The 57,671-nt window shown below is 69.8% G+C and carries 49 protein-coding genes and 1 other RNA gene (1 of these 50 running past the window's edge); 15 read left to right on the forward strand and 35 right to left on the reverse strand.

What is annotated here, in order from left to right:
* Nucleotides 1–299 (reverse strand): alcohol dehydrogenase catalytic domain-containing protein (locus tag QRN23_RS05235; protein ID WP_285062783.1); only part of this gene is annotated, 299 nt, incomplete at its 3' end.
* Between the two features lie 329 nt (nt 300–628).
* On the opposite strand from QRN23_RS05235, the gene QRN23_RS05240 reads away from it, so the two are divergent.
* The 6 genes from QRN23_RS05240 to QRN23_RS05265 all read left to right on the forward strand — a co-directional run bounded on the left by QRN23_RS05240 (nt 629) and on the right by QRN23_RS05265 (nt 7,661).
* On the forward strand, nt 629–2,068 hold the full coding sequence (locus QRN23_RS05240) for a tyrosine-protein kinase domain-containing protein (RefSeq protein ID WP_277959992.1): 1,440 nt from the start codon (nt 629–631) through the stop codon (nt 2,066–2,068).
* Nucleotides 2,069–2,076: 8 nt separating this feature from the next.
* A complete protein-coding gene (locus tag QRN23_RS05245; RefSeq protein WP_056046059.1) occupies nt 2,077–2,715 on the forward strand; it encodes an arsenate reductase/protein-tyrosine-phosphatase family protein in 639 nt (212 codons plus the stop codon).
* The gene (locus tag QRN23_RS05250) at nt 2,715–3,689 is read left to right on the forward strand and encodes a hypothetical protein (RefSeq protein ID WP_285062784.1); all 975 of its coding nucleotides are present in this window, start codon (nt 2,715–2,717) and stop codon (nt 3,687–3,689) included. The genes QRN23_RS05245 and QRN23_RS05250 overlap by 1 nt, the downstream gene beginning before the upstream one ends.
* Nucleotides 3,689–5,521, forward strand: a complete 1,833-nt coding sequence (locus QRN23_RS05255; RefSeq protein ID WP_285063238.1) for a polysaccharide biosynthesis protein — start codon at nt 3,689–3,691, stop codon at nt 5,519–5,521. The genes QRN23_RS05250 and QRN23_RS05255 overlap by 1 nt, the downstream gene beginning before the upstream one ends.
* A gap of 185 nt (nt 5,522–5,706) precedes the next feature.
* Nucleotides 5,707–6,528: an MraY family glycosyltransferase gene (locus tag QRN23_RS05260; RefSeq protein WP_285062786.1), complete on the forward strand. Its 822-nt coding sequence runs from the start codon at nt 5,707–5,709 to the stop codon at nt 6,526–6,528.
* Nucleotides 6,525–7,661, forward strand: coding sequence for a glycosyltransferase family 4 protein (locus QRN23_RS05265; RefSeq protein ID WP_285062787.1), 1,137 nt, complete (start codon nt 6,525–6,527; stop codon nt 7,659–7,661). Before QRN23_RS05260 ends, QRN23_RS05265 begins: the two co-directional genes overlap by 4 nt.
* Nucleotides 7,662–7,722: 61 nt before the next feature.
* Here the strand turns inward: QRN23_RS05265 and QRN23_RS05270 are convergent, their stop codons facing one another.
* Genes QRN23_RS05270 through QRN23_RS15465 form a run of 4 tightly spaced genes read right to left on the reverse strand, consistent with a single transcriptional unit; the run spans nt 7,723 to nt 12,451 of the window.
* Nucleotides 7,723–8,721, reverse strand: a complete 999-nt coding sequence (locus QRN23_RS05270; RefSeq protein ID WP_285062788.1) for a glycosyltransferase family 4 protein — start codon at nt 8,719–8,721, stop codon at nt 7,723–7,725.
* Nucleotides 8,718–10,163, reverse strand: a complete 1,446-nt coding sequence (locus QRN23_RS05275) for an O-antigen polymerase (protein ID WP_285062789.1) — start codon at nt 10,161–10,163, stop codon at nt 8,718–8,720. Before QRN23_RS05275 ends, QRN23_RS05270 begins: the two co-directional genes overlap by 4 nt.
* Entirely contained in the window at nt 10,153–11,463 is a 1,311-nt protein-coding gene (locus QRN23_RS05280; RefSeq protein ID WP_285062790.1) for a hypothetical protein, read from the reverse strand. The genes QRN23_RS05275 and QRN23_RS05280 overlap by 11 nt, the downstream gene beginning before the upstream one ends.
* On the reverse strand, nt 11,447–12,451 hold the full coding sequence (locus QRN23_RS15465; RefSeq protein WP_350224690.1) for an NAD-dependent epimerase/dehydratase family protein: 1,005 nt from the start codon (nt 12,449–12,451) through the stop codon (nt 11,447–11,449). The genes QRN23_RS05280 and QRN23_RS15465 overlap by 17 nt, the downstream gene beginning before the upstream one ends.
* A 36-nt stretch (nt 12,452–12,487) precedes the next feature.
* Here QRN23_RS15465 and QRN23_RS05285 point away from each other — a divergent pair, with 36 nt between their 5' ends.
* A complete protein-coding gene (locus QRN23_RS05285) occupies nt 12,488–13,297 on the forward strand; it encodes a glycosyltransferase (RefSeq protein ID WP_285062791.1) in 810 nt (269 codons plus the stop codon).
* A gap of 82 nt (nt 13,298–13,379) precedes the next feature.
* Nucleotides 13,380–15,371: an acyltransferase family protein gene (locus tag QRN23_RS05290; RefSeq protein ID WP_285062792.1), complete on the forward strand. Its 1,992-nt coding sequence runs from the start codon at nt 13,380–13,382 to the stop codon at nt 15,369–15,371.
* Nucleotides 15,372–15,387: 16 nt separating this feature from the next.
* Here QRN23_RS05290 and QRN23_RS05295 read toward each other — a convergent pair whose 3' ends face one another.
* The 9 genes from QRN23_RS05295 to QRN23_RS05335 form a co-directional block, all read right to left on the reverse strand.
* The gene (locus QRN23_RS05295; RefSeq protein ID WP_285062793.1) at nt 15,388–16,218 is read right to left on the reverse strand and encodes an NAD-dependent epimerase/dehydratase family protein; all 831 of its coding nucleotides are present in this window, start codon (nt 16,216–16,218) and stop codon (nt 15,388–15,390) included.
* Between the two features lie 28 nt (nt 16,219–16,246).
* A complete protein-coding gene (locus tag QRN23_RS05300) occupies nt 16,247–17,293 on the reverse strand; it encodes an LCP family protein (RefSeq protein ID WP_285062794.1) in 1,047 nt (348 codons plus the stop codon).
* Between the two features lie 111 nt (nt 17,294–17,404).
* On the reverse strand, nt 17,405–20,020 hold the full coding sequence (locus tag QRN23_RS05305) for a glycoside hydrolase family 2 protein (RefSeq protein ID WP_285062795.1): 2,616 nt from the start codon (nt 20,018–20,020) through the stop codon (nt 17,405–17,407).
* A gap of 44 nt (nt 20,021–20,064) precedes the next feature.
* Complete coding sequence (locus QRN23_RS05310) at nt 20,065–20,880, reverse strand: ABC transporter ATP-binding protein (protein ID WP_159826353.1); 816 nt, start codon at nt 20,878–20,880, stop codon at nt 20,065–20,067.
* Nucleotides 20,877–21,794 (reverse strand): ABC transporter ATP-binding protein, encoded by a 918-nt coding sequence (locus QRN23_RS05315; protein ID WP_285062798.1) that lies wholly within the window; start codon nt 21,792–21,794, stop codon nt 20,877–20,879. The genes QRN23_RS05310 and QRN23_RS05315 overlap by 4 nt, the downstream gene beginning before the upstream one ends.
* The gene (locus QRN23_RS05320; protein ID WP_082460275.1) at nt 21,791–22,786 is read right to left on the reverse strand and encodes an ABC transporter permease; all 996 of its coding nucleotides are present in this window, start codon (nt 22,784–22,786) and stop codon (nt 21,791–21,793) included. The genes QRN23_RS05315 and QRN23_RS05320 overlap by 4 nt, the downstream gene beginning before the upstream one ends.
* Nucleotides 22,787–22,796: 10 nt before the next feature.
* Nucleotides 22,797–23,786 carry an ABC transporter permease gene (locus QRN23_RS05325; protein ID WP_123570318.1) on the reverse strand — a complete coding sequence of 330 codons (990 nt, stop codon included), beginning with the start codon at nt 23,784–23,786 and terminating at the stop codon, nt 22,797–22,799.
* A 34-nt stretch (nt 23,787–23,820) separates the two neighbouring features.
* The gene (locus QRN23_RS05330; RefSeq protein ID WP_285062799.1) at nt 23,821–25,485 is read right to left on the reverse strand and encodes an ABC transporter substrate-binding protein; all 1,665 of its coding nucleotides are present in this window, start codon (nt 25,483–25,485) and stop codon (nt 23,821–23,823) included.
* A 480-nt stretch (nt 25,486–25,965) separates the two neighbouring features.
* Entirely contained in the window at nt 25,966–27,279 is a 1,314-nt protein-coding gene (locus tag QRN23_RS05335) for an ROK family protein (protein ID WP_285062800.1), read from the reverse strand.
* A 41-nt stretch (nt 27,280–27,320) separates the two neighbouring features.
* Here QRN23_RS05335 and QRN23_RS05340 point away from each other — a divergent pair, with 41 nt between their 5' ends.
* Together QRN23_RS05340 and QRN23_RS05345 are read left to right on the forward strand one after the other, a co-directional pair.
* Nucleotides 27,321–28,205: a LacI family DNA-binding transcriptional regulator gene (locus QRN23_RS05340; RefSeq protein ID WP_056046098.1), complete on the forward strand. Its 885-nt coding sequence runs from the start codon at nt 27,321–27,323 to the stop codon at nt 28,203–28,205.
* Nucleotides 28,206–28,430: 225 nt separating this feature from the next.
* Nucleotides 28,431–30,020 (forward strand): hypothetical protein, encoded by a 1,590-nt coding sequence (locus QRN23_RS05345; RefSeq protein WP_123570321.1) that lies wholly within the window; start codon nt 28,431–28,433, stop codon nt 30,018–30,020.
* Nucleotides 30,021–30,288: 268 nt separating this feature from the next.
* Here QRN23_RS05345 and ssrA read toward each other — a convergent pair.
* The 13 genes from ssrA to QRN23_RS05410 form a co-directional block, all read right to left on the reverse strand.
* Nucleotides 30,289–30,666: a transfer-messenger RNA gene (gene ssrA / locus QRN23_RS05350) on the reverse strand.
* Between the two features lie 129 nt (nt 30,667–30,795).
* Nucleotides 30,796–31,272, reverse strand: coding sequence for an SsrA-binding protein SmpB (gene smpB, locus QRN23_RS05355; RefSeq protein WP_056046102.1), 477 nt, complete (start codon nt 31,270–31,272; stop codon nt 30,796–30,798).
* A 116-nt stretch (nt 31,273–31,388) separates the two neighbouring features.
* A complete protein-coding gene (gene ftsX / locus QRN23_RS05360; protein ID WP_056046104.1) occupies nt 31,389–32,303 on the reverse strand; it encodes a permease-like cell division protein FtsX in 915 nt (304 codons plus the stop codon).
* Nucleotides 32,300–33,043 (reverse strand): cell division ATP-binding protein FtsE, encoded by a 744-nt coding sequence (gene ftsE, locus QRN23_RS05365; RefSeq protein WP_043593759.1) that lies wholly within the window; start codon nt 33,041–33,043, stop codon nt 32,300–32,302. The genes ftsX and ftsE overlap by 4 nt, the downstream gene beginning before the upstream one ends.
* Nucleotides 33,044–33,146: 103 nt before the next feature.
* Entirely contained in the window at nt 33,147–34,256 is a 1,110-nt protein-coding gene (prfB, locus tag QRN23_RS05370; RefSeq protein WP_056046106.1) for a peptide chain release factor 2, read from the reverse strand.
* Between the two features lie 79 nt (nt 34,257–34,335).
* Entirely contained in the window at nt 34,336–35,205 is an 870-nt protein-coding gene (locus tag QRN23_RS05375; protein WP_285062801.1) for a hypothetical protein, read from the reverse strand.
* Nucleotides 35,202–35,792 (reverse strand): RNA polymerase sigma factor, encoded by a 591-nt coding sequence (locus QRN23_RS05380; RefSeq protein ID WP_285062803.1) that lies wholly within the window; start codon nt 35,790–35,792, stop codon nt 35,202–35,204. The genes QRN23_RS05375 and QRN23_RS05380 overlap by 4 nt, the downstream gene beginning before the upstream one ends.
* 128 nt (nt 35,793–35,920) lie before the next feature.
* Nucleotides 35,921–36,523 (reverse strand): hypothetical protein, encoded by a 603-nt coding sequence (locus tag QRN23_RS05385; protein ID WP_123570323.1) that lies wholly within the window; start codon nt 36,521–36,523, stop codon nt 35,921–35,923.
* 66 nt (nt 36,524–36,589) lie between these two features.
* On the reverse strand, nt 36,590–38,416 hold the full coding sequence (locus tag QRN23_RS05390) for a choice-of-anchor G family protein (RefSeq protein WP_285062805.1): 1,827 nt from the start codon (nt 38,414–38,416) through the stop codon (nt 36,590–36,592).
* Complete coding sequence (locus tag QRN23_RS05395) at nt 38,413–39,432, reverse strand: hypothetical protein (RefSeq protein WP_285062806.1); 1,020 nt, start codon at nt 39,430–39,432, stop codon at nt 38,413–38,415. Before QRN23_RS05395 ends, QRN23_RS05390 begins: the two co-directional genes overlap by 4 nt.
* 8 nt (nt 39,433–39,440) lie before the next feature.
* Nucleotides 39,441–40,049 carry a signal peptidase I gene (locus tag QRN23_RS05400; protein ID WP_159826335.1) on the reverse strand — a complete coding sequence of 203 codons (609 nt, stop codon included), beginning with the start codon at nt 40,047–40,049 and terminating at the stop codon, nt 39,441–39,443.
* A gap of 11 nt (nt 40,050–40,060) precedes the next feature.
* Nucleotides 40,061–40,816: an acyl-CoA dehydrogenase gene (locus QRN23_RS05405; RefSeq protein ID WP_285062809.1), complete on the reverse strand. Its 756-nt coding sequence runs from the start codon at nt 40,814–40,816 to the stop codon at nt 40,061–40,063.
* Between the two features lie 228 nt (nt 40,817–41,044).
* Nucleotides 41,045–42,211 carry a cysteine desulfurase family protein gene (locus QRN23_RS05410; RefSeq protein WP_285062811.1) on the reverse strand — a complete coding sequence of 389 codons (1,167 nt, stop codon included), beginning with the start codon at nt 42,209–42,211 and terminating at the stop codon, nt 41,045–41,047.
* A 78-nt stretch (nt 42,212–42,289) separates the two neighbouring features.
* On the opposite strand from QRN23_RS05410, the gene glgX reads away from it, so the two are divergent.
* The 3 genes from glgX to QRN23_RS05425 all read left to right on the forward strand — a co-directional run bounded on the left by glgX (nt 42,290) and on the right by QRN23_RS05425 (nt 45,614).
* Complete coding sequence (gene glgX, locus QRN23_RS05415) at nt 42,290–44,335, forward strand: glycogen debranching protein GlgX (RefSeq protein WP_285062813.1); 2,046 nt, start codon at nt 42,290–42,292, stop codon at nt 44,333–44,335.
* A complete protein-coding gene (gene ybaK / locus QRN23_RS05420; RefSeq protein WP_056046122.1) occupies nt 44,332–44,835 on the forward strand; it encodes a Cys-tRNA(Pro) deacylase in 504 nt (167 codons plus the stop codon). The genes glgX and ybaK overlap by 4 nt, the downstream gene beginning before the upstream one ends.
* Nucleotides 44,836–44,972: 137 nt before the next feature.
* Nucleotides 44,973–45,614 carry a DUF1294 domain-containing protein gene (locus tag QRN23_RS05425; protein ID WP_285062814.1) on the forward strand — a complete coding sequence of 214 codons (642 nt, stop codon included), beginning with the start codon at nt 44,973–44,975 and terminating at the stop codon, nt 45,612–45,614.
* A gap of 10 nt (nt 45,615–45,624) precedes the next feature.
* Here QRN23_RS05425 and QRN23_RS05430 read toward each other — a convergent pair whose 3' ends face one another.
* The 3 genes from QRN23_RS05430 to QRN23_RS05440 are packed head-to-tail and all read right to left on the reverse strand — an operon-like array spanning nt 45,625 to nt 49,832.
* Nucleotides 45,625–47,742, reverse strand: a complete 2,118-nt coding sequence (locus tag QRN23_RS05430) for an ABC transporter ATP-binding protein (protein ID WP_056046127.1) — start codon at nt 47,740–47,742, stop codon at nt 45,625–45,627.
* On the reverse strand, nt 47,739–48,836 hold the full coding sequence (locus QRN23_RS05435) for an ABC transporter permease (protein ID WP_159826324.1): 1,098 nt from the start codon (nt 48,834–48,836) through the stop codon (nt 47,739–47,741). The genes QRN23_RS05430 and QRN23_RS05435 overlap by 4 nt, the downstream gene beginning before the upstream one ends.
* A gap of 9 nt (nt 48,837–48,845) precedes the next feature.
* A complete protein-coding gene (locus QRN23_RS05440; RefSeq protein WP_056046129.1) occupies nt 48,846–49,832 on the reverse strand; it encodes an ABC transporter permease in 987 nt (328 codons plus the stop codon).
* 219 nt (nt 49,833–50,051) lie between these two features.
* On the opposite strand from QRN23_RS05440, the gene QRN23_RS05445 reads away from it, so the two are divergent.
* Nucleotides 50,052–51,725, forward strand: a complete 1,674-nt coding sequence (locus QRN23_RS05445; protein WP_159826322.1) for an ABC transporter family substrate-binding protein — start codon at nt 50,052–50,054, stop codon at nt 51,723–51,725.
* Between the two features lie 30 nt (nt 51,726–51,755).
* On the opposite strand, the gene QRN23_RS05450 is transcribed toward QRN23_RS05445, so the two are convergent.
* The 5 genes from QRN23_RS05450 to QRN23_RS05470 form a co-directional block, all read right to left on the reverse strand.
* Nucleotides 51,756–52,301 (reverse strand): signal peptidase I, encoded by a 546-nt coding sequence (locus QRN23_RS05450; RefSeq protein WP_285062817.1) that lies wholly within the window; start codon nt 52,299–52,301, stop codon nt 51,756–51,758.
* A gap of 56 nt (nt 52,302–52,357) precedes the next feature.
* The gene (locus QRN23_RS05455) at nt 52,358–53,266 is read right to left on the reverse strand and encodes a hypothetical protein (protein WP_285062818.1); all 909 of its coding nucleotides are present in this window, start codon (nt 53,264–53,266) and stop codon (nt 52,358–52,360) included.
* Nucleotides 53,257–54,216 (reverse strand): hypothetical protein, encoded by a 960-nt coding sequence (locus QRN23_RS05460; protein ID WP_285062819.1) that lies wholly within the window; start codon nt 54,214–54,216, stop codon nt 53,257–53,259. The genes QRN23_RS05455 and QRN23_RS05460 overlap by 10 nt, the downstream gene beginning before the upstream one ends.
* Nucleotides 54,213–54,812: a TasA family protein gene (locus QRN23_RS05465; RefSeq protein ID WP_159826314.1), complete on the reverse strand. Its 600-nt coding sequence runs from the start codon at nt 54,810–54,812 to the stop codon at nt 54,213–54,215. Before QRN23_RS05465 ends, QRN23_RS05460 begins: the two co-directional genes overlap by 4 nt.
* A gap of 153 nt (nt 54,813–54,965) precedes the next feature.
* Nucleotides 54,966–55,544, reverse strand: coding sequence for an alternate-type signal peptide domain-containing protein (locus QRN23_RS05470; RefSeq protein ID WP_285062820.1), 579 nt, complete (start codon nt 55,542–55,544; stop codon nt 54,966–54,968).
* A gap of 401 nt (nt 55,545–55,945) precedes the next feature.
* Between QRN23_RS05470 and QRN23_RS05475 the strand changes: the two genes are divergently transcribed.
* Nucleotides 55,946–57,671, forward strand: partial view of an alpha-1,4-glucan--maltose-1-phosphate maltosyltransferase gene (locus tag QRN23_RS05475; protein WP_285062821.1) — the 5' portion only. 275 nt of this gene lie beyond the right edge of the window; the window shows 1,726 of its 2,001 coding nt (coding positions 1–1,726); its start codon is at nt 55,946–55,948; its stop codon lies off the right edge, out of view.

Here is a 57,671-nt window from a genome sequence, read left to right on the forward strand (position 1 = left end):
GAGACGATGTCGCCGACCTTGATGAACTCGACGTCGGGGCCGACCTCGACGACCTCGCCGGTGATCTCGTGGCCGAGCACGAGGTTCGTCGGGGCGGTGGTGCGGCCGCGGACCATGTGCTGGTCGGAACCGCAGATGTTGGTGGCGACCGTGCGCAGGATCGCGCCGTGGTTGACCTTGCGCCCGACGTTGGCCGGATTGACGCCGGGGCCGTCCTTGAGCTCGAAGGTCGGGTAGTCGACGTCGATGACCTCGACCTGGCCGGGGCCCTTGTAGGCGACCGCGTGATTCGTTGCCATGGTGATCCTCCTTGATCACGAGCGAGCACGGAACGTGCCCGTCGTCGGCAGGCTATTGCGCGGGTCGGGTGGTGCGCCCGAATCACAGCCAGCGTTCAGGCGGACGATCAGCGACGGGTGTCGCGGTACGGCCCGCTGCACCCCCGTTCGGGGGCCACTTCGCCGGATCGGGCAACATATGTACCCCGTCTGGCCGTCCCGTGTGTGAGTATTGGTCACGGCGCAGAGTCGCGGGGAGCCATCAGGGTGCCGGGAGGCATGGTTCGTGCGACGACTGCCGGGGTGCCTGCCGCGGTGCCCGCACCCGATCAGGACAGGACCTCAGCCACGTGGAACTCCGTGACTACATCCGCATTCTCCGCAAGGGCTGGATCTTCATCGCCGCCCTCACGCTCGTCGGCCTCGCCGCCGGGGCGCTGAGCTCGATCCTGGCCACGCCGACCTACGTGTCGTCGACCCGGCTGTTCGTCTCGGTGCAGGCGCAGGACTCGTCGACCACGGTCGACGCGGTGCAGGGCAGCAGTGCGGCCCAGCAGAAGGTCCGGTCGTACGTCGACGTCGTGACGAGCGACGCGGTGCTCGACCCGGTCATCGACCAGCTCGGCCTCGACACCACGGCCGCGAGCCTCGCCTCGACGATCACGGCCGAGTCGCCCCTGAACACCGTCTTGATCAACATCACGGTCACCGACACCGACGCCCAGCGCGCGGCCGACGTCGCCAACGCGGTGGGCGCCTCCCTCACGGACGTCGTCGTCAACGAGCTCGAGACGCCGACCGGTGGAGGCGCGAGCCTGGTCAAGATCGCGACGATCGTCCCCGGGTCGGTCGCCTCGGCCCCCTCGACCCCGCGCACCACGCTGAACCTCGGCCTGGGCCTCCTGATCGGCCTCGCCCTCGGCGTCGGAGCCGCGGTGCTGCGCAGCACCCTCGACACCCGCATCCACGGCTCGCACGACGTCGAGCTCGTCACCGACGCACCGATCGTCGGTGGCATCAGCTACGACCCCGGGGCGAAGAAGCACCCGCTGATCGTGCACGTCGACCCGCGCAACCCGCGCGCCGAGTCGTTCCGCACCCTGCGGACCAACCTGCAGTTCGTCAACGTCGAGTCGGCCAGCCGCTGCTTCGTCGTCACCTCGTCGCTGCCCGGCGAGGGCAAGACCACCACGACGGCCAACCTCGCGGTGGCCCTCGCCGAGACCGGTGCCACGGTGGCCGTCGTCGACGGCGACCTCCGCCTGCCGCGCCTGGCCGACACCCTCGGGCTCGAGGGCGTCGTCGGCCTGACCGACGTGTTGATCGGTCGGGCCGACCTCCAGGACGTCCTGCAGCCCTGGGGCCGCGGCACGATGTACGTGCTGCCGGCCGGCCGCGTTCCCCCGAACCCGAGCGAGCTGCTCGGCTCGAAGGCGATGTCGTCCCTGATCGAATCGCTGACGACGTCGTTCGACTACGTGCTGATCGACGCGCCTCCGCTGCTGCCGGTGACCGACGCGGCCATCCTCAGCAAGCTGACCGGCGGTGCGATCGTCGTGTCGGCCGCGGGCCGCACGACGCGCAACGAGCTGCAGTCCGCGCTGCGCAACCTCGAGCACATCGGCAGCAAGGTGCACGGCATCGTGCTGACCATGCTGCCGACGAAGGGGCCCGACGCCTACGGTTACGGCAACTACGGGGCGTACTACGGCATGGAGCAGGACGCTCCCGAGGCGGGCGTCGGCGACCTGCCCGTGGCCCCGAAGACGAGCTCGCGCTCGGCGAAGTAGGCGGCCCCGTGTCTTTCGTGATCCCCCGCCGCACCTCGACCACCTTCTCGCTGCTGACCGTCTGCACCGGCAACATCTGCCGGTCACCCCTGGCCGAGCTGTACCTCCGCCGCGGTCTCTCGTCGTGGGACGACGTGACCGTGTCGAGCGCCGGCACCATGGCCGTCGACGACGACGTCATGCCCGACCAGGCCCGGGCCCTCGCCCGGTCCTTCGACCTGGAGCCCGACGACCACCGGGCCCGGTTCCTGTTCGAGCGCGACGTCCGCGACGCCGACCTCGTCGTGGCGCTCGCCCGTGAACACCGCCGGGCCGTCGTCTCGATGCACCCCCGCGCCAGCCGGTACACGTTCACCCTGCGCGAGGCCGCCCGCCTCGCCCGCGACGTGACCGACGCCGAGCTGGTCGACGCCCTGCCCGCCGACGCGTCCACCGTGGCCGACCGACTGCGTGCGACCGTGGCCCTGCTGGCCTCCCGCCGCGGCACCGTCGAGGCACCGGACGACGCGCTGGACGACGACGTCGTCGATCCCTACCGCCGGTCGGACGAGACGTTCACCGAGTCGGGGCGCCAGCTGGTGCCCGCGGCCGACGTGCTCGTCGACCTGCTGACCCGCGCCGCCGCCCTCGACGGGGGTGACCGCTGATGCCCGACGCACGCCGCAAGAGGGGCTCACGAGCACGCGCCCGCCGCCGCCTGGCCATCATCGGGATCGGGGCCTTCGTCCTCGTCGACCTCGGACTCGTCGCCCTGGCGCTCAACCGCGAACCGTCTGGTCTGGCTGCCGACGCCGAGGCCGCCGCCACGTCGACGCCTCGCCCGGTCGAGACCGAGAGCACGCCGTCGCCCACCGCGACCCCCACCACCGCCGCCGAGGCCGTGACGCCGACGCGCCTCCTGTCGGTCGTCGACGCGGGGACCGCGTGGCGCGCGCAGGCCGCGAGCTGCACCCCCGGCAGCGTCGCGTCGCCGCCCGTCGTCGAACAGACGACGTCGGGAGGCGCCACCTGGTCGGCCACGTCGGTCGAGACCGGTGGCTCCCTCGCCGGCCTGGACCGCCTGCAGGCGACGGACGCGTCGTCGGCCTTCGTCGTCGGCCCGGCCGGGGACGACTGTGCGCCGGCGTTCGCCCAGACCTTCAGCGGGGGTGCCGAGTACCGCGACTACCCCGAGCGACTGGCGGCGTCGTGGTACGTCGCCCGGACCGCGCCCGGCACCGTGCACTCCCCCTCGGGTGACCGTGCGGCCCCGTGCCCGACCGTCGTCGACCTCGCGGTCGTGAGCGACGCCGAGGCCGGGGTGCTGTGCAGCGACCGGACGTTCTTCCGCACCGGTGACGGCGCGACCACCTGGGACGCGGGCACCGTCGTCGACGGCGCCGTCGCCGTCACCGCTGCCTCGGGCTCGTACCTGGTCGCCTCGACCGGTGCCGCCGACTGTGACGGCACCGCCGTCGTGACGCCGCCGACCGCGTCGGGCGCGGCCGCGACGACCGTGGGCTGCGCGCCGGCGTCCTCCGAGACGCCCGGAGCGATCGCGCTCTCGGCCTCGGCGGCGGCGGTCTGGCTCTGGGCCGACGACGTCGTGTCTGTGTCGACCGACGGAGGGGTGACGTGGTGATGGATCAACTTCTGGCATCAGCGAAACGGCGGACTGCGTTGCAGGTGTTACTCGACGTCGCGTCGTGGGTTTTGGCCATCGTATTTGCGGTCTCGCTGAGATATGACTTCCTCTATGACGACGTCACGTGGTCTTCGGCATTCGTCGTCGCTGGCCTGACGGCGCTCGTCAGTGCTGTACTCGGCTATGTCACCGGCTTGTACCGACGGCGCTTCGTACCAGGAAGCTTCGCTGAAGTCCGCGCTCTCGTCGTGGTGGTTATCGGTACGGGGCTCCTCGTCGGATTGCCCACCCTGATCGTCGGTACCGAGATCATGTTGGCCAGGAGCACCGTGTTCATCGCGATGCCAGTCGCGTTCGTCTTCTTGGGGGCACTGCGCTACGTCGCTCGCCTGTACGTGGACAGCAAGCGACGCCCGGGGGAAAGCGCCCAACCGACCCTAATCTTCGGCGCAGGCAGGTTGGCAAACCATCTCATACGTCGGATGTTGACCGATCCAACTTCGCCCTACCTGCCTGTCGGGCTGATCGACGACGACCCCACACGCGCTGGTCTGCGTATAGAGGGCGTCCGGGTGCTCGGCACGCGGCACGACCTGGTCGCCGCCGCCCAGACCAGCGGCGCGCAGGCCATCGTTATCGGCATCGCCAAGGCGGACGCGACACTCCTGCAAGAAGTAACGGATCTCGCCGCCGAAGCGGGCCTGCGAGTGATGGTCCTGCCGCTTCTCGACGAGATCCTTGAGGGCAAGTCGCGGCTCGGCGACGTGCGCGACATCGCCATCGAGGACATCATCGGCCGTCACCCGGTCGACACGCAGGTCGAGTCGATCGCGGGCTACCTGGCGGGCAAGCGCGTCCTCGTCACGGGAGCCGGCGGGTCGATCGGCAGCGAGTTGTGCCGTCAGATCGCCAAGTTCGGCCCTGCCGAGCTGATCATGCTCGACCGTGACGAGACCGGTCTGCAGCAGTCGCAGCTGTCGATCTCGGGCAACGGCCTGCTCGACACCAAGGAGGTCGTGCTGGCCGACATCAGGGACCCGGAGGCGCTGCGAGCGATCTTCGCGGACCGTCGACCCGAGGTGGTCTTCCATGCGGCGGCGCTGAAGCACCTGCCGATGCTCGAGCAGTACCCCGACGAGGCGTGGAAGACAAACGTGCTCGGCACCCAGAACGTGCTCGACGCGAGCAAGGCCGTCGGGGTGACGACCTTCGTCAACATCTCGACCGACAAGGCGGCGAACCCGACGAGCGTGCTCGGGCACTCGAAGCGCCTGGCCGAGCGGCTCACGGCCTGGACCGCCGACGAGACCGGTGCCCGCTACCTGTCGGTGCGGTTCGGCAACGTGCTGGGCAGCCGCGGGTCGATGCTGCCGGTGTTCACCTCGCTGATCGAGGCCGGTGGCCCGCTGACGATCACGCACCCCGACGTGACGCGGTTCTTCATGACCATCCCCGAGGCGTGCCACCTCGTGGTGCAGGCGGGCGGGATCGGCTCGCCCAGCGAGGTGCTCATCCTCGACATGGGCGAGCCCGTGCGCATCCTCGACATCGCCGAACGCATGATCGCCATGTCGGGCCGGGACATCGGCATCGTCTACACGGGCCTGCGCGAGGGCGAGAAGATGCACGAGGAGCTCGTCGGCCTCGGCGAGAGCGACAACCGGCCTGTACATCCAAAAATCTCGCACACGGTCGTGCCACCCCTTTCGCTCGAGGACCTCGCTCACCTCGACTGGCATGGACTGTTAGCAGGCAAGCCTGATGCGGCCCGAGAGCCAGACGACTCCGACTCGGAAGTTCGGTCCGGTCAAGTACAGCGACAGTCTTGATGCCCGGCCTCCCAGACGTCTTTCTCGCCACTTTGGTGGCCAGCGTTGGCGCTCAGTTCCTAGCCCGTCCCCTCCTGCGTCGAGTTCGCGTGTTCGACGTCCCCTCGGCTCGCTCCTCGCATTCGACGGCGACCATCCGAGGCGCCGGAGTAGGTCTTTGGATTGCAGTCCAGGTCGGTCTGGCGATGTCGTTCTCCGCCGGGTACCTCCCCATGCTCTTCTATGCAGCTACCGTCGTCGCCACCACCGGCGCCGCGGGTCTGGGCTTCGTCGAGGATGTCCGTGGCATACCCATCGTCTCTCGGCTCGCATTCCAGCTATGTCTCGGCCTTGTCTCCGGGGCCTTGATCATGTGGGCGACGGGAAACTGGCAACTGCTGGTGCTCGTGGGCTTCTCAACTCCAATCCTGATCAACATCACGAACTTCATGGACGGTGTGGACAATCTCTCATCCTTCGGCGCGACGGTGATCGGCCTCACATTCGCAGTGGTCGGATGGCGCATCGAGTCGCCGATGATCTTCGCGACGGGGTTGGTCCTGGCAGCCGGCAGCTTGGGTTTTGTTCCCTGGAATAACGGCCGGTGGAAGATGTTCTTGGGAGACTCTGGAAGCTACCTTCTCGGCTCGGTTCTCGTGCTTTTGGTCGTCGGTACGATCGTCGCCGGCGCACCGCTCTTCTCGGCGTTGGCGCCCGTCCTGATCTATGTCGCAGACACCCTCTCGACCCTCGTCACGAGGATCGTGCGAGGGCAAAACTGGACGCAGAGCCATCGGCAACACAAGTACCATCAACTCGAAGACCTCGGCTGGTCGCACACCAAAATTGCTTTGCTGGTGGCTGCATTCTCAGCCGTCCTTGGAGCACTCGGTGTTGCTGGGTTGCAAGCTTCACCGCTTTTGTTGACGATCCTCGTACTCGCAGCACTACTGACATGCGCCGCATACGCCTGCCTCCCCTCGGTGGTCGGCCGGCGGCGAAACGTCAGTCTGGGAACGCAGTCGTGAGTGACCTCGAAGACCGACCGCGGTTGGTGTTCATCTCCACGACGGATCTATCTGTCCATTCGCAACTGCGAGGCCAACTCGGGTACCTGCGGCAAGCCGGTTTCGAGGTCACTCTGATCGCCTCCGACACGGGACGTCTCGCCGGCATAGCCTTTTCCGACGGCATCCCGTTCGAGGACCTACCCATGACTCGGTCGCCACACCCGGTGAAAGACTTGGTGTCTCTCGTGCGATTGACCATGCTGTTACGGAAGATGTCGCCAGATCTCGTCGTCTACGGGACGCCCAAAGCGTCCCTCCTCGGCAGCCTTGCCTCTCGCCTCGCGCGAGTTCCCCGACGGGTGTATTTCCTGTACGGCTTGCGCGCCGAAACCGCGACGGGATTGAGCCAACGCTTTTTGCTCGCTTGCGAGAAATTCGTCATCAAGTCGTCGACCGCCACGCTCAGCGTGGGGAACGGGCTTGCGTCGCGGGCAATCGACATGGGCCTTCCGGGAGATCTCATGCGCGTGATCGGCGCCGGGTCCGCGAACGGCATCGACGTGGAACACTTCGCCACTGTCAGTACATCCCGACGGACCGAACAAGGTACCGCCGGGTTTGTCGTGGGTTTCGTCGGGCGGTTGACGTTGGACAAAGGCATCGATCGTCTCTTGCGAGCGGTCGAACTCGCGAGGAAGACGGATGACTCGATCCGTCTTCTTCTCGTAGGACCAGACGAGGGCCTAGCCGACATCCCGCTGCCGACACGTGACCTCATCTCGGCTCCATGGGTCGAGTTCACCGGGGACGTCGATGACACCGCCCCGTGGTACGCCCGCATGGATCTGATGTGCCTACCATCACTGCGCGAAGGACTGCCCACGGTCGTTCTCGAAGCCGCAGCTGCAGGAACTCCTGTTCTCGTGACCGACTTCACGGGCGCACGTGACGTTGTGATGAACGGCGTCAACGGGATAGTCGTCGACGAGAAGAGCCCCGAAGCCCTGGCGAGATCGATCCTTAGTTTAAGACGCGATCCCAACCTCCGACGACGTCTGGCCCACTCAGCCCATGAAGATGTGCGACGGCTCTTCGACACATCGGTGGTCTGGCGAGGCCTGGCTGACTTCTATAGAGGACATCTCGAATAGAGCCACCCGGCGCGATTGACGTTTAGTCAGCCACCGGAGGCTGACGAAAGTGTCTAATCTTCTACCGACGCCTTTTGGCGAGGATGTCTTCATAGAGGGCGATATGTCCATCCACCATCGCCTCCGTCGAGAATCGCCGCCGCGCTTCCGGCACGTGCGCTGCCCAACGCTGCACCGCCGCTGGATAATCGCTCAGAATGCTTGTCACGAGTCGTGAATACCCTTCCCGGTCGTCGGGCGCCGGCGCGGGCCAGGCTTCAGGGATCTGTTCGCGCATTCCGCCAACATCATAGGCAGCCACGGGAAGCCCGGCGAGGGCGGACTCCGTCACGACCGTCGAGAGGGCTTCCGTGCGGGAGGGCAGCAAGAGGACGTGCGCCTCGGACATCTCGCGACCGAGTGCTTCCCTCCCCCGCGGACCCAGGTAATGGACGCGGTCGGACACCCCAAGGGCATCGGCGGCGGCCTCCAGTTCGCTTCGCAGGGTCTCCCGCTGCGACACGACGCGTAATTCGGCGTCCCACCCCTGAGCGACAACACGGCTTAACTCCTCCAACGCCTGGTGCACACGCTTGAGTTCAATCAGTTGTCCCACGTACAACATGACCCAACGTTGTCCCGGAGCAGGTTTGGATCGCTCACCGGGCGGAAAGTGGTCAGATCGGACCCCATTGTAAAGAATCGAGACCTTTGAGGGCGGCACGACACCCGCGAGACGCCGCTGCTCCTCCGCGCTCGATACGACGACTCGTTCGCTCTTCGCATAGGTGTGCTTCAAAACAATTTTGTGATGGAGCGGTACCGCTTTGGTCGCATGTCGAGAGAACACCACCGGCCTGTGGACAGGCGCCAGCATACGAACGCACGAGTTCGCCAGGTGATGAATATGGACGATGTCGAAGCCGGACCAGTCGTCATAGTAAGCGTGTCCCCGTTGCTCGACGTCCACGCCCCGCTGACGAAGTCCGTCATACAAAAGGGTCTCTGTCGTCTCCTGAAGTTTCTCAGACCTAAAGCCTTCAGACATGGCGAAAATCCCAGAAACCAGCAGAATTCTCATGCCCGAATTTTATCCATAACCGGCTGGACTCGACGACCGGCCCGCCGGTGCGTCACGAGAGCAATCACCCCCGGGACAACGACGAAATAGACCATGCCCTGTCCGAGCGCAGAAAGGGAATTGATGCTCAGTTGCACGATCCAGATGGTCGCGAGAGCTGCTGCGTAGCCGCCCAAGACACTTTTTGAGTTCACGCGAGCGCGGTCGGTCAGTCGGAGAAGAAGGGCGGTCAGGACACCAAGCACGACAATGCCGAGGACGCCAATTGATAGGTATGCCTCTAGCCAGGACGGGAGAATCTGATCTTTAGTAACGGCATTCTGGTACAGCAAGGAGTTGTAGATACTCACCCCGTTTGCCGACCGCCAAGCATCAGGTAGCCCGGGAAGCGGATTTACTACGGAATAGAATAGAGATTGAACCGTAAATGCTTGGTCAGCTGCGAGAGCTGGGGCCGATTGCAGGGGTGATTGCCCGTAGTTCAAGATGACCTGAACTAGGGAGTTCACGAGTGAGCCTGTGTCGGCGGTAAGGCCGATTCTATCGGCGTAGAGAGTCTGACGTACTGATCCTAAGTAGAAGAACGCAACGCCGAGGAGTCCCCCGCCAACAATGACGGGTGCAGCAGGTACTTTGCGAGTACTCACACGCATCATGGCCAACAGGAATGCCGCTGCAGGGAAGAGGATGGCAGACCTGTTCAGCCCGAACGACCCAAGCGCCAGGAACGCGGTGATAGCGACGGCTACCAGGGTGAGCACGATGCGGAAGGGCGAACTCCGTTGGCTCTTTAGTGCGAAAAGCGCCAACCCCAGTGGCAAAAGTGGACGCGTGACCGCTGACACGAAGCCCGGTACACCGTCACCGGACTGGAGGTACTCGTAATCGCCTGCCAAGAATCCCTGCAGCGCCTCGATGTTCGGAAAACGCAGCACAAGCCCGATGAACCCCACGACGACGAGTAGCCAACGAATAGACCTTGCGGAGTCAGCATATGCGGCCCGTAGTTCGCTCTGCTGCTCCAGAGGCGCCGTGGTATCGCGTTCCGAAGGGAGGATGGCACAGGTCGCCACGACCATCGCGAAGAACAGATTCCCGAGGAACAAGATCGTCACCGAGTCCGTCGTTGTACCCAGCTGTCGATATACGGGCGCTATCTGGCCGACAAGTTGGACCAGCAGGGGGACCAGGCACCCCCTGAGCCACTCGAAGGCAGTTAGAAGAATCAGTCCATTCAAAGCCAGTCGGCTCATCTTGACCTTGGCCACGACCACCGCAGCGACGATGAGGATTGCCTGCACGACGACGGGAGCGACGAGGGCTGGTTGGTAACCCACTACCGCAGCAACGAGGGAGCACGCCGCGGCCAACACGGCGACAACGGCCAGCAGGGCGCCAATTGCCTCGCCTACTTGTCGCTTGCCCTGGTGATTAGACGACACGATCGACCTCCTCTGCCGACATCGCGCTTGCCGTCCGCCGTAAGCCGACGGCTCGCCAGACCAGCGCAGTGCTGTTCGAGGCCACGAGTCCAGACAGCAACGGCACGAGGCCCGCCGAGAAAACCAAGGCCACTCCGACGGCCATCAAAAGGACGAGCAGGGCCGCGATGTCGCTCAACACCCACGTCTTGAGCAGGTCGCGTGAGACGCAGATCACGCCCAAACTCGTGGCGACGGCTCTCAAGATCGCTGCCACAGCAAGCACGACGAGTAAGTCGAGGAAATCAACATAAGTGCCTCGGAACATCGGAAACGACGCTCCGACGCCCACGGCGATTCCCGCACCAATGACACTTCCGCAGCTGACTATGGTCACGTAGAAGCCGAGCAAATTACCCTTTTGCTCCGTTCCAGTCAAGCGATCTCGACGGAGCGCACCGAGCATGTTCTTGCTCAAGAACGCCGGGGCGAGCAGGACGAGTGTTGCGAACCTGTTCGCCAACGCGAAAGCTCCGACCGCCTCCAGCCCACCGACCATCTGGACACCCCAGACAAGAGCCCACGTGCCCAGCTGTGCTGCCGCGTTGGCAGCGACCCCCGCCCTGACGACACCTACAGGCCCAGAAGGCATGACAACGCGGGAGGCATCTCGGGCCGCAGATCTCCTTGACATCATCAGGATGGCGACCGAGGCGAGCACGATCTCGACGACGACCAAGCCCGCAGAAGTCCAGACGGCCGGGAGGAACAACGCCGAGGCAGTGAGCGCGGCCGCCGACCCCGCGCCTCTGACTCCATCGAGGCAGGCAGAGGTCATGACACGTCCTGTCCCCGATGCGACCCCGATGAAAGTGTCAGTGATCACGATCGCACTACAAGTGGCCCCCAGAGCGGCTATTGACGGGGTGGGTAGCAGACCACCTGAAAGCACCAGGTAAAGGGCCGGAAAAGCCATCGCACCAAAGACCGCGATGCCGGCATAGAAGATCCTGTTATCGGCCGCGACTGCCCGCAGCACGGTCGAGAACGCGACACCTGGGTTGGCCGACACAATGTCCGCTGCCCTCGTATTGGCAGCGAAAGCGAAGCTCGAGCTCGCGATACTCGCCATGCCGAAGAGGAGGATCTGCAAGATCGAGAAGCGTCCGTATTCGGCCGGTATCAGTTGGGTCGCGAGGAACGCGAGAGCGGCGAACTGCAACAACTTGCCCCCCGTTCCGAAGCCCGAGGAGACAGCCACCATCCGCAGCCTCGACCAGAGGGGCGACGCACGCGACGACGTCTCATCCCTGGTGGCCATGTGCACCCGCTTCCGTTACGTGCCCCACCGGCTGCGCTTCCGACGGGCGCGCAAGCACCGCGTGCACAGCGTCCATCGGCACGAAACCCCTCCGCTGCAACCACCCCGGCTCCTGGCCCTGTCCGAACCACATGAGTTCGACGCGGCGCACCAGACCTTTGGCACGAGGCTGAAGTCGCCCGATGACACGGTACCCGACGTCGACCAGTGCCCTGGCGAGAGGAGCCGGTATTAGGAGCGGTTCACGGCCGCCGGCAGCGACCAGGACGCTTCGGGTCGTGGCCCCCTCGGCGGGTTGGAGGACGATCGGCGGAGCAACGTCGAGCCGATCGAGGAGAAAAACGACAGCTTTAGCAAGACCTGCGACCGAGACGAGCGGCGTGGCCGCCGACCCAGGCGAGGCAACCGACGACAGAGGGCTTCTCGCGACTCGACGGAGGGCGTGTGTGGCCCGCCGCCCCGCTCCATGGACGGAAGTGGCTCGGAAGACGCAGGCCCGAAGGCCCACACGCCGACTTACTTCGAGGAGCGCGTCCTCGCCGAGCGCCTTGGATGCGGAATATGGGGAGAACGGCGACCTTGCCTCGGTCTCGTCCAATGTCCGGACGCGTCCTTGGACCGCCGCGGATGAAATGTGGACGATGCCGAAACAGCCAGCCCGGAGGGCGGCTCGGGCGACCAGGACAGGAAGGAGGGCGTTGGCCCCGGTCAGAGCGTCGCTGTCGGGGGCGTCCGGCGTCGCGAGGCCCGCAGCCATGACCACCACATCGCAACCGCGAATGAGTTGCTGCATGTTGATGACATGAGCCTCGTGCTCAGGCAATTCCACGAGTAGGGACTGCAGCTCGCGCAATTCCGAAGAGATGTGAGGGGCCCGGACGCGCACCACTCGCCATCCGGCAATCGCGAGTTGATGAGCGATCGCTCGGCCGACGAAGCCCGTGGCGCCGACCACTGCGCACGAGCGCTGATTGTCGAACCGCGTCACAGCAGGTCGCCGCCGTTACCGTAGCCTTGCTGCACAATGTTTGCTCCCTCTATTTCGGTGGTCATCCCGACCGCCCGCGCTGATCAGCACCTTCGTGACGCCCTGGACTCGGTGCTGTCCCAGACCGACATCGACCTGGAGGTGGTGTTGGTCGCGGACGGAGTTGAGTTGAGCGAAATCGACATGCCCTCAGATGACAGGTTACGGGTGATGCGACATGAGCATCGCCAAGGGACACCATCCGCACTTAATACCGGCCTTCGTGCATCCCGTGCGGACTATGTCGCTCGACTCGATGCCGACGACCTTGCGCATGGCGGTCGTTTCGCCCAACAGCTCCAGGAAATGAAGTTGAGACCCGACGTAGTTTGTCTTGGATCCTCGGTCCGGCTCATCGACGACGCTTCCGATCCTTTGGGAACACTCGATGTCGTCGTCGGCGCCGGACGAGTAAAAAGCACGTTACTGAGCCGGAATCCGCTCGTACACTCGTCCGTAATCATGCGTCGCTCGGCGCTAGAGAGCGTGGGTGGTTACGACACTCGTTGTGCTCGCATGCAGGACTACGACCTTTTCTTACGCTTGGCAGAGATCGGGGAAATCGACAACGTGCCCGACGTGCTCACGTCATACCGAGTTCATCCTGGCCAGTTCAGCCGCATGACGAACCCCTTCAGCACATCCATGCAGACCGTGCTCCGATCCAGGCGACGTCTCGCCAGGTCAGTCGGCCAATCTCCCGTTCGCCAGGCCCTACGTGACGGAACCTGGTTCTCAGCTCAGATCGCCAGGCATGTGCGCGTAACCCGACCTGGGTACATGCGCCGTGCCCACCCACAGGCCTGACACGTCTTCCTTTGCGTGGCGAACCTACGCGCACCTCGTTTTTGGCCGCGGTCACCTTCGTGATCGCTGCTAGCCTCTGACGGTGGCAGATGTGACCCACCCCGCACGTCGTGCAGACATCCAAGGGCTCCGCGCTATTGCTGTGCTTCTGGTCGTCGCTTATCACGCGGGGCTACCGGGTTTCGCGGGTGGTTACTTGGGCGTTGACGTCTTCTTCGCAATCTCCGGCTACGTGATCACTCTCGCGCTTCTGAGACAACACCAGTTACGGGGCCGAATCAGCATCGTCGAATTCAGCCTCGGCCGTATTCGGCGTCTCGTCCCCACGACACTCGTCGTCGTAGGGACAACCTTGGTGGCTTTGTGGTTCGTTGCTCCAAGAGCGAGCCTCGGCGAAGCCCGCACTCAGGCCATCGCTGCGGTCTTAGGCGTCGAGAATCTCCGCTTCGCCGCCGCTGGAGTCAACTATCTAGCTGACGAGTCCCCGGCACCTTTCTTGCACTTCTGGTCCCTCGGCATCGAGGAACAGTTCTACCTCGCCTGGCCAGTCCTTCTTCTGCTCCTCCTCAAGACGGCCAGCGGTCGGCGACGGGCGTTGCCCGTCGCCATTGTGTCGATCTTCTGCCTAGCCTCGTTTGCTTCAGCTGTGATCCTCACGACAGAATTCGCGCCCTGGTCGTTCTACCTCCCTGTGACACGAGCATGGGAACTCGGAGCCGGGTGTGTCCTGGCCTTAGCCACCCGGGAGACCTCAGTCACGGAAAGTCGAAAGTCGCGAATACCAGGCTGGACGGGGGCCGTAGGGGTACTGGTTGCAGTTGCTTTCATGGGTCCTTCCACGCCGCATCCCTCGTGGCCGACCCTCGTGCCGGTCACCGCCACCGTCCTGATCCTCCTCAGCCCCGGCTTCGGTCGAGGCAGCGTGGGGCGAACACTGTCTCATTCTGCCCTCACCGCCATCGGCGACCGGTCGTACTCCCTCTACCTCTGGCACTGGCCCGCCCTCGTGGTCCCCGTCATCGCTCTGGGACGACCAGCAACGCCCGCGGAGGTCGTTCTTTCACTTCTCCTCGCAGTTGCCCTCAGCGAATGCACGTTCCGCTGGGTCGAACCACGGAGGCGGACCCATACCCCCTCGGTACGACAACGTGCTACGACCACCACTACCGCACGTACCGTCTGGACCGCCGGGGCTGCAGCGAGTGCCGTGCTCCTGATCGCTCTAATGGTCGGCGCCACACCCGTCACGGCGAAGGTGAATACTTCCGTTCCCTGGGCGGAAGTCACACCCGACCTCGCGGATATCTCGGGCTCGGTGCCTCGCGTCTACGCGGATGGTTGCCACCTAGAAAGACGAGAAACGGAAACTCATACGTGCCAATTCGGACCGGCCGACGCGGACTTCCAGGTGGTTCTCCTGGGAGATTCGCATGCCGCTCAATGGTTTAGCCCACTAGAGGAGGCAGTGACGCAGAGGGGCGGTGCATTGACGTCCCTGACGAAATCGGCGTGTCCAGTACTCGACCTCGAGCTTCGCGACACGACCCTGCAGCGCGCCTATGACGAGTGCTCGACCTGGCGAGACGATGTCATGCGTCGAAGTATCGCGCTCGCGCCTGACCTCGTCGTTCTCAGTGCGGCCGGCCCTGGCTACAGAAACGAAGTCAGCACGGACGGATCATTCGACCGAGCATGGGCAGCCTCATATGCACGAACCGTCGAGCAGTTCCGGCAAGCTCTGCCGAACAGTGCCGTGGTAGTGCTGGGAGAAACGCCACGCTGGTCTGTGGCCCCCGTGCTCTGCGTGACGGCGCCCCTTCCCTCCTCGCAAGCCTGTTCGGCTCCGGTAGACGAGCTCGTGGACGACGATCTCGCGACAGCCGAAAGGACGGCCGTCGAACAGGCAGGTGCTAGTTATGTCGCCACCGTCCCCTGGCTTTGTGACGATCGATGCACGCCCGTCGTGGACGGGACCTTCGCCTACCGCGACACGTCCCACGTCACGGATGCGATGGCCCGTAGACTCATTCCTTCGGTCACCGAGGTAGTCATACCGACCTCGCACTCAGACTGAAAGAACGCCAGGCCGTTTAGCTGAACAGATCCGGCTGGTTCCGCATTGGCCGACGTCGGGCCTCGTAACCAAGCCATGACTTCAAGAGATCGGCGTCCCCAACGCTCCGACTGCGGACGCCATCCACGACGACGAAGTCATCACCTTCACGCAAACCGAGACCGGTCACGAGTTGCCGATTGCTCGTGCCCACCCCCGACGCCACGTTGACCGAGTCCGGTCCATCATTGCCAAGGACGACGAGAGCTTGGCCCACGACTTCCGCAACGTCCCGAGCGTGGACGTAGTCGCGAACGAAGTCGTCGAGCCCCGCCAGACGGACGGGGCTAGCCTTCGGCTTCTCAGCGAGCCTCATGGGCAGCGCAGACCTGAAGCCAGGGCCCCAGCAATTGAAGATGCGGAAAGAACACGCAGATGTGCCCGTGCCCTGGGTAGTCGACTTAATTTCTTCTTCTGCCGCGATCTTGGTCTGCGCGTACGTAGAAGTTCCAAGAAGCGCGTCGGATTCCCGGTACCGCCCGGCGCCACGGTCACCGTAGACAGCTGCAGACGAGGCGAAGAAGAATTGATCAACTCCTACCTCGACCGCGGCAGCCGCGAGCCGTCGAGTGGCATCGACGTTGACTGCCCATGCGCGAGCAGGATCTTCGTCGCAGACTGCGCCTGTAACGGCTGCTAGATGCACGATTGCGTCGGGGCGAATGGTAGCTACGGTCGAGAAGACGGCGTCGACATCGAGGACGTCCATTGTGATGCCCGCAGCTCGAGACGAGGCTACGACGTCGAAGTCCCCTCGCACCAGCTCTCCGCAGAGCAAGCTACCGAGCGCACCGCTCGCGCCCGTCACGAGAACAGTCTTGCGAGCCACGACCCGGTCAGCCGATCGGCAGGGTGTTCAACGAGTCGTTGGCCAGGGCGGCCTTGACGGCGTCGAGGCCTGGTTGGTCGACGTTCACGATGGACTGGCCACCGACCGAGCCGGTGCCGGCCGTCGGGACGGTGAAGAAGTGCATCTTGGACGTGTCGATCGACCGCAGGCTGACACCGAGCGAGGCGATCGTTCCGATGTCGAAATGCTTGTCGACGGTGAGGTAGGGCGACATCGCGGTGACGAAGGCCGAGACCTTGCCCGGGTCGGTCAGCGTCGACCGGCTCAGGACCGTGTTCGCCAGGCCCTTGACGAACGCCTGTTGGTTCTTGACGCGGGTGAAGTCCGCATCGGCGAAAGCATGACGTTCCCGGACGAAGCGGAGAGCCCGGTCGCCTTCGAGCTTGTTCAGACCGGCTACGTACGAGTACTCACCGGCTGAGAACGCCTGCGGCGAGAAGACGTCGACCCCGCCCAGCGCCGTCGTCATGCCCTTGAAGCCCTCGAAGTCGATGATGGCCACGTGGTCGATGCGGACGCCGAGCAGCTGCTCGACGGTCTGCACGGTCAGGGGTGAGCCGCCGTAGGCGAAGGCGGCGTTGATCTTGTTCGAACCGTGGCCGGGGATCGGCACGTAGAGGTCGCGCATGATCGACATCACGTAGACGTTCTCGCGGTCGGCGTCGACGTGCACCAGCATCATCGAATCGGTCCGCTGGTCCGACGACGACGGGTCGTCGATGGTCGTCGCGTCGGCCCGGGAGTCCGAACCCATCAGCAGGATGTTCATCGCCCCGTCGGGTGCCGGCGCCGGACGCGTCGACTCCTCGGGGAAGGCCTGCTCGATCTTCGTTGCGTTGTCGTTGAACGAGTTCGCCAGCCGCGACGCGTAGACGCCGCCCACGACCCCGACGATCACGATGACCCCCACCAGCACCGACGCCAGCGTGATCAGAGCGATGACCGGCTTCGAGCGACGACGCCCGCGCTTCTTCTGCGGCGTCGGCTCGCCACCGTCGCCCTCGTCCGGCGTCAGCGTGAAGATGTCGCTCATGCGGCTCGCTCCCCTAGCACTCGGTCACGGATCTCGGCCACCGCGCACCTGACTATAACAAGGAGCCGACGATTCCTCGCCGGACTTCCCCGCCCCGGACGACGGCCTCCCTCACCCGACCAACTCGTTCGCGGTACGCAACACCCGTTGCGCGACGAACTCCTCCCCCACACCCACCACGTCGGACGTCACCGTGAACACGGCCGCCTCGCCCGGCAGCAGAGTCACGAGCATCTCGTCCACCGTCGCGGCAGGGTCGACCTTGTCGACGAGCAGGGCCAGGTCACGCACGAGCGAACCCGCCGTCACCTCGACCCGGTAGCCCCAACCCTCGCCCAGCGCGGTCACCGACGTCGACAGCGACGCCACGGCGAGCGCCGAGTCCCGCGGCTCGACCGGGAACCACAGTCCGCGGGTCACCCCGGGCAGCGACGCCACGATCAGCTCCGACTCCAGAGCACCGAACGCCGCCACGGCCGGGGGCACCGGCACGGTCGCCGTGTCGCGGGCCGCCACCGTGAGCGACACCTGCTCCGAGGCGAGGACGCGACCGTCGTACGCGACGCGACGCACCGTGACCGGGCCGGCCAGCGCCTCCTCGGTGTCGTTGACCACGACCACCGCGAGGCCGCCGTCCCGGGGCTGGATCGTCACGAGCCGGTCGGCGAACGCGTGCCGCATCGCGTAGAGCAGCGGCTTGCGCTGCCCGTCGCCGTCGACGGCGGCCCACGACGTCACCGGCCAGCAGTCGTTGATCTGCCACACCACGGCACCCATGCACCGCGGGGCGTGCGAGCGGAAGTGCTCGAGCGCCACCTGCACCGCGTTCGCCTGGTTCAGCTGCATCGCCCAGTGCCACACCTCGATCTCGTCGGGCAGCCGGTAGTGCGCCAGCAGGCCGTCGGTCAGCTTGTCGTTGCCCTGCATGGCCTTCTGGTGCACGATCATGCCGGGCGACTCGGGCGTCAGCGGCTCGTCGTGGATCGCCCGGATCATCGCCGACCAGGTGGGCGGCCCCTGCCAGCCGAACTCGGCCACGAAGCGGGGCACGACGTCGCGGTACGTCGGGTAGTCCTTGCGGTTCCACTGCTCCCACAGGTGGACCGACCCGTGGTCGGGGTCGCTCTGCGCCACGTCGAGGCTGCCCGACCAGGGGCTGCCCGCCGCGTACGGACGCCCCGGGTCGAGCTCGCCCACCAGCGCCGGCAGCAGGTCGAGGTAGTAGCCCAGCCCCCAGGTCGCCCCGTCGAGCCGGCGCTCCCAGCCCCACTCGTCGTGGCCCCAGATGTTCTCGTTGTTGCCCGTCCACAGCACCAGGCTCGGGTGGGTCATGAGCCGCGTCACGTTGTCGCGCACCTCGGCCTCGACCTCGCCGCGCAGCGGGTCCTCCTCCGCGTAGGCGGCACAGGCGAAGAGGAAGTCCTGCCAGGTGAGCATGCCGCGCTCGTCGCACAGCTCGTAGAAGTCGTCGGACTCGAAGATGCCGCCACCCCACACCCGGAGCAGGTTCACGTTGCCGAACTCGGCCTGCTCGATGCGCTCCCGGTAGCGGTCGCGTCCGATGCGGTGCGGGAACGCGTCATCGGGGATCCAGTTCGCCCCCTTGATCCACAGCGGCTCGCCGTTCACCACCACCGAGAAGCTCGTGCCGACCTCGTCGGGCTCGACCTGCACCTCGACGGTGCGGAACCCGATCTGCGACGACCACTCGTCGAGCACGTCGCCCGCCCGCTCCCCGTCACCCGAGGAGGCGCGGGTCGCGTCGACCCCGTCGCCGTCGCCCCCCGAGGAGGCGCGGCCCGCGTCCCCGTCCCCTCCCCCGGTCACCGAGACCGTCACGTCGTACAGCGGCTGCCCGCCGTGCCCCCGCGGCCACCAGAGCTCGGGGTCGTCGACGACCACCTGCACGACCGCGGAGTCCGCGCCCGGCTCGACCCGCGCCTCCTGCGTGACGGCGCCGACGGTCGCCCGGACGGTCACCGGCGCGGCTGCGTCCCCGAACGACGCCCCCGCGCGCTCGAGGTCGACGTGCACGTCGACGACGCCGCGCGACCCGTCGACCGTCACGACCGGTCGGACCGACGCCAGCCGCACCGACGACCACGACTCGAGCGTCACCGGCTTCCAGATGCCCGAGGTCGCCGTGTCGAGCCCCCAGTCCCAACCGAAGCTGCACGCCATCTTGCGGATCGCGTTGTAGGGGTGGTGGTTCACGTGCGGCCGGTAGCCGAGCGCCAGGCTCTGCGCGTCGGCGTAGGCCACCGGCGACCCGAAGCGCACCTCGAGGTCGTTCGACCCCTCGCGGAGCCGTCCGTCGACCCCGACCCGGTAGGTGCGGTGCTGGTTGCGCGTCTCGGCGACGACCTCGCCGTTGAGCAGCACGGTGGCCACGGTGTCGAGGCCCGCGAAGACCAGCTCGTGACGCTCGTGGCCGTCGGGCCGCCAGTCGAACGTCGTCGCGTAGGACCAGTCGGCCTGGCCGATCCAGGCGAGCAGGTGTTCGTTCGCGTCCAGGTACGGGTCGACGATCAGGCCGGCCGCCAGCAGGTCGGTGTGCACCGTGCCCGGGACGGTCGCGGGCACGTCGACGGCCGCGATCTCGGGAGGCACGGGGCCCGCGGTGCTGCGCAGGCTCCAGCCGGTGTGCAGGGGGCGGACGGCGCGCGGCGTCGCGCGGGCCGTGGTGCCGGTGGTGATGGGGCCGGTGGTGGTCTCGGTGGTGCTCATGTCGCTCCCAGCGATCGAGGGTGTGGCGTGGAGTCGGGCGAGGGTCAGGCGCGGGCGGCGCGCCGCTCGGCGATGCGCTTCTCGGGGTCGGGCGCGGCCTCGGCGAGCTGCTGCGTGTAGGGGTGCTGCGGGTTCAGGATGACCTCGTCGGGGGTCCCGCGCTCGACCACCTGCCCCTTGTACATCACGAGGATCTCGTCCGAGAAGTGGCGGGCCGTCGCCAGGTCGTGCGTGATGTAGAGCACGCCGAGGTCCTCCTGCCGCTGCAGGTCAGCCAGCAGGTTGAGCACCCCGAGCCGGATCGACACGTCGAGCATCGAGACCGGCTCGTCCGCGATCAGGATGCGCGGCTCGGGCGCCAGGGCCCGGGCGATCGCCACGCGCTGCCGCTGCCCGCCCGACAGCTCGTGCGGTCGACGCGCGGCGACGTCGGCGGCCGGGCCGAGCTGTACCCGCCCGAGCAGCTCGCGCACCTTCTCGTCGACCGTCGAGCGGGTCGCCTTGCCGTGCAGCAGCAGCGGCCGCGCCAGGTGGTGCCCGATCGAGTGGAACGGGTTGAGCGAGGCGAACGGGTCCTGGAAGACCATCTGCACGTCGCTCCGGTAGCGACGGAGGGCCTCGCCGTGCCGGGGCGCGACCGCGCCGTCGAGCACGATCGAGCCGCTCGTCGGCCGTTCGAGCTGCAGCAGCATCTTGGCGATGGTCGACTTGCCGCTGCCGCTCTCGCCGACCAGGGCCACCGTCCTGCCGGCCTCCAGCGTGAAGCTGACGTCGTCCACCGCACGCAGGCGACCCTTCTCACCCCGGCCCCCGCGCACCCGGTAGTCCTTGACGACGTTCCGGAACTCGAGCGTGCTCACGCCGCGCCTCCTGTGCTCGTGGCGACGGAGGTCGCCCATTCGTGCCCCGAGGAGGCGCGAGTCGCGCCGTCCTGGGCCGTCTCGTCGACCCCGCTGCGGATGAACGCCCCACGGTCGCCCGTGAGGCTCGGGAACGACCCGAGCAGCTTCTTCGTGTACTCGTGCTGCGGGTTCGTGTAGAGCTCGGTGGACTCCCCGATCTCGACGATCTCGCCCGCGCGCATCACGGCGATGCGGTCGCTGATCTCGAGCAGCAACGGCAGGTCGTGGGTGATGAAGATGACCGCGAAGCCCAACTCGTCGCGCAACCGCCCGATCTCGCGCAGGATCTCGCGCTGCACCACGACGTCGAGGGCGGTGGTCGGCTCGTCCATGATCATCATCTGCGGGCCGAGTGCGAGGGCCATCGCGATCATCACGCGCTGGCGCATGCCGCCCGAGAGCTCGTGCGGATACGACCGGAGCCGGTTGCGGTCGACCCCGACGGTCTCGAGCAGCTTGCCCGCCCGCTCGACGCGGTCGGCCTTCTTCCAGTACGGCCGGTGGGTCTTGAAGACGTCCTCGAGCTGCGCCTGGATCGTCGTCACCGGGTTGAGCGCGTTCATCGCCCCCTGGAACACCATCGACAGCTTGTCCCAGCGGAACGCCCGCAACGCCTTGTCGTCGAGCTCGGGCAGCAGGATGTCGGCGCCCTCGGCGTCGTGGAAGACCACCCGACCTCCCGTGATCACGGCCGGCGCCTTGAGCAGCCGGTTGATGCCGTAGGCGAGCGTCGTCTTGCCGCAGCCCGACTCGCCCGCCAGCCCGAGGATCTCGCCCCGGGCCAGCTCGAAGCTGACGTTCTTGACGGCGTGCACGGGGTGCTCGACGGCGTAGTCGACGCTGAAGTCCTCGACGGTCAGGACGGTGCTCATGCGGTGGCCCCCTCGGTGGTGCCGGCGGCGGCCTCGGCCCGCGCCAGTCGCTTGCGGTCGGCCCGGCTGACGCCGGCCCGGGTCTGGTCGCGCAGCTTCGGGTTGATGATCTCGTCGATGGCGAAGTTCATCAGCGACAGCGCGCACCCCAGCAGCGCGATCATCAGCCCCGGCGGCACGAACCACCACCAGGCGCCGAGTCGCAGAGCGAGCCCGTTCTGCGCGAAGTAGAGCATCGAGCCCCAGGTGAACTGGCCCGAGACGCCGAGCCCCAGGAACGACAGTCCCGCCTCGGCGAGGATCGCGAAGATCACCGCGAACAAGAACTGGCTGGCCAACACGGGCAGCACGTTGGGCAGGATCTCGACGGCGACGATGCGCCAGGTCTTCTCGCCCGACACGCGCGACGCGGCGACGTAGTCGCGCGACCGCAGGCTCAGCGTGATGGCGCGCAGCACGCGGGCGCTGGCCGCCCAGCTCGTGATGACGATCACGAAGGCGATCACCACGAGGCCCTTCTGCGGCACGTAGCTCGACACGATGATGGCGAGCGGCAGGCCGGGGATGACCAGCACGACGTTCGAGAACAGCGAGAACGCCTCGTCGACGAACCCGCCGACGTAGGTGCCGATGACGCCGAAGACGATGGCCAACGCCATCGCGACGACGCCGACCAGCACGCCGATCAGCAGCGAGCCGCGGGTCGCGTAGGCCAGCTGGGCGAAGACGTCCTGCCCGGTCTGCGTGGTGCCGAGCAGGTGCTCCCCGCTCGGGGCGCTCAGGCCGACGTCGCTGATGGCCTGCGGGTTCTGGACGACGAACGGGAAGACCAGTCCGAACAGGGCGATGGCGGCGATCATGCCCGCCCCCACCCAGAGCTTGGGGGTGACGTGCGGGAAGACCCGCTTGAGGCCCTTCCGGCCGGTGCCCGCGCCGCTGTCGCCGGTGGGCGAGTTCGGGTCGGCGAGCTGGCCGAGGTCGATCGTGGACATGCTCGTCGTCCTAACGCTTGGCGCGCGTGCGCGGGTCGATGAAGCCGTACATCAGGTCGACGATGAAGTTCGTCCCCAGCACGGCGAGGGTGATGACCAGGAAGATGCCCTGCATCAGCGCGTAGTCGTTGTTCTGCGTCGCCGTGAAGAGCGCGTTGCCGATGCCCGGGTACGAGAACACCTGCTCGGTCACGATCGAGCCCGACACGACGAACCCGAGCGAGATCGCGAAGCCCGCGAACTGCGGCAGCACCGCGTTGCGGGCCGCGTAGCTCTGGCGGATGCGCATCGGCGACAGGCCCTTGGCCTCGGCGGTGACGATGTAGTCCTCGCTGAGGGTCGACACCATCATGTTGCGCATGCCGAGCAGCCAGCCGCCGACCGACGAGATGATGATCGTCAACGCCGGCAGCGTGCCGTAGAGCACCGCGCTTTGGACGAACGTCCAGTTGAGCCCCGGCGTCGCCTCGTACACGTTGTAGCCGCCCGACAGCGGGAACACCCGCAGGACGCTGCCGAACACGTACAACAGGATGAGCGCGAGCCAGAAGTACGGCACCGCCTGGAACATCGTCGTCACCGGGATGAAGTTGTCCAGCACCGAGCCACGCTTCCACCCGGCGAGGGTCCCGAGCCCCACCCCGAAGACGAACGACAGGATCGTCGCGATGCCGATCAGGGCGATCGTCCACGGGATGGCCTGGCCGATGATGGTCGACACCCCGGCCGGGAAGTACGACACCGAGATGCCGAGGTCCCCCCGGGCCAGGTTGCCGAGGTACTGCACGTACTGCGAGAACAGGGGTTCGTCCGAGTCGGAACCGAGAAGGAGGCGCAGGCTGGTCACGGTCGCCTCGCTGACCGGTCCCTTCTGCTGCATCTTGGCCAGCAGGATGTCCACCGGGTCACCGGGCAGCAACCGCGGGATGAAGAAGTTCAGCGTCAGGGCCGCGAACAACGCGACCGCGTAGAAGCCGACCTTCTGCGCGACGTACCTCATCCGCGCCTCCTGACCTTCTCGGTCCCGACCACGATCACTTGAGCTTCAGGTTCAGGACGGTCTGGGCGTTGTCCCAGGTCTTCCACGTCGCCGGGAAGTTCTCGGTGTCGTCGTCGCCCGTGGGCCAGCCGGTCACCTTCGCGCTGTTGAACTCGGTGAGCGTGGACTGCAGCAGCACGGGGATGTACGGCATGTCCGCCACGATCTCCTTCTGGATCGTGAAGTACTGCTCGGTCTTCGCCGCGACGTCGTCGGTCTGCTCGGCCGCGACGATCGCGGCGTCGACGGTCGGGTTCGAGTAGCGGGCGAAGTTGTTGATCGCCTGCTCGCCCACCGGCGAGGTCGTCGTCGAGTCGAAGTTGCCGTTGTAGAGGTAGTACGGGTCGGTCGACGGGCCCTGGCCGAGCGAGTCCATCGTCAGCTGGAACTGCCCGTTGTTGCGGGCGGCGACCCACTCGTTGTACGACTTGGCGCTCTGCGTGATCTCGATGCCGACCGCGCGCAACTGCTCGGCCATGGCGTCGATCGCCGCGATGTAGTCCGAGTAGCCGGTGACGACCTGGATCTCGAGCTGCAGCTTCTGGCCGTCCTTGGCGTAGATGCCGTCCGAGCCCTTCGCGTAGCCGGCCGACTGCAGGAGCGCGTCGGCGCCCTCGGTGTCGGCCGTCATCGGCGTCTCCTTCTCGACGTCGGGGCTGATGTAGTCGTCGTCACGACCGAGGGTCATGAAGGTCGGCGAGATCTGCTTGTTCGTGCCCGAGAAGGCCAGGTCGTTCAGCTGGTCGCGGTTCATCGCCTTGTAGATCGCCTGGCGAACGGCCGGGTCGGTCTGCGGCCCCGTGCAGCCGAGGTCGGCGTTCGAGCAGGTCATCAACGTGATCTGCTGCAGCGGGGTGGCGACGTAGCTGACGTCGGGGTTGCTGCCGAGCACCTTGTCGGCCTCGGGGATGAAGATGCTCGACCAGTCGAGGTCGCCGCCGACGATCGCGTCGGTGGCCGAGGTGTTGTTCGCCAGGGCGATGTACCGGATGCTCTTGACCTCGGGCTTGCCCGACTGCCAGTAGTTCGGGTTCGCCTTGTAGACGTAGCTCTGCGGGGTGAAGGTGTCGAGCATGTACGGCCCGGTGCCGATCGGCTTCTCGACCGGGTCGGTCGCGATGTCGGAGAGCTTCGAGAAGACGTGCTCGGGCACGATCGCGGCCTGGCCGAGGATGTCCGGGCCCTTGACGAACGAGGTGTCGGCGAAGGTGAAGACCACCGTGTCGTCGTCCGTGGCCTCGACGGTGCCCTCGAAGCCGACGCGGTTCAGCTCGGGCTTGTCGAGCATCGTCTGGAACGTGTACGCGACGTCGTCCGCCGTGAAGTCCTCGCCGTCGCTCCACTGCACGCCGGTGCGCAGGTCGACGGTCAGCTCGGTGCCGTCGTCGTTCCACTCGTACTTCTCGCCCAGCATCGGCTTGGGGTCGGCGCCGGTGAGCACGTTGTAGTAGAAGAGCTGCTCGTAGAGCAGGCCCTGCGAGGTGCTGTCGGCCGTGGCCGAGAACGGGTTGAAGTTGGCCGTGAGGTCGCCCGCCGGGCCCGTGTTGGCGGTGATGCCGCCTTCGTCGCCGCCGCTCGAGGCGGTGCAGCCGGTGAGCGCGAGGCCCGCGGCGGTCGCGAGTGCGATCGCACCGAACCCGACCCGTCGGCGGTTGGTCATGGAGAGAGGCATCGTCGACCCTTCGTCGTGCCAGGCGCCGTCGCCTGGTCCCGGGTCTTTCTTAGACGACTTACGTAAGCGAGTCAAGAAAGTCGTGAGGACGTGTCGGGATCGTGACCCGCGCCTCCTGGCGTGCCGCGGCGAACCACACCGGCCCGACCCGCGCTCGCCCGACCCGCGCTGGCCCGGCCCGCACCACACCGCGTTTCGTGCACGGCACCCCGACTAGACGCGGTGTGCTGCACGGAACGCGGCGCGGAGGCAGGTGGGCCCGCCCGGGCAGCGGGGGCACGCTGCGCGGCGCACCTTCCCCACGCACCACACCGCGTTTCGTGCACCGCACCCCGACTAGACGCGGTGCGCTGCACGGAACGCGGCGCGGAGGCGTGTGGGCCCGCCGGGGCAGCCGACGGGACGCGGTGCAGTGCACGACTCGCGGTGCCGAGGAGGCGCGGGCCGGGTCCGGGCACCGTCGCGGGGTCAGCGCGAGATGGCGCGTTGCACGACGAGGGCGGCCGCACCGATCGCGGCCGCGTCGCGCGGATCGGTCGAGACCTCGACCCTCGTGGTGTGCACGCCCCGCGAGAACGCCGTGCGGGCCAGGGCCTCGACGGCCGCCCGGGCGTAGATCGAGCCGGCGACCGCCATCCCGGGTCCGCTCAGCACGACGCGGTCGAGGTCGAGCAGGTTGGCGAGCGTGACGACCCCCGCGGCGAGCTGCTCTGCGGCGCGCGTGACGAGCCCGTCGGCCGCGGCGTGACCGGCGATCGCCGCGCGGGCGAGCAAGTCGAAGTCGCGCGCGACCCCGCCCGGCGCCCAGGCGAGGCCGAGGTCGTCGAACGCGGCGGCGTCGCGACGGGCCCGGGCGACGACGGCCCCGGGCGACGCCGCGAGCTCGAGGCAGCCGCGGTTGCCGCAGTAGCAGGGCTCGCCGTCGAGGTCGATCGACACGTGGCCGAGCTCTCCGGCGCCGGAACTCGCGCCCCGGTGCAGGGCCCCGTCGAGCACGATGCCCGAGCCGACCCCCGTGCCGAGGTAGACGCAGGCGAACGTCTCGGAGCGCGGCACCTGGCGACTCCAGAACTCACCGAGCGCCGCGGCCGCCGCGTCGTTGTCGACGATCACGGGCAGGCCGAGGCGCAGGGCCAGCGCGGCGTGCAGCCCGGCGTGGAGGGCACTCTCGGTCGACCGGGGCCCGGTGCGCACCCCGTGGGCGAGGGTGGCACGGGGACCGACGACGGCCAGGCCGGCCACCGCCCCACTCGCGAGGCCGAGGCTGCCGACGACGTCGTGGAAGCCGTCGACGATGCGGACCGCGGCGGCCGTGACGTCGTCGGACGCGGCGGGCCCGGCGTCGACCTGCAGGCGCCCGACGACTCCCCCGCGCATGTCGGTGACGACGTAGGTGAGCGCGTCCTCGCCGATCTGCACGCCCATGCCGTAGACGGCACGCGGGTTGATCTCGACCATCGTGCGCGGCTTGCCACCGGTCGACGCGACGCGGCCGGTCTCCCGGACGAGCCCCTCGTCCAGCAGCCGCCGGACGATCGTCGAGATCGACGCCTGCGTCAGTCCACTGGCCTGGGCGAGCTCGACGCGGCTGATCGGGCCCGACGACCGCACGAGGTCGACCACGAGTTCGCGGCTGGTCTGCGGCGCGGGCTGGGGCGCCGGCTGCGAGGCGGGCTGCGTCGTGGGCTGTGCCGGGGTGGGCGGCGAGGTGTGCGACCGCCACGGCGTCGCGGGCCGGGCAGGGGGGTGCGTCGAGGTCCGGTCGGGGTCGCGGGTCACCACGGGCGTCGCTCCGACCTGTCGGGGGCTGTAGGTTCGGGCGCATGACCGACTCGATCGTCGACACCCGGGTGGCCCCTGCCGGGCCGGGCGACCGCCGTCGTGTCGGTCTCGCCCTCGTCCGCCCCGGCGAGATCTTGGGGGCGGAGCCGTTCTACCACGAACTGATCGCCGGCATCGAACGGGTGCTGCGCCCCCGCGGCCACACCCTGCTGCTGCAGGCCCTCGCCGACCGCGACGCCGAGCTGTCGGCCTACCGGCGGTGGGCGGCCTCGGGCGACTTCGGCGCGGTCGTGCTCGTCGACCTCACCGACGACGACCCCCGACCGGCCCTGCTGCGCGAGCTCGGCCTGCCCGCGGTCGTGCTCGGCGACCCCGCCCTCTCGGGAGACCTGCCCGCCGTCTGGACCGGCGACGGCGTGGCCATGCGCGACACCGTCGCCGCGCTCGTCGCGGACGGGCACCGTCGACTCGCGCACGTGTCGGGCCCGGGAGCGCTGCTGCACACGCAGGTCAGGCAGGAGGCGCTGGTCGCCGCGAGTCGCGCCTCCTCGTCCGTCGTCGAGACGATCGAGGGCGACTACTCGTGGGACGCCGGCGCGGCCGCCCTCTCGCGTCTGCTCTCGGGGCCTACGCCGCCGACGGCCGTCGTCTTCGACAACGACCAGATGGCGCTCGGCGGCCTCGCCGCGGCGCAACGACTCGGGGTCGAGGTGCCGACGCGACTGACGCTCGTGGCGTGGGACGACTCGTCGCAGTGCCAGTTGTCGACGCCTCCGCTCTCGGCGGTCAGCCACGACGTGCAACGCCTCGGCGAGGTGGCCGCCGGCATGCTGCTCGGCGTGCTCGCGGGTGAGGGCGTGGCGTCGGTCGAGGCGCCACCCGCGTCGCTCGTGCGGCGGGGGTCGTCGGGGCCCGCGCCGGTCTGACGCCTGCCGATCCGCCGGCCCCGGTGTCGACTCCCACCCAGGTGAAACAGGGGTGACCCGACAACCACCCTGCGCATTCCGGACAGTTCGGTGGGTTTCTCTCAGGTTCCGGATAGGTTCGGTGGGCACGGGGGGTTCCCTTCGTGCTGCGCGTCTCACCCGGCGCTGGGCCGGGGGCGGACAAGCGATGACGCTTGCACCACCGATCAAGAAAGCACTCACCACGTGATCACCAAGTTCTCCTGGCGCCGTGCGGTGGCCGTCCCGGCCGTCCTCACGCTCGCCCTCGGAGGGGCCCTCCTCTCCACCACGGCGGCCAACGCGGCCGACGGCATGCTGGACATCACCAGCCCGACGGACGGTGGCGCGACGACCTCGCGCGACGTCTCGATCGTGGGTACCGCGGTTCCCGGGGCCTCCATCAACGTCTTCACCGACGACACGCGGACCACGCGTCTCGTGCAGACCACGACGGACACTACGACCGGAGCCTTCACGGCCGTCCTGCCCTCGTACCCCGTCACCGCCCCCCGCGAACAGAGCGTCTTCGTCGACGGTGTCGTCGGCGGCAGCGGCTTCTCCGACGCGCAGCCCCTGTCGTTCGTCCTGCCGATCGGCAAGTACCTCACCCTCGAGACGCCCGTCGCGAACACCCCGACCGGCAGCCGCGACGTCGTCTTCTCCGGAACGGCGACCGAGGGCTCGACCGTCATCGTGAGCTCCGCCGGCGTCGAGCTCGGCCGTGCCAACCTCGGCAACGGCACGACCTACTCGATCCCCTTCACCTACGCCGACGCCGCCGCCACGGCCCAGACGGTCACGGTCACGGGCATCGTCGGCGGCAGCGGCCTCGAGCCGGTGACGCGTGACTTCACGCTCCCCGCCGTCGTGACGCCCCCGACCACGCCGGTCACCCTGCCCGCCCCGGTCATCACCGCGCCCGCCCAGGGCGCGACCGTCACCGGCACCGAGGTCACCTTCGAGGGCACCGGCACCCCCGGCGCCGACATCGGCCTCGTCGTCACTCCGACCGACTCCGTCAGCACCCTCGCCGACGACCCGGCCGCGCGCATCGTCGTCGACGAGAACGGCGACTGGACCGTCACCGCGGCCCTCCAGCCCGGCGACTACACGGCCGTCGCGGTCCAGGTCCTGCTCGACGCCGCCGGCCAGCCGGTCCTCGACGAGGACGGTCTCCCCGTCGCCTCCGACGACTCGACCCCGGTCGACTTCACCCTCGAGGCCGCGGCCGTCGTCCTCGACGCCCCGGTGATCACCTCGCCCACCCAGGGTCAGGTCGTCGTCGGTGACCAGGTCACCTTCGAGGGCACCGGCACCCCCGGCTCGAACATCCTGCTGGCCGTCGTCCCGACGGACCAGCTGGACGAGCTCGAGGCCGCCGAGAACGGACGCGCCGCCGCCGCTGCGGTCCCCGCCGACCCCGCCGACCCGATCGTGGTCGACGCCGCCGGCAACTGGACCGTCACCCTCGCCCTGACGCCGAACGACTACACGGCCGCCGCCGTGTCGTTCCTCCTCGACGCCGACGGCGCGCCGGTGCTCGACGCCGCCGGTCAGCCGATCGTCTCGGCCCCCTCGGCCGACGTGGCGTTCAGCCTCGTCGCCGCCGTGACGCCCGCAGCCCTGCCCGCCACCCCGATCGCCACCGGCACCACGGGCCTGGCGTACACGGGTAGCGAGGGCACCGAGGCCGCCATCGGCATCGGCGCCGCCGTGCTGCTGCTCGGCTCGACGCTGATGGTCCTCGCTCGCCGCCGCGCGAAGCTCGCGACCACCGACGTGGCCGGCGAGTAACACCCGCACCACGACGACGGCCCCCGTCGCTGCCTCGGCAGCGGCGGGGGCCGTTCCGCGTCCGGCGGCGGCCACCCCCGGCCCCCGGTCCCCCCGGTTCCCTTCGCAGGTGTCGCACCGCCGGATGAACGTCGCACCGTCCACTTCGGCGGTGCGATGCTCATCCGGCGGTGCGACACGGCGCGGACCGCTCAGGCCCGGGACGCACGAGCGCCCCCGCCTCGAGAGGCGGGGGCGTTCGGTGTTCGAGAGGTGTGACGACGACCGGTGGTGGAGATGGGGGGAATTGAACCCCCGTCCATCGCTGAGATTGCACGCATTCTACGGGCGTAGCCAGATGAGGCGTTCTGCTCGGCTCCGACCTTTGTTACTGGCTTCTAGGTCGACGAGCCCAGCCCGAGTGCAAGTCCCGTGTGACCCCCAGGCGTAGTCACACAGCAAGCCATCTAAATGACGTCAGGATCTGGTTAGAAGGCGGTCACCAGACTGACGGACTCCATGTGGCTCTACTGCTTACGCAGCGAGAGCGAAGTCAGTGCGCTTGTTATTGGCACTTATTGTTTTCCAGAGATCGTTTACGAGATAACCCTGGATCCTCGGCCCGCTTCTCGTTCGCACACAGGCGATGTCGAAACCGATCATCCCCATGAGGGGGCCGTCGTCACACGCTCTTGAATTACCAACGCACGTTTCCGTGCGGCCCATCAGTCTACGTCGTCCGACGCGTTCGCGCCACCGTCGGCGACCCGCCCGCCCGTGCCCGACGACCGACCGGTCACTCCCCCAGGTGCTTGCGCGCCGACATCGCCGACTGCGCCTCGCGCGTCGCGGTGCGCTCGCGCAGGGTCTGGCGCTTGTCGTACTCGCGCTTTCCCTTCGCGAGGGCGATCTCGACCTTGGCCCGACCGTCGCTGAAGTAGATCTTGAGCGGGACGACCGTGAAGCCGCCCTCCTTGGTCTTCTGCCCGATCTTGTCGATCTCGTGGCGGTGCAGCAGCAGTTTGCGCTTGCGCCGGGGTGCGTGGTTGTTCCAGGTGCCCTCGGTGTACTCGGGGATGTGCACGGCGTCGAGCCAGGCCTCGCCGGCGTCGACGAACGCGTACCCGTCGACCAGCGACGCGCGGCCCTGCCGCAGCGACTTGACCTCGGTGCCGCTCAGGACGATGCCCGCCTCGTACGTCGTCTCGATCGTGTAGTCGTGGCGCGCGCGGCGGTTCGTGGCCACGACCTTCTCACCGCGTTCTTTCGCCACGCTGGCCTCCTGGTCGTTCGGGTGGGGGTGCTGCCGACAGGCAGCCGTTCAGTATACAGCGAAGGAGGCGCGGTGCCCGTCTGACGGACACCGCGCCTCCTTCACGGGGCCGGCTTCTAGACCTTGAGGTAGCGCCTGATGGCGACGTTCGCGCTGAGGGCCGCGAGCAGGATGCCGACGACGATGACGATCGGCACGACCAGGGCGGCGTCCCGCAGTCCGATGAACGGCGTGCCCTGGAAGGTCACCGCCAGGTAGCCCTTCACGAAGAAGTTCACGATCGCGACGATCGCCCCACCGGCCAGCAACGAGCCCACGAGGGCCGCGATCACCCCCTCGAGGATGAACGGCGTCTGGATGAACCGGTTGGACGCCCCGACCAGGCGCATGATGCCGAGTTCTCGACGCCGGCTGAACGCGCTCAACCGGATGGTCGTGGCGATCAGCAGCACGGCAGCGATCAACATGAGGGAGGCGATGCCGATGGCCGTGTAGCTCGCCGCGTTCAGCACCGAGAAGATCGGGTCGAGGTACCCGCGCTGGTCGACGACGCTCTGGACGCCGGCCAGGCTCGACAGGCTCTCGGTGAGGACGTCGGACTGCGTCGGGTCCTTGAGGTTCACCCAGAAGGTCTCGTTGAGGTACGCCGGCTGCACGAACTCGGTGGCCGGGCTGTCGGCGAACTGCTGCTTGAAGCGGTCGTAGGCCTGGGTCTGGTCCTCGAAGTAGAACTTGTCGACGTAGGGCGTCAGGACGTCGCTGTCGAGCTGGGCGCGGACGCCGTCGATCTGGTCCTTCGTCGCCATCGCCCCGGTGCAGTTGCCGGTCGTGTCGGTGTCGGTGCAGAGGTAGACGGCGACCTGGGCCTTGTCGTACCAGTAGCCCTTCATCTGCGTGATCTGCATCTGCAGCAGGGCCGCGGTGCCGACGAAGGTCAGCGAGATGAACGTGACGAGCACGACGGAGATGACCATCGAGGCGTTGCGACGGAGGCCGCTGCCGACCTCGCTCATGACGAGTCCGAGTCTCATGCGTCGGCCCCTCTCGTGCTGAGGTCCTCGACCCCGATGGCCTGGATGGGCACCGCCTGGGTCTGGTAGCCGCCGTGACGCTCGTCGCGGAGGATGTTGCCCGCGCTGAGCTCGATCACCCGTCGTTGCATCTGGTCGACGATGCCCGCGTCGTGGGTCGCCATGATGACCGTCGTGCCGCCGGCGTTGATGCGCTCGAGCAGGGTCATGATGCCGGCGCTGGTCGACGGGTCGAGGTTGCCGGTGGGCTCGTCGGCCAGCAGGATCGCCGGCTTGTTGACGATCGCACGGGCGATGGCGACGCGCTGCTGCTCGCCGCCCGAGAGCTCGTGCGGCAGACGGTGCTGCTTGCCGACCAGGCCGACCATCTTGAGGACGTCGGGCACGGCCTCCTGGATGAAGCCCTTGCTCTTGCCGATGACCTGGAGGCTGAACGCGACGTTGTCGAACACGTTCTTCTGCGGCAGCAGCCGGAAGTCCTGGAACACGACGCCGAGGTTGCGCCGGAAGTACGGCACCTTGCGGCTCGAGAGCGTGCCCAGACGCTGCCCGAGGACGTGGATCTGGCCCTGGGACGGCTTCTCTTCCTTCAGCACGAGCCGCAGGAAGCTCGACTTGCCGGAGCCGCTCGCCCCGACGAGGAACACGAACTCGCCCTTGAGGATCTCGAGGGTGACGGCGTTCAGCGCGGGCCGGGGGTTGCCGACGTAGACCTTGGTGACTTCATCAAACCGAATCATGACGGGGATCACCCTAAGTGCGGCCGGCGACGATCGTCGCAGCGACTCGCTGCGGCGGGGCGGCTATGGATGTGCTGGGAGCCGCCGGGCGGGCGACGCCCGGTCAGTCCTGGTCGTCGCGCTTGCGCCAGCGGATGCCCGCCGAGATGAAGCCGTCGAGATCGCCGTCGAAGACGTTCGAGGGGTTGTTGACCTCGTGTTCGCTGCGCAGGTCTTTGACCATCTGGTAGGGCGCCAGCACGTAGCTGCGGATCTGGTCGCCCCAGCTGGCGGTGATGTTGCCCGCCAGCTCTTTCTTCTTGGCGTTCTCGGCTTCTTTCTGCAGCAGCAGGAGGCGCGACTGCAGCACGCGCATGGCGGCGGCGCGGTTCTGGATCTGGCTCTTCTCGTTCTGCATCGAGACGACGGTGCCGGTCGGGATGTGCGTCAGCCGCACGGCCGAGTCGGTCGTGTTGACGCTCTGACCGCCGGGGCCCGAGGACCGGAAGACGTCGACGCGGATGTCGTTCTCGGGGATGTCGATCGACTCGGTCTCTTCCATCAGCGGGATGACCTCGACCGCGGCGAAGCTGGTCTGGCGCTTGCCGGCGGCGCCGAAGGGGCTCATGCGCACGAGCCGGTGCGTGCCGGCCTCGACGCTGAGCGTGCCGAAGGCGTAGGGGGCGTCGATCTCGAAGGTGGCGCTCTTGATGCCGGCCTCTTCCGCGTAGCTGGTGTCCATGACGGTGGCGGACATGCCGTGCTTCTCGGCGTAGCGCAGGTACATGCGCAGCAGCATCTCGGCGAAGTCGGCGGCGTCGACCCCGCCGGCCCCGGCGCGGATCGTGATGACGGCCGGGCGCGGGTCGTACTCGCCGTCGAGCAGCGTCTGCACCTCGAGGACGTCCATCATCTTCTGCAGGGCCCTGAGCTCGGCCTGGGCCTCGTCGGCGCTCTCTTGGTCGTCGCCGTCGTTCGCCATCTCGACGAGCACCTCGAGGTCGTCGAGCCGCGCCTCGGTGGTCTCGAGCTTCTCGAGCTCGGACTGCCGGTGGCTGAGGGCGCTGGTGACCTTCTGCGCGTTGTCGGTGTCGTCCCACAGGTCGGGGGCCGAGGCCTGTTCGCTGAGCTCGGCGATCTCGGCGACGAGACGGTCTTGCCCGATCACCGCACGGATGTCTTCGAACGTGGCCCGGAGGGCGGCAATCTGCTCAGAGAAATCCAGTGCGATCATGGTCCCCGAGCTTACCCGGCCCGCGTGGGCCGGGCCTGCCCGTGCCCCGCGCCTCCCGGCCGAGGCGCGGGGTCACGTCTCATCCGCAGTACTCGGGCGGGGCGATCCGCGTCGTGCCCACGCTCATCTGGGTGATCCGCTCGGAGGTCCCCACCACGAACACGAGGTAGCGCCCGTCGTCGCCCGCGACGGCGTACTGCGTCCCGTAGTTCTCGTCGTGGTCGAGCGTGAGCTCGGCGTCCGGGTACGCGGCGAGGAGTCGTCCCTCGTCGTCCCCGAGGCCGATGCCGGACGCGGTGCGGGGGGTGGCGCTCGCGAGGGCGGCCGGATCGACCGCCAGGGTGGAGGAGACCGTCGCGATCTCGGTCGTGTCCGGCGACGATGCCCGCGAGAGGGCGAGGGTCAGCCCCCGTCCGTCCGAGAAGAACGACGCCGGACAGCCGGAGCCGTCGTCCGGCCCCCGCTCGAACGTCGTCAGCAGAGCGGCCTGGTCCTCGAGCCGGCCGCCGAGGACGAGCGGTCCGATGCGGTCGGTGGACACGACCCAGGTCGAGGGGTCCGCCGGATCGTCGACCGCCGGTGTCGGGGCCGCGGGTGGGACCGGTGTCGCCGATGGCGTCCCCGCCGGCTCGACCACGCCCGGCGACGTGCCGGGGTCGTCCTCGGGTCGGTCGGACGGGAACGCGGTGGGCCCCGCCTCGCCGGTGCCCGACGGCAGGGCGCCGCCCCCGGCGAGCGCGACGCCCCCGACGGCCAGCGCCACGGCGGCCGCGCCGGCCACCGACAGCAGGACGACCCGCCGGCGACGGACCGAACGGGCGCGGTCGGGTTCGCGCGCGACGGTCTCGATCAGGAGGCTGCGGACGGCCGCGGCACGGTCGCGGTCAAGGCCGTGCGCGTCGTGCGCGTCGTGTGGGCCGTTCGGACGGTCGTTCGGTGCGTCGCTCATCGGTTCTCTCCGGTCAGGGTGACGGGTCGTCCGGAGGCCGACTCGGAAGCCGACATCGCTTTGGCGAGTCGCGACTTGGCCCGCGACAGTCGGGACTTGACGGTCCCGACGGGCACGCCGAGCGCCTCGGCCGCGGTCGCCATCGGGAACTCCTCGAGCACGCAGAGCCCGAGGACGTCGCGATCGGCCTTGCCCAGGCCGTCGAGGGCGACTCTCAACCGCCGGTCCCGATCGATGACGTCCAGTCGCGCCGCGACGTCGTCGGCGGGATCGTCCACGTCGGCGTGCGGCGGCAGGGAGGCCAGGGCGATGCGGTGTCGACGGGTCGACCTGGCGAGGTTCTGGGCGACGTGGCCCGTGGTCACGAGCAACCACGCGAGGACCGACCCGTCGACGATGCGGACCGCGTCCCGACGGCGCCACGCCTCGAGGAAGACCATGGCCGTGACGTCCTCGGCGTCGTGCCGGTGTCGGCACAGCCGCAGGGCGTGGCCGTGCACCCGTGCCTGGTGGCGGTCGAAGACGGTCCCGAACGCGGCCGGGTCCCCTGCGACCGCCCGGGCCCAGACGTCGGCGTCCCCCGTCACCGGTCGTGCTCGCTTCTCGTCGTCATGTCGACGTCCCCTCTGGTCCGTTGCTGCCTCCCGTACATGTCCGATCGCCCGGAAAGGTTCCCTCGTCTCCTCTCCCCGAGGTCGGCACCGGTCGGCCCGCGTCAGCGCCGGGCGACGCCCGCTTCCCGCAGGGCCACGTCGGCGAGGCGGCGGACGACCGCGGCATCCCCCGCGCGCCAGGCGGCCACCGGGTCGGGAGACACGGCGAGGGCGGCCTTCGCGTCGCGGCCGGTGAGTGCCCGCAACGCGAGCAGGTCCTCGCCGCCCGGCAGGGCGAGCAGCGCACGGACCGAGGAGGCGCGGCGCACGAACGCGATCCGCCCGCGCAGCCAGACCCACAGCACCACGAGGCTCGGCACCCCGGCGACGACGAGTCCGGCGACCAGCGCCGCCCGGGCCACGCCGTCCTGCTGCTGCCGTCCGGCGTCGGCGAGGGATTCTCCGGCCCCGCTGGCCCCGTCGAACGGGGCGCTGGCCGCACCGCCCACCAGCGGCAGCCCTTCCAGCGCGCGCGACGCGTCCTGCATGGTGCCCTGGAAGCCGGCCCCCGCCTCCTCGAGTTGCCTCCCGAGGTCGGCGAAGGTGCCGATGAAGGTCGCGATGCTCACCCCGAGCACGACGAAGAGGACGACGAGGCCGACGGCCACGACGTCTCCGGTCACCTGGCGGGTCCGGACGAGGGGCGAGGCCGAGTAGAGCTGCATGGCCCCAGTCTGACGCGAGGCGGCCCGTGAGGCGCGACCCGCGCCTCCTCGGGTCGGAGACGACGACTACCGGGGCACGGTGCTGACGGGTCCCACCCGCGAGGTCGCGAGGTCGAGCGAGGTGACCGTCGTCGCTCCGGCCGACAGGGCCACCCGCAACGCCCCCACCTGGTAGGGGACGGTCGTCCACTTGTCGGGCGGGACGCCGGTCACGACGCCGCCCGGGTAGCCGGCCTGGTCGGGGCGCAGGTTCACCCTCAGCGACAGGACGGACGGCAGACGGGCGGTCAGGGTGCCGAGCGCCGTGAGCACCGGGGCGAGCGTGGTCGAGAGGGTGCTGCCGAGGGTGGTGACCGGCGCGACGAGCGTGGAGCGGACGAGCGTGCCCACCGACGCGAGCAGCGACCCGGCCGAGCCCGTCAACGCGGCGAGCAGCGGGTTCAGCACGTTGCCGAGCAGGGTGGAGAGCGCCCCGCTCAGCACCCGCGTGGTGACCACCGCCGTCGCGGTGGACGGGGACGCGAGCAACTGGCCGAGCGTTCCCCCCATCGCGACGTCGACGGCGAGCACGTCGACGGGGACGCCGAGCACCGTCGCCCGCAACGTCACCGTCAACGCCACCGACAGCTGCGCCGACGACACCGCGGACTGCAGCGCCGCCACGACCCGTTGGGTGAGTCCGTCGAGCATCGACCCGACCGTGGTCGTGATCGACGCCATCGCCGCCGCGCTCAGCACGAGCTCGGTGTTCGGGGCGAGCCCGTTCAGCCCGCCGGGCTGGCCGACCAGCGTGGCCAGGTCGACCGACACCACACCGGTCGACGGGGTGATGGTGACCGTGCCGTCCGTGCTGGTGACCGACCCCGCGAGCACCGGGTCCACCGCCGACTGCAGGGCCAGGCCGGTGAGGGTGACCGAACCCGTGACCCCGCCCAGGCTCAGCAGGTTCGTCAGGCCGTTCACGGTGGCGAGCACGCCGTCCCGGACGGTCCTCGAGATCGTGCCGTTGACGCCCGCCAGGCCGGCGGCGGCCGTGTTCAGGCTCGTGACCGTGCTCGACACCTGACCCGACAGTCCCGCCACCGCCGGGCTGTGCAGCTCGAGGGCGAGACCGGCGATGCCGTAGTCGCGGGTCACCCCCGTCACGCTGCCGTCGCCCCAGATGCGGCTCTCGAGGGCTCGGCAGCCGTCGAGGGTCGCCGTCGACGCCACCGCGCCCACGGTCAGGTCGGCCCGGTCGAGGGCGGTCGAGGCGGGCAGCACCGAGGTGAGGCCGATGCGGGCGGGACCGGGCAGTGACGAGGCGGGGGTCGTCGGCGTCACGCCGAGCCCGCCCGAGTCGCTCACCAGGCCCGCGGCGGCCGCCGCCGTGCCGGTCGGGGCGACCCGCGTGAACTGGTTCAGGGCTCCGGCCGACCCCGCCGGCAGGTTCGTGCCGAGCCCGGTCAGGTCGAGGCCGACGAGACCCGACCCCGCGCTCGCCGACAGGGGATTGCGGAACGTCGTCGTGCCTCCCGCGTCCGTGGTCGGGGCGGGCGATGCCGGCACCGCGGTGACGACGCCGGAGCGGGTGCGCGTCAGGTCCGCCCCACGCACGGCCGCGACGGTGTCGAGGTCGGTGCCGGCCAGGCTGCCGCGCACGAACCGGCTGGACGCGGCGGCGGCGTACCCGGTGTCGGTGCCGCAGGTGAACCTCGTGGTGCCGACGAGCCCGTACGTGCGCTCGGAGTCGGTCCAGGCGGCGGTCGTCACGGGCGGCGGGGGCACGATGACGGCACCCACGACGGCGACGACGGCCGCCACGGCGACGACGGCCCGTCGCGCGGTGAGCGCCGCGACGAGGCGGGCGACACCCGTGGGGCGACGGCGACGGCGGCCGTGCGTGCCGGTCACGACGTCACCGCCCGGCGTCGTCCGCGGAGGTGCAGCGAGAGGCCGACGACCAGGGCACCGGCACCCGCGATGGCCGGGCCGGACGAGAGGCCGCCGGTGAAGGCGAGCGCCCGCGGGGCGTCCACGCCGCTGAGGGTCACGTCGACGGGGCGCCCGTCGCCGGCGGAGTCGATGACGGGGGCGACGCCGCCGGGGCCGGTGCCGGTGCCGCCGGTGCCGGGCGCCGCCGGGTCCGCCCCGCCCGGGCCGGGACCGGCCGGGTCGCCGGGCACGGCGGTCGTGACGGTCGGCTCGGGCTCGGGCTCGGGCTCGGGCTCGGCTGGGAGGGTCGCGACGGGGTCCAGCGCCGTCGCCGTGATGCCGACGCCGACCCGGGCGCTCCGGCCCATGGACGAGGCGTCGTCGCCGCGCCCACCGGCGAGACCGAGGCTGACGAGCACGAAGACCCGGCCCGAGCCCCCGACCGAGCGCACCGGCCACGAGGGACTGCCGTCGACGAACGCGGAGGCGCGGGTCGGGGCGGTCACGGTCCGTGCCCCGGTCGCGCAGAGCGGCGTCGTCTCGACCCGCTGCCACTCGACGTCGCAGGTCTCGACCCCCAGCGTGAATCCGGCCTCGTCGTCGACGAGCGACCCCGAGCTGACGAGCTCGAGGCCGAGTGCCACCCGGTCGCCGGTCGTGACGTCGGTCGCGATCTGCCAGCGGCCCGGGGCCGCGGGCGCGATGTCCTCGGTGCCGGTCAGTTCGTCGGCCAGCACGAGGTGGCCGTCGAGGCCGGTCTCGGGCACGGGTTCGAGGGCACGGGCGGTGCCGGCCTGGACGGTGAGGGCCCCGCCGAGCACGAACGCGGCCGTCCCCACGACGGCCAGGAGCGTCGTCGCGGCGCGGTGCCCGCGGGTCGTGGGTCCGCGGTGCGCACCGCGGCCGTCGTGCGCACCGCGGCCGTCGTGCGCACCGCGGCCGTGGTGCTCGCCGGCCGGTCCGCCGGGCGCGCCGCCACTCGACTCCCCGTCCACGGTCGTCCTCACCCTCGGCGGACGGCGCCGCGTCGCGTCGGCCAGAAGGCCAGCACGACGGCGGCACCGACGACGGCGACCGCGAGCCCGCGGGCCGGCGGGGTCGACATCGTCGTCAGGACGAAGCCGAGGCCCGGGGCCGAGGCGACGACGATCCGGGCGTCGCGCACGACGTAGGGGTCGCGGTCGTCCGAGTCGTTGGCGTCGCCCCGCAGCACGAGGGAGCGCGCGGCGGCGTCGCCGGGCACGGCGGTGGTCGAGACCACCCGGTGGGTCACGGGGACGTCGAAGCCGGGTCGGGGCACCGTGACCACGTCGCCGGGCCGCACGTCGGCCGCCGCGATCGCCCGGGTGACGACGGCGCCGCCCGCGGGCACGGTGGGACTCATCGAGCCGGTCAGGACGACCACGAGCGAGAGGCCGAGGACCGTCGAGACGGCGAGCCAGAGGAGGCAGACCGCGCCGACGAGGCCGACCACCGACAGCAGGAGCGTGCTGACGACGTCGACCGGTCGGCGGCGAGGGCGTCGGCGACGGCGCTCACGGCGATCCGCCCGGCGCGGCTCGACCTCGGGGCCCCGACGTTCCGCCCGGGGCCGGGTCACGGTGTCGACCACCGGTCGGCCCGTCACTCGACGCTGGTCGAGGCGAACTCCCACGCCGGGGCGGCGGTACGGCCCTGGAGCGTCGAGCTCGCCGACGTGGCGGCACTCGCCGGCAGGGTCACCTCGAAGCAGTAGAACTGCGTGGTGCCGGACGCGGCGGCGAGTCGTTGGGTGGCCGTGGCGCCCGTCGTCGAGAGCGAACCCGTGGCGATGGTCGTCGGCGCGGTGAACGCGGCGGCGGTGCAGGTCGGCGCGGCACCCCCGGCCGTGACCTCGACGGTCGCGACGCGGACGGTCAGGGCGCTGAAGAGCGCTCCCCCGGCATCGGCCACGGTCACGCCGGTGGCGGGCACCGCGGCCCGGACCTGCACGTCGGCGGGGACGCTCGTCGTGGCCGTCGTCCGCAGGGCCACGCCCGAGTAGACGCTCTCGCCCGGGCTGAGGGTCTGCGCGCCCGGCGTGAAGACCGTGCCGCGACCCGGTGCGGTCTCGTAGTCGGAGAAGCCCGCCGTGTAGGGCGAGGTGACGCTCTGCTGCACCTCGAACGTGCCGGTGCCTATGCCGGGGCCGCCCGTGCCGTCCCCGGCGTAGACCCACTCGCTGTCGGTCCAGGCCGCGACGGTGTAGCCGAGTCCGCCGACGACCAGCGCACCGCCCGCGGCGAGCGCCGCGACCTTGCGGAGGCGACGAGGTCTCGGCGCCGACCGGTCGAGCGCCTCGACGTCGTCGCGCGGGACCTCGCCGTGAGGGGTGTCGGAGGCAGAGCGGTGCTGCGACATGGTGGTGCTCCTGATCCGCGTCGCCTGGTGGGGGCGGCGCTCGGGGTGGTGCGATGGACGCCCGTGGTGAGCGGGCGGCGGGCCGGGATGCGGCGGCGGCGCGGGGTGGTGGGGCCCGGCCGGTGAGGCGTGCTCACGTGTGTTGGGGACGAGTACACCACCCCCGCGTGGGGGCGACAACCCACCCGTTCGGGGGTCGTGGCCGGGGTGCCCTGCCCGGCGGCCGGATCAGCGGGCGCCGAGCACCGGGGCGCGGTCGGCGTAACCGGCCGTCGTGGCGCGCGCGACGGCGGTCGGGAGCGCCGCGAGCAGCGCGTCGACGTCGGCCTCGGTGCTCGTGTGGCCGATCGTCATGCGGAGCGCACCGCGGGCCGCGTCCGCCGGCAGGCCCATGCCGAGCAGCACGTGCGACGGTTCGGGGATGCCCGCCTGGCAGGCCGATCCGGTCGAGACGCTGACCCCGGCGGCGTCGAGCAGGAACAGCAACGAGTCGCCCTCGCACCCGTCGAAGGTGAAGTGGGCGTTGCCGGGCAGCCGGTCGACGGGGTCGCCCCGCAGCACGGCCCCGGGCACCGACGCCAGCACCCCGGCGATCAGCCGGTCCCGCAGCGGCTCGTAGGCCCCGTGCGGCTGCTCGGCCGCCACGGCGAAGGCGACCGCGGCCGGGGCGTCCTGCGTTCCCGAGCGCACCTGTCGCTGCTGTCCGCCCCCGTGGATCAGGGGGACGACGGTCGCCGACCGCGACAGCACGAGCGCACCGATGCCGATGGGCCCGCCGATCTTGTGGGCGCTGACGCTGAGCGCCGCGAGCCCGGAGGCCGCGAAGTCGATCGGCACCTGCCCGTAGGCCGCGACGGCGTCCGAGTGCACCGGCACCCCGTGGGCGGCGGCGAGCGCCACGACCTCGTCGACGGGCTGCATCGTGCCGACCTCGTTGTTGGCCCAGAGCAGGCTGACCAGGGCGACGTCGTCGTGCTCGTCGAGGGCCGCGGCGAGGGCGTCGACGCGCAGCCGGCCCTGCTCGTCGAGCGGCAGCCAGGTGACGACGGCGCCCTCGTACCGTTCGAGCCACTCGACGGTGTCGACGGTGGCGTGGTGCTCGCCGGCGGGGACGAGGAGGCGCGGCCGGGGTCGGTCGGACTGCCTCGCCCACCACAGTCCCTTGATCGCGAGGTTGACCGCCTCGGTGCCGCCCGAGGTGAAGACGATCTCGATCGGGTCGCAGCCGAGGGTCGTGGCCACGCGCTCACGGGCCTCTTCGAGGACGCGCTTGGCGTTCTGGCCGGCCGAGTGGATGGACGACGGGTTGCCGACCGTGCCGAGCGCCTCGGCGTAGGCGGCGATCGCCGCCGGGTGCATCGGCGTGGTGGCCGCGTGGTCGAGGTAGACGCTCATGTTCGGGTCCTCAGGATGGGTGGGGCGGTGACGCTCGATGATTTCGGGGCCGACACGCGCCTCCTCTACTGTAAACGCGTGACCGACCCCGACCCCCTGCGCGATCTCGGCATCCGTTCCGGCCCCGACGGGCCGACGCTGCGCGTCTGGTCCGCGTCGGCGTCCCGGATCGACGTCGTGATCGACGACGCCCCGCACGACCGTGTCGTCCCGATGGTCCGCGACGCACACGACGTGTGGAGCGCCACCGACGGCGCCCTCACCCCCGGGCGGCGGTACTGGCTGCGGGCGGACGGCCCCGCCGGGGGCGGCAACGCCTTCGACCCCTCGCTCGAGCTGCTCGATCCCTACGCGCGCGGGCTCGGTCGCACCGGACGCGGCACGTGGCAGTCGGCCGTCGTCGACGAGTCGTTCGACTGGGGTGGGGTGTCCAAGCCCCGCACGCCGCTCGACCGGGTGGTGGTCTACGAGGCGCACGTCCGCGGCCTCACCCGCCTGGCCCCCTTCGTGCCCGAAGAGCTGCGCGGCAGCTACGCCGGCCTCGCCGCCGAGTCGACCATCGCCTACCTGACCGGCCTCGGCGTGACGGCGGTGCAGCTGTTGCCCGTGCACCAGCACGTCGACGAGCAGCGCCTCGTCGCGCAGGGCATCGAGAACTACTGGGGCTACAACACCCTCGGCTACTTCGCCCCGCACGCCGCCTACGCCAGCCGCGACGCGCAGCTCGCCGGCGCCTCGGCGATCCTCCGCGAGTTCAAGGGCATGGTGCGCCTGCTGCACGAGGCCGGCATCGAGGTCTACCTCGACGTGGTCTACAACCACACGGCCGAAGAGGGCGAGGTCGGCGGCCCGGTCACGAGCCTGCGCGGTCTCGACGGCTCCGGCTACTACCGACACGACGCCGAGGGTCGGCCGGTCGACGTGACGGGGTGCGGCAACTCGCTCGACACGAGCACGCCGGCCGCCTCGCGGCTCGTCCTCGACTCCCTGCGGTACTGGGCCGACGAGGTGCAGATCGACGGCTTCCGCTTCGACCTCGCCGCCACCCTCGGACGCGGCGCGGACCACGTCTTCGACCCCGATCACCCGCTGCTGAGCGCGATCGTGGACGATCCGGCGCTCGAGGGCGTCAAGATGATCGCCGAGCCGTGGGACGTCGGCATGGGCGGCTGGCAGACCGGCGCCTTCCCCGACGGCTGGATCGAGTGGAACGACCGGTTCCGCAACCGGGCCCGCGACTTCTGGCTGACCGACATCGCCGCGGCCCGGTCGCAGGGCGCACCCCCGTCCGGGCTCGGCAGCTTCGCGTCGAAGCTCAGCGGGTCGAGCAACATCTACGCCCACGAGCGCGGTCCGTTGTCGGGCGTGAACTTCGTCACGGCGCACGACGGCTTCACGCTGCTCGACCTCGTGTCGTACGACGGCAAGCACAACCTCAGCAACGGCGAGGACAACCGCGACGGCACCGACGACAACCGCTCGTTCAACCACGGCGTCGAGGGCGACAGCGTCAACCCCTGGATCTCGGACGCCCGGCGCCGCTCGATGCGCAACCTGCTCGCCACCCTCTTCGTGTCGGCCGGCATCCCCATGCTGACCGCCGGCGACGAACGCGGCCGCACCCAGCACGGCAACAACAACGCCTACTGCACCGACAGCGAGCTCACCTGGGTCGACTGGTCCGACGAACCCTGGCACCGGGACCTGCACGACGACGTCGCCACGCTCTCCCGGCTGCGAGCCGAGAACCCCGCCCTGCGCCCGTCGCGGTTCGGCCTCGACGGCGCATGCACGCTCAGCGCCAACGAGATGTCGTGGCACTCGGCCTCGGGCGACGAGATGCGTCCCGACGAGTGGAACGACCCCGGCGTCCGCACGATGCAGTACCTCGCGACCTCGACGCCCGAGCACGAGGCGCCGAACACGGTCCTCGTCGTGGTACACGGGGCCGAGACCGCCGTCTCGGTGACGCTCCCCCGACACCACGGGATGACGGCGTACGAGGCCCTGTGGTCGAGCGACGACCGCAGCCTGCCGCAGGCGACGGCCCCCGGTGACGACCTGCTCGTCTCGGGGCCGACCGTGGTGGTGTTCCGCGCCACGACGACCGAGGTGGCCTCGTGACCAGCAAGGCGTCCGGAGGGGCGCGCGGCCCCGCCACGCCGGCCACCGTCGCGCTCACCACGGCCGGCATCCCTTTCACGGCCCACACCTACGAACACCACGACACGGCGACGAACTTCGGCGAGGAGGCCGCCGCCGAGCTCGGCCTCTCGGCGGAACGCGTCTTCAAGACCCTCGTGGTCGACGCCGAGGGCACCCTCGTGGTGGGCGTCGTCCCCGTCTCGGGTCGCCTCGACCTCAAGGCGCTCGCGGCCGCCGTCGGGGCCAAGAAGGCCTCGCTGGCCGACCCCGCCCTGGTCGAACGCCGCACGGGCTACGTCGTGGGCGGCATCAGCCCGCTCGGGCAGCGGACCGCCGCGACGACCGTGGTCGACGCGAGCGCCGCCTCCTTCGCCTCGGTCTTCGTCAGCGGCGGGAGGCGCGGGTTCGACATCGAGATCGCACCCGACGACCTCGTGCGCGCCACCGGCGGCTCCTACGCGGCGATCCGTCGCGACTGACCCGCGCCGCGCCTCCTCGGATCTGCGGCCACGCCGCCACGAAGTGAACGATCCGCCACGCGAAAACGTGGCGGGATGTCGCCCTCGTGGCGGGATGGCCGAATGCGGCACGGGCGACGCGGGCTAGGGTCGGGCGCATGACCGGCAGCCCGGCCCGGGTCGAGGGCACGCTCACCTCGTGGGACGACGACCGCGGCTTCGGGTTCCTCACCCCGGCCTCGGGGCGCGGCCGCGCGTTCGTCCACATCACGGCGTTCGGTCGCGGCACCGCTCGACCACGGCTCGGCGAGACGTTCTCGTACGAGGTCGACCGCCACGGTGACCGAGGCCCGGCGGCCGTACGGGTGGCCGCCGTGGGCTCGCGCTGGTCGGCACCACGTGCCCGGGCGCCCCGTCCCACGCGGTCCGGCAAGGTCGCCCTCGTCGTCGGGCTGGTGGTCGCGCTCGGCGTCGCCGCAGCCGCCTGGGCCCTGACCCGCGACTCGACGTCCCCGCAACTCGACGGACTCGCGCCCTGGCTGGTCGGCGGACTCGTCGGCGTCAACGCGCTGACGGCCCTCGTCTACGCACTCGACAAGTCCGCCGCCCGTCGAGGACGACGCCGCGTGCCCGAACGCGTCCTGCTGCTGCTCGGCCTGCTCGGCGGCTGGCCCGGGGCCCTCGCCGCACAACAACTGCTGCGGCACAAGACGAGCAAGCGGTCGTTCCAGGTCGCCTTCTGGGGCACGGTCGCCGTGAACGTGGCGGTCGTCACCGCGGCCTCCGCGCTCGTCGGCTAGCGTCCGAGCCTCAGACCAGCTGCTTCTCGCGGGCGAAGTGGCACGCCGCCGTGTGGTCGGCACCGTCGCGTCCGTGCGGCAGCATCGCGGGGACCTCGTCCTCGCAGCGCGACCGCTGGGCCTCGGGCAGCATCGCGTAGAGCGGGCAGCGGCTGCGGAACCGGCAGCCGGTCTGCTTGACGGTCGGCGTGGGCGGGTCACCCGGCAGCACGATGTGCTCGCGTGCCCGCTCCTTGACGGGGTCGGGCACCGGCACGGCCGACAGCAGTGCCTGCGTGTACGGGTGCAGCGGGTGCTCGAACACCTCGTCGACCGGTCCCGTCTCGACGGTGCGGCCGAGGTACATCACCGTGACGCGGTCGGCCACGTGACGGATGACCGAGAGGTCGTGCGACACGAAGAGGTACGACAGGTCGAGCTTCGCCTTGAGCTCGGCCAGCAGGTTCAGCACGCCGGCCTGGATCGACACGTCCAGCGCCGACACCGGCTCGTCGAGCACGATGAGCTTCGGATCGGCGGCGAGCGCCCGCGCGATCGAGATGCGCTGCCGCTGGCCACCCGAGAACTCGTGGGGGTAGCGCGTCGCGGCGGCGGGCTCGAGCCCGACGAGGCGCATCAGCTCGGGCACCCGACGCGACACCTCGTCGCGGGGCCGACCGATCGCGAGCAACGGCTCGGCGATGATGTCGCTGACCGGCTGCCTCGGGTCGAGGCTGGCCATCGGGTCCTGGAAGACCATGGACACGGCACCGCGCAGCCTCTTCACCGTCGACCCGTCGAGCTTTCGGTCGAGGGCCGTGCCGAGCAGCTCGATGGTGCCGGCCTCGGGCACCCGGAGGTCCATGATCTCGTGCAGCGTCGTGCTCTTGCCCGAGCCGGACTCGCCGACCAGGCCGAGGGTCTCGCCCTCGCGCACGTCGAGGTCGACCCCGTCGACCGCCCAGACGCTGCCCACGCGTCGCTTGAAGACCGACCCCTTGGTGAGCGGGAACGTCTTGACGAGCCCGTCGACGTGCAGCACCCGGTCCCGCTCCGCCCGCGGGACGGCAGCGAGGCCCGAGGTCGGCACGGGCGGCAGGTCGTAGACGTCCTCGGGGTCGGTGCCCTCCCCCACCAGCTGGTCGGCGTGCAGGCAGGCCGCGCGGTGACCCGCCTCGACCGCCGGAGCCTGCTCGAGCGCGGGCTCGTCGACCCGGCACTCGGCCGTCGCCAGGGGGCACCGCGCCGCGAACGGGCAGCCCGGCGCCAGCGACAACAGCGACGGCGGTGTGCCGGGGATCGGCACGAGCGGCTGGTCCGACCGTTGGTCGAGGCGCGGCAGCGCGCCGATGAGACCCACGGTGTAGGGCATGCGCGGGTGGGCGAAGAGGTCGTCGGCCGTCGCCGTCTCGACGACGCGGCCGGCGTACATCACGGCGATGCGGTCGGCGAACCCGGCGATGACGCCGAGGTCGTGGCTGACGAACAGCAGCGCGGCCCCGGTCTCGCGCTGCGCCGTGCGCAGCACCGAGATGACCTGGGCCTGGATCGTCACGTCGAGGGCCGTGGTCGGCTCGTCGGCGAGGATGACGTCGGGGTCGTTCGCGATCGCCATGGCGATCATCGCGCGCTGCCGCATGCCGCCCGAGAACTCGTGCGGGAACGAGTCGACGCGTCGCTCCGGCTCGGGGATGCCCACGAGCCCCAGCAGCTCGATCGCCCGCTCACGAGCCTGCTTCTTCGTGCCGCCGCGGTGGATCAGGACGGTCTCGGCGATCTGCTGACCGACCGTGTACACCGGGGTGAACGCCGAGAGCGGGTCCTGGAAGACCATCGCGATCCGTTTGCCGCGGATCGCCGACATCGCCTTGTCGCCGCGGCCGAGCAGTTCTTCGCCGTCGAGCGTGATCGACCCCGTCACCTTGGCCGTGGCGGGCAGCAGGCCGAGCACGGCCAGGCTCGTGACCGACTTGCCCGAGCCCGACTCGCCCACGATGCCGAGCACCTCGCCGCGGCGCAGCGTCAGGTCGACGCCGCGCACGGCGCGCACGTCGCCGTCCGGGGTCGGGAAGGTCACGGTGAGGTCGTGCACCTCGAGCACCGGAGCCGAGGAGGCGCGGGTGCGGTCGACCGGTTCGGTGAGCGTCATGCGCGCTCCCCCTTCTCGTCGTTCGTACGGGTCGGCGCCGGCGAGCCGACGTCGGCCCCGGGGGCGGGGCTCGCGGCCTCGGAGACGCCGCCGGTGCGCCCGAGCGGCACCGCGCCTCCTCGGCTCTCGGCCGTCCGCCCGCGGGTGGGACGGCGACGACCGGTGCGCCCGGCCGTCGAGGTCGGGTCGAGCGCGTCCCGCAGCCCGTCACCCAGCAGGTTGCTGGCGAGGGCGAAGACGATCAGCGCACCGGCCGCGAAGAAGAACAGCCACGGCTTGGTGGTCGCCGCGCTCTGGTTCTGGGCGATCAGCGTGCCGAGCGAGACGTCGGGCGGCTGCACGCCGAAGCCGAAGTACGACAGCCCGGACTCGGTGAGCACCGCGGCCCCGATGGCGATGGTGGCGTCGATCACGAGGAACGAGGCCACGTTCGGCAGGATGTGCCGCACGATGATGGTGAAGTGGCCGATGCCCATGTACCGGGCGGCGCGGATGAACTCGCGCTCCTTGATGCTGAGGGTGAGCGAGCGCACCACGCGGGCCGTGATCATCCAGCCGAACAGGGCGAGCAGGGCCACCAGGATCAACCAGCCGTACTGCTTGAGGCGCGGCGACAGGATCGCGATGATCAGGAACGACGGCAGCACGAGCAGCAGGTCGACGAAGACCATCACGGCCCGGTCGATCCAGCCGCCGAAGTAGCCGGCCATCGCGCCGAGCATGCCCGCGATCACCGTCGAGAACAGGGCGACCAGCAGGCCGATCAGCAGCGACTTCTGCAGGCCGCGCGCGGTCTGCGCGAAGACGTCCTGGCCGATGTTGTTCGTGCCGAACCAGTGCGCCCCGGTCGGCGGCGACGACAGGGCCGTGTAGTCGATGTAGTTGTAGGCGTACGGCGAGACGAGCGGGCCGACGAAGGCGAAGACGAAGAGCAGCACGATCGTCACGAGCCCGACGGTGGCCCCGCGGTTGGCGAACAGGCGACGGAAGGTCAGCGCGAAGCGGTTCGTCGACGTGGCGGCGACCTCTTCTCGCGACTCGGGCACGACGGCGTCGGACGGCCCCTCGAGCAGGTCGGGTGTGAACCGGGTCATGGCGCGGCCCTACTTCTGCGCTCGGACGCGCGGGTCGAGCACCGCGTTGAGCACGTCCGACACGAAGCCGGCGAGCAGCACGACGACGGCGCTGTAGAGGGTGTAGGTGACGACGACGTTGATGTCGTTGGCCTGGACGGCGTCGATGAACCAGGCGCCGAGGCCGTTCCAGGCGAAGATCTTCTCGGTGAAGGTCGCACCGGTCAGCACCCCGAGGAACGCGAAGGCGAACAGCGTCGTCATCGGGATGAGCGCGGTGCGCAGCCCGTGCTTGAAGATCGCCGGCCGACGTCGCAGGCCCTTGGCCCGGGCGGTGCGGATGTAGTCGGCCTGCAGCACGTCGAGCATCGTCGCCCGTTGGTACCGGCTGTAGACGGCGATCAGGCCGACGCCGATCGAGATGGTGGGCAGCAGCAGGTGGGCGATGCGGTCCCAGGCGATCGTGCCGAGCCCGCCGGTCAGGTTGGGCGTCGCCTCGCCCGTGAAGGTGATCAGCTGGTACCCCAGGACGTCGTTGAGCTTCGTCGCCCCGATCTTGAGCAGCACCGCCGTGAGGAACACCGGCGTCGAGATCAGGACGAACGACAGCACCGACGACACGCGGTCCGAGAACGCGTACTGCCGGATGGCGTTCCAGGTGCCGACCACGACGGCCAGCACGATGCCGAGGATCGATCCCACCAGCAGGAGGCGCAGGCTGACGCCCAGCCTCGGCCCGAACTCCTGCGCCACCGGCTTGTCCTGGATGGTCTGCCCGAGGTCGCCCGTGAGGGCGCCGCCGACCCAGTGCACGTAGCGCTCGCCGAGAGGGTCCTTGTCGTTGACCCCGATCGAGCTGAGCTTCGCGTCGACGATCTCGGTGGACGGACGCGGGTTGCGGTCGGCGTAGACGGAGCGCGGGTTGAGGGTCGCCGAGGCGAGGAAGTAGGTGAGCGACGTCGCGATGAAGACCAGGGCGACGTAGTACACCAGCCGGCGGGCGAGGAATCGAGCCATGGCAGATCACACTAGACGTACCCCGCGGCCCGACCAGCTGGCCAGGTTTCGAGCGTGTAACAAATTCACATGAAAGTTTGCGTGGATTCAAGGCGTCCGTACATTTGGGCACACGCGGTCAGCTCTCGGGAGGTGTCGCGACGCGTGCCCGCACGAGTCGACGACGATGCAGCATCCCGTCTGATCAGCACTTTTCACCACCCTTCAGTTCGGAGTGCCATGAAGATCACGAAGAAGCTCGGCCTCGCGGCCGGCCTCGTCAGCATCGCTCTCGTCGTCACGGCGTGCAGCGGTGGCGGCGGCAACGACGGCGACGGAGCCGCGAAGAACGGCCAGTTGTCCCCCGACGGCGACATCAACGCCACGGCGGCGGCCGATGTCGAGCAGGGCGGGACGCTGACCCTGCCGCTCAGCCAGCTGCCCTCGCAGTGGAACTACGGCCAGCTCGACGGCGCCCTGGCCGACGCCTCGCTGATCGAGAGCGCCGTGCTGCCCCAGCCGTTCCGCATCGACGAGAAGGGCGTCGCGCAGATCGACGAGAACCTCGTCACGAGCGCCGAGGCCACCAGCGAGGACCCGCTGGTCGTGACCTACGACATCAACCCCGACGCGGTGTGGAACGACGGCACCCCGATCACGGTCGCCGACTTCCAGGCCTGGAAGACCGCACTCGACGGTTCGAACCCCGAGTACCTCGTCGGCAGCACCCTCGGCCCCGACCGCATGGCCTCCGTCGAGGCCGGCTCGAGCGACAAGCAGGTCGTCGTGACCTACGCCGAGCCGTTCTCGGACTGGAAGAGCATGTTCGCCCCGCTCTACCCCGCGAGCCTCTACAACGACCCGAACGCCTTCAACACGGCCTACGTCGACACCCTGCCCGTCTCGGGCGGCCCCTACGAGGTCGAGAAGATCGACACGACCGCCCAGACGGTCACGATCGTGCCCAACGAGACCTGGTGGGGCGACGCCCCGAAGCTGGACTCGGTGGTCTTCCGCGCCCTCGACAGCGACGCCGACGTCGACGCCTACCTGAACGGTGAGATCGACTTCGTCACGGGCAACTCGTCGGAGCGCTACGACCGCCTGAAGGACGCGAAGGACACCGACATCCGGGCGGCACCGTCGGCTCGCTACACGCACGTCGACTTCAGCACCAAGGGCGTGCTCGCCGACGAGAAGATCCGTCAGGCGATCCAGCACGCGGTCGACCGCGAGGCGCTCGGCAAGGTCATCACGGGCACCCTGCCCTACGAGCTGACCACGCTGAACAACCACCTGTTCCTCAGCACCGACGGCGCCTACCAGGACAACGCGAAGGAGACCGGGAACTACGACGTCGACGAGGCGAAGAAGATCCTGGCCGACGACGGGTGGGAGCTGAACGGCGACGTGCTCGAGAAGGACGGGAAGCAGCTCGAGATCGCCGTGACGATCCCGTCCGGCACGCCCATCTCGCAGCAGCTGTCCGAGGTCATGCAGAGCCAGCTCGCCGCGGTCGGCATCAAGCTGACGATCAACGCCGTCAGCGTCGACTCGTTCTTCGAGGACAACGTCACCCCGGGCAACTACGACATGACGATCTTCGTCTGGGCCGGTACCGGCTACCAGGCGTCCGGCGTCAGCATCTACAACTCGGACGAGCAGGGCCAGAACTACGGTCGCGTCTCGAGCCCCGAGATCGACGACCTGCTCAGCCAGGCCGTCGCCGAGGGCGATCCCGAGAAGGCCGCCGACCTGTACAACCAGGCCGACGAGAAGATCTGGGAGATCGGGCACTCGATGCCGATCATCCAGGCGCCGTACATCTCGTTCCAGAGCCCCGAGCTCGCGAACTTCGGCGCCCGCGCCGGTGCCAGCGACGTGGACTGGACGGTCGTCGGCTTCACGAAGTAGACGCCTCCCCCGGGCCCGTCCGGCCCCCGCTCAGCGCGGGGCCGGGCGGGCCTTCCGCGTCCCCGCCCGCCGTCGCTGCGCCTCCACCAGGCCGGCGGCCACCGAGTAGCCCGCGTAGCCGAGCAGCGCGATCGCCAGCAGCGGCACGATCCACGACCGGGCGTCGCCGTTCACGACCTGGTTGACGAAGCCGAGCCACGGCACCGAGTACCACAGCGTGCCGCGGACCTGTTCGGGCAGCACGAGCGCCTCGTCGGGTTCGGAGTTGTTGTCGCCCTGGGTGACGAACGCCGTGCCGCCGTCCGACGACGACACGATCTCGGTCACCCGGTGGCTGATCACCTCGGGGCGGCCGCTCTCGATCTGGTAGGTCACGACGTCACCGATCCGGATCTCGTCGGTCGGGGTCGGCTTCACCACGATCAGCGTGCCCGGGGGCAGCCGCGGCTCCATCGAACTGGTCAACACGGTCAGGGGCGTCGCCCCCGCGACCTTCGGCACGACGACCAACACGGTCGCGAGGCCGAGCACGAGCACGAACAGCCCCGCACTGAGGCCGAGGCCGAGAGCGTGCACCAGCCCCTTTTCGCGCACAGCGGCGCGGCGGCCGCTCACGGCGGCGCGGCGGCCGCTCACGGCTGCTCCCCCGAGGGGTCGACCTCGTCCGGGCGACGGCGCCCGACCGCCACGAACGCGCCCGACAGCACCGCGATCGCCGCGATCAGCAGCGGCAGCCAGCTGCCCCGCAAGGGCTCCGGCACGAAGTCGTCGAGCACGTCCAGGGAGTGGACGGGCAGCTCGGTGTCCGCGCCCGACCCGTCGGCGGCCCCGCGCGAGGCGCCGTCGCCGACGGAGGGCGCCGTCTCGTCGGCCGCACCGGCCGAGGAGGCGCGGGTCGCCAGCGCCTCGATCGTCGCGCTCGAGGCACGGTCGCCTCCCGCGCCTCCTGTGCTCGTCTCGGCGGGGTCGGCCGCGCCGGCGGTCCCGGCCGACGCGCAGCCGGCCGGCACGGCCGACCCGGCCAGCCCCGTGAGCGTGACGAGCACGGCGAAGTCCAGGGTCTGGTCACCGGTGCCCGCGGCGGCGGAGGCGTCGAGGTCGACCGAGACGGTGACCGGGGCCTCCTGCCCGGCGGGGAGGCGGACCGGCGCGAGCACGGGGGTGCACCCGTCTCCGGACAGGGTGACGGGCGGCAGGTCGCCGACGTCGAGGTCGGAGTGCGAACGGACCGTGACCGCCTCGGCGAACGCGGGCGACGAGGTCGTGACGTCGACGAGGCGGGCGCTGAGCACGGCGGGCTCGCTCGAGAGGTTCTTGACGAAGAAGGTGCCCGTCGTGCCTGCCCCGGGGACGAGCCGCAGCCCGTCGCCGAAGAGAGCGGAGTCGAGGCGACCCTGCCAGTGCCGGCCGTCGTCGCTCACCATGAGGCGGGGCGCGGTCGAGGCCGTGGCGGGAGCCGCGGCCGAGACGACGCCGGGGCCCAGGACGACCGCCGCGACGGCGACGACGACCGCGACCGCCCGACCGCCGGTCACCCGCACTGGATGTTCCTCGTGCCGTACTGGTCGTAGACCACCGTGACCGTGCCGACGGCCATGAGGTCGGTCGGCTGCCCGTCGACCATCACGCGGATGTCGACGTGGATCGGGCCGTCGCCGAAGGGGTCCCTGGGCAGGTTGTCGCGGGTGAACGCGAAGTGCGGGTAGTCGCCGGTCCGCTCGTCGTTCGAGATCCGGGTGCCGCCGACGTAGGTCGCGTACCGGGTCGCGGTCGCCCGGGTCGACGGGTCGAAGTCGAGCCAGGCGTAGGCCTCGCCGTCGGTGCGGCAGACCGCCGTCTGCGGGGGGACGATCGTGTTGTTCTGGACGATCCGGCGGTCCTGCGGCGTGGCGGCCCACGACCCGGAGGCGAGCGACACCGTGAGGACCGGGTTCACGCGCCCGGTGGGAGAGGACGTCGCGATCGAGGTGCGGAGGCACCAGGTCGCGGCGGCCTTGCTCGCCAACGTCCCGGTGAGGTTCGGCACGGCGGACCAGGTGCCGCTGACGCTGCCCGGGCCGACGGCGGTCGTCGACGTGCAGGCGGACGCGGGGGTCACCGGCCACGCGACGACGGCGATCGACGCGGCGAGGGCGGCGGAGCTGCCCGAGCTCAGGCTGCCGCTCGTCGAGTAGGACGCCGCGACCGTCCCCGAGTTCGTGAACGTCCAGGGCGCCGTGAGCGACCTGGTCGATCCGGCGTAGTCGGCCTGCAGGGCGTCGAGGGTGCCGGCCGTGAGGCCGACGGCACCGGTCCGGACCTGTTCGGTGACGGTGGCGGACGCCGTCCAGAGGGCGGACGCCGCGCCTCCCGAGGCCAGGGCCACGCCGACGATCACGCCCACGACGACGGCGGCCAACGTCGATCGCGTGGTCGTCCGGGGCCGGCGCCCGCTCACGGTGCGGCGCCCGGTCACGGTGCGGCGCCCGCTCACGGTGCGGCGCCCGGTCACGGTGCCACCTGCGTCCCGGTCAGGACGAGCCCGATCGACGAGGTCTGGTTCTGCAGGGTCGCCGGGACGTCCGAGTCGAGCGTGACGACGACGCAGCCGGTGACGGTGACTCCGGCCGGCAAGGTGAAGTACCCGCTCCCCGTGTCGAACGCGGCGGGCCGGGCCGAGTAGCCGCCGACGCCGACGACGCAGTCCGCGGCCCTCGCCACGGCGGCGAGCCTGACGGTCAGTTCGCCGGGCAGGGCGGACGCGGACGCCGTGGTGGTCCCGGCCGACACCCGCATGGCCAGGTCGACCGACCCCGTGTTGGTCGCGGTGAACGTCCCCGCGGTCGAGCCGCCGGGGCCGAGCGCGGACGTGTCGAGGGCCTTGACGGCGCCGACCGAGAGGCCCGCCGTCCCCGACCCGACCGTGACGGCCGTCGGCTTGACGGAGGAGTTCCACAGCGCGTAGGTCCCCCCGGTCGCCACGAGGGCGACGGTGACCGCGCCGGCCACGACGGCGGTCGCCGCCCACAGCGAGCGGAGCGGACGGCGGGACGAGGAGGCGCGCTCGACCGAGCGGTGACGCGCGCGTCCGCGGGACGGTCCGGTCAACGTCTCACCCCCTGGTGGTCGATCGTGCGATGCGGCGGCCCGTGGGTCCCTGGGTGGGACGGACGGACGGAAGGGGGCGACCGGACCGCGTCGGGTGCGGTCCGGTCGCCGGTGGGTGACGGGGTGCGGTGGCCGTCGGGCCGCCGACACCCGCTACGCGATGGCGCGCTGCTTCAGCGTGAAGGTCAGTTTGCTCAGGTCGAGCGTGCCGCCCTGGCTGGCGGCGTCGGACACCGTCGAGGGCAGCTCGACGACGAAGGTCACGACGGCCGAGGTGCTGCCGGCGGAGACGGGAGCCACGACGTAGCTGCCGGCCGTGCTGCCCGCGGTCACGCCCGAGGGCAGCGTCGTGCCGCCGGCGGCCGTCGACAGGACCATCGTGTTGGTCACGTACGGCTTGAGGCTGCCGGTGACCGAGGTCGCGTCGTAGGTCAGGTCGGCGCGCAGGTCGGCGCCCGAGGCGGCGATGGTGATCGGCTGCGTGAACTGCAGCTTGGTGCCCGGGACGATCTTGTAGGCGGCGACCTGGGCGGCCGTGAGGGCCGTGCTGCGACCGTTCGTCACGTCGGTCCAGCTGCCCGCCGACGACTGGGTGAGCGAGAGCGTGCCCGAGGCGACGCTGGCGGCGTTGACCTCTGTGCTGGCGTTCCAGAGGGCGAAGGTCCCGGCGCCGCCGAGGAGGAGGGCGATGCCGGCGGCACCGGCGACGGCACCCGTGACGAGCTTGTTCATGTCGGTCCTGTTCCGCGCGCCGTGGCGCGCTCGAGCACCGCCGTGCGCCGTCGGTCGGGTCGACTTCGGGGTGGCGCACGGCGCTGCAGGGGCTGTCGGCTCCGGGTCGGGCGGCCGATCGGTGTCGTCGGGCGCCGGGCTCTCGAGGAGTTCGGGTTCTTCGGGCGGGCAGGCCGCGACGACAGGATCGACATTACGCGGTCCCCCAAAGTGCCGACAGGGGATTCATGCCGATGCATGCACCCAGTTGGGGGGACAAAACGGACCGGGGCGTCTGTCGGCGACAGGGTGGACACGTTTTTGTACCCCGAATCGCCTCTTCCGCACCCCGATCCGCGACCGTCGGCCCTACGGGGCCCCGGGCCGGGACCGGGCGGGCCAGACCGGGTACGGTCGACAACGTGGCGACAGCATACGAACCCAGAGTCGGGCGGATCCCCATCACGGGCCTCACCCCGACGACCCCCGACCGAGTGTTCCCGACGAAGGCCTTCTCCGGCGAGGTGGTCACCTTCGGGGCGACCGTCTTCCGCGAGGGCCACGACCTGATCGGGGCCGACCTCGTCACGATCGACCCCGAGGGCGCCGAGACCCGGCACCGGATGGTCGCCGGCATCCCCGGCACCGACCGGTGGACGGCCCAGGTACAGCTCGAGGTCGAGGGCGACTGGTCCTGGCAGGTCGAGGCCTACACCGACGACTGGGCCACGTGGCTGCACGCGGCCGAGATCAAGGTGCCGGCCGGTCTCGACGTCGAGGTCACGTTCGCCCTCGGCAGTCGACTGCTGACCGAGGCCGTCGAGAACCACCCCGACACGACCCTGATCCGCGACGCGGCCAAGGCCCTCGCGAACCCCGCCCTCTCCCCCGCCTCGCGACTCCGCGTCGCCACCGATCCGCGCCTCGCCGCGGTCCTCCTGGTGACGCCGCTCGCGAGCCTCGTCACGCGCAGCGCCCCCGAGGCGCTCCGCGTCGAACGCAGCCGCGCCGGCCTCGGCAGCTGGTACGAGTTCTTCCCCCGCAGCGAGGGCGCCCGCAAGCAGGCCGACGGCACCTGGAAGAGCGGCACGTTCCGCACCGCGGCCCGCCGCCTGCCCTCGATCGCCCGCATGGGCTTCGACGTCGTGTACATCCCGCCCGTGCACCCGATCGGGACGACCTTCCGCAAGGGCCCGAACAACACGTTGACCGCGGGGCCGAACGATCCCGGGTCGCCCTACGCGATCGGTTCGCCCGACGGCGGGCACGACGCGGTGCACCCCGACCTCGGCACGGTCGCCGACTTCCGCTGGTTCGTCGACGCGGCGAAGAACGCCGGTCTCGAACTCGCGCTCGACCTGGCCCTGCAGTGCTCGCCCGACCACCCCTGGGTCACCGAGCACCCCGAGTGGTTCACGACCCTGCCCGACGGGACGATCGCCTACGCCGAGAACCCGCCCAAGAAGTACCAGGACATCTACCCCCTGAACTTCGACAACGACTACGAGGGCGTCAGCCGCGAGGTGCTGCGCATCGTGCGTCACTGGATCGATCTCGGCGTCACGATCTTCCGGGTCGACAACCCGCACACGAAGCCCGTGCGCTTCTGGGAGTGGCTGCTGCACGAGATCCGGCAGACGAACCCCGAGGTGGTCTTCCTCTCCGAGGCGTTCACGAAGCCGGCCATGATGCAGGCGTTGGCGCAGGTGGGGTTCCACCAGTCGTACACGTACTTCACCTGGCGCAACGAGAAGTGGGAGCTCGAGGAGTACCTCGACGAGCTGTCGAAGGAGACGAGCGCCTGGCTGCGCCCGAACTTCTTCGTCAACACGCACGACATCCTGACCCCCTACCTGCAGTTCGGCGGTCCTGCGGCCTACAAGATCCGTGCCGCGATCGCCGCGACGGCCTCGCCGACCTGGGGCGTCTACTCGGGCTACGAGCTCTTCGAGGACGTCGCCCGCCCGGGCAGCGAAGAGAACATCGACAACGAGAAGTACGAGTACAAGCCCCGTGACTGGGCCGCCGCCGAAGAGGCGGGGGCGTCGCTGGCGCCGTACCTGACGCAGCTCAACCGCATCCGCGCCTCCCACCCGGCCCTGCGTCAGCTGCGCAACCTCGAGATCCACTCGAGCGACGACGAGTCGA

Origin of the sequence: Frigoribacterium sp. ME-P-080, from assembly GCF_030209595.1 — a bacterium.
Taxonomy (GTDB): domain Bacteria; phylum Actinomycetota; class Actinomycetes; order Actinomycetales; family Microbacteriaceae; genus Frigoribacterium.

Coding starts and splice junctions, on each gene's coding strand:
- QRN23_RS05250 (WP_285062784.1), top strand. CDS start 2,715: ATGCCCGACGCACGCCGCAAGAGGGGCTCACGAGCACGCGCCCGCCGC.
- QRN23_RS05255 (WP_285063238.1), top strand. CDS start 3,689: ATGGATCAACTTCTGGCATCAGCGAAACGGCGGACTGCGTTGCAGGTG.
- QRN23_RS05260 (WP_285062786.1), top strand. CDS start 5,707: ATGTCGTTCTCCGCCGGGTACCTCCCCATGCTCTTCTATGCAGCTACC.
- QRN23_RS05270 (WP_285062788.1), bottom strand. CDS start 8,721: ATGAGAATTCTGCTGGTTTCTGGGATTTTCGCCATGTCTGAAGGCTTT.
- QRN23_RS05280 (WP_285062790.1), bottom strand. CDS start 11,463: ATGGCCACCAGGGATGAGACGTCGTCGCGTGCGTCGCCCCTCTGGTCG.
- QRN23_RS05285 (WP_285062791.1), top strand. CDS start 12,488: ATGTTTGCTCCCTCTATTTCGGTGGTCATCCCGACCGCCCGCGCTGAT.
- QRN23_RS05300 (WP_285062794.1), bottom strand. CDS start 17,293: ATGAGCGACATCTTCACGCTGACGCCGGACGAGGGCGACGGTGGCGAG.
- QRN23_RS05305 (WP_285062795.1), bottom strand. CDS start 20,020: ATGAGCACCACCGAGACCACCACCGGCCCCATCACCACCGGCACCACG.
- QRN23_RS05315 (WP_285062798.1), bottom strand. CDS start 21,794: ATGAGCACCGTCCTGACCGTCGAGGACTTCAGCGTCGACTACGCCGTC.
- QRN23_RS05320 (WP_082460275.1), bottom strand. CDS start 22,786: ATGTCCACGATCGACCTCGGCCAGCTCGCCGACCCGAACTCGCCCACC.
- QRN23_RS05325 (WP_123570318.1), bottom strand. CDS start 23,786: ATGAGGTACGTCGCGCAGAAGGTCGGCTTCTACGCGGTCGCGTTGTTC.
- QRN23_RS05330 (WP_285062799.1), bottom strand. CDS start 25,485: ATGACCAACCGCCGACGGGTCGGGTTCGGTGCGATCGCACTCGCGACC.
- QRN23_RS05340 (WP_056046098.1), top strand. CDS start 27,321: ATGACCGACTCGATCGTCGACACCCGGGTGGCCCCTGCCGGGCCGGGC.
- ftsX (WP_056046104.1), bottom strand. CDS start 32,303: ATGAGACTCGGACTCGTCATGAGCGAGGTCGGCAGCGGCCTCCGTCGC.
- ftsE (WP_043593759.1), bottom strand. CDS start 33,043: ATGATTCGGTTTGATGAAGTCACCAAGGTCTACGTCGGCAACCCCCGG.
- prfB (WP_056046106.1), bottom strand. CDS start 34,256: ATGATCGCACTGGATTTCTCTGAGCAGATTGCCGCCCTCCGGGCCACG.
- QRN23_RS05375 (WP_285062801.1), bottom strand. CDS start 35,205: ATGAGCGACGCACCGAACGACCGTCCGAACGGCCCACACGACGCGCAC.
- QRN23_RS05385 (WP_123570323.1), bottom strand. CDS start 36,523: ATGCAGCTCTACTCGGCCTCGCCCCTCGTCCGGACCCGCCAGGTGACC.
- QRN23_RS05405 (WP_285062809.1), bottom strand. CDS start 40,816: ATGTCGCAGCACCGCTCTGCCTCCGACACCCCTCACGGCGAGGTCCCG.
- QRN23_RS05410 (WP_285062811.1), bottom strand. CDS start 42,211: ATGAGCGTCTACCTCGACCACGCGGCCACCACGCCGATGCACCCGGCG.
- QRN23_RS05425 (WP_285062814.1), top strand. CDS start 44,973: ATGACCGGCAGCCCGGCCCGGGTCGAGGGCACGCTCACCTCGTGGGAC.
- QRN23_RS05430 (WP_056046127.1), bottom strand. CDS start 47,742: ATGACGCTCACCGAACCGGTCGACCGCACCCGCGCCTCCTCGGCTCCG.
- QRN23_RS05435 (WP_159826324.1), bottom strand. CDS start 48,836: ATGACCCGGTTCACACCCGACCTGCTCGAGGGGCCGTCCGACGCCGTC.
- QRN23_RS05440 (WP_056046129.1), bottom strand. CDS start 49,832: ATGGCTCGATTCCTCGCCCGCCGGCTGGTGTACTACGTCGCCCTGGTC.
- QRN23_RS05445 (WP_159826322.1), top strand. CDS start 50,052: ATGAAGATCACGAAGAAGCTCGGCCTCGCGGCCGGCCTCGTCAGCATC.
- QRN23_RS05470 (WP_285062820.1), bottom strand. CDS start 55,544: ATGAACAAGCTCGTCACGGGTGCCGTCGCCGGTGCCGCCGGCATCGCC.